This window comes from Rathayibacter sp. PhB152 (assembly GCF_003751395.1).
Lineage (GTDB): Bacteria > Actinomycetota > Actinomycetes > Actinomycetales > Microbacteriaceae > Rathayibacter > Rathayibacter festucae.
Genome location: NZ_RJUT01000004.1, coordinates 283,344 through 340,117, shown reverse-complemented (window position 1 = coordinate 340,117; position 56,774 = coordinate 283,344). Strand labels below are relative to the sequence as shown.

The following is a 56,774-nucleotide window of genomic DNA, read 5'->3' as shown; positions in this document are numbered from 1 at the left end:
GGACACATCGACGAACGAGACAACGCTGGGCATGCGATCCAGTCTAAAGGGAGCTGGCGGCGGGCTCAGACGAGCGAGTCGTAGATCGCACGGGTGTCCCGGGCGATCTGCGTCCAGCTGAAGTCGCTCTGCGCCCGGAGGCGGCCGGCCTCGCCCATCCGCTTCGCGGCGGCCGGGTCGGCGACGACCTCGGCCATCGCGGCCGCGAGGTCGGCGACGTAGCGCTCCGGATCCACCGGCGTGCCGGTGCCGTCCGTCACCTGCTCGATCGGCACCAGGCGCCCGGTGACGCCGTCGACGACGACCTCCGGGATGCCGCCGGTCGCGGTCCCGACGACCGCGGCACCGCACGCCATCGCCTCGAGGTTCACGATGCCCAGCGGCTCGTAGATCGACGGGCAGACGAACGTGGTCGCGGCGGTCAGCACCGCGGAGAGCTGGTGGCGCGGCAGGTGGCGGTCGATCCAGACGACGCCGGTGCGCTCCTGCTGGAGCCCCCGCACGAGCGCGGTGACCTCGGCCATGATCTCGGGGGTGTCCGGGGCGCCTGCGCAGAGCACCAGCTGCACCTCCGGCGGCAGCATCGCGGCCGCGCGCAGCAGGTAGGGCAGCCCCTTCTGCCGGGTGATCCGGCCGACGAAGACGACGGAGGGGCGCGACGGGTCGATGCCCAGCTCGGCGAGGACGGCCTCGTCCTCCACCGGGTGCCACGCGTCGAGGTCGATGCCGTTGTAGACGACGTGCACCTTCGCCGGGTCCAGAGCGGGGTACGAGCGGAGGATGTCGTTCCGCATCCCGCCGGAGACCGCGATCACCGCATCGGCGCTCTCGTACGCCTCGCGCTCGATCCAGCTCGAGACGCGGTAGCCGCCCCCGAGCTGCTCGGCCTTCCACGGGCGCAGCGGCTCGAGGCTGTGCGCCGAGACGACGTGCGGGATGCCGTGCAGCAGCTGCGCGAGGCGCCCGGCCGCGTTGGCGTACCAGGTGTGCGAGTGCACGAGATCGGCTCCGGCCGCGTCCTGGGCGATCTGGAGATCGACGCCCAGGGTCTGCAGCGCGCCGTTGGCCTGCGCCAGCTCGGCCGGCACCGGATACGCGAACGCCCCCTCCTCGTCCCTCGGCGCGCCGAAGCAGCGCACCACGACCTCGATGTCGTGGCGGAGGGCCTTGGTGAGCTCGGCCACGTGCACGCCGGCTCCCCCGTACACCTCGGGCGGATATTCCTTGGTCAGCAGATCGACTCGCACACCCCGAACCGTAGTACAGCGCGATCCCCCGGCGACAGCCGCATCCGCGCGGGTTCGCGGACCTCCGCCAACCCCTACTGTGGAGCCATGCAGTCAAAGAAGATTTTCGGCATCGTCCTCGCGGGTGGCGAAGGCAAGCGGCTCATGCCCCTGACGGCGGACCGGGCCAAGCCCGCGGTGCCGTTCGGCGGGCAGTACCGTCTGATCGACTTCGCGCTGTCCAACCTGATCAACTCGGGCCTGACCCAGATCGTGGTGCTGACCCAGTACAAGTCGCACTCGCTCGACCGCCACGTCTCGCAGACCTGGACGCTGTCGGGGCTGCTCAACTCCTACGTCGCGTCCGTCCCGGCGCAGCAGCGGCTCGGCAAGCGCTGGTTCAGCGGCTCGGCCGACGCGATCCTGCAGAGCCTCAACCTGATCCGCGACGAGAAGCCCGACATCGTCGTCGTGGTCGGCGCGGACCACGTCTACCGCATGGACTTCTCGCAGATGATCGAGGCGCACATCAAGTCGGGCGCCAAGGCGACCGTCGCGGCGATCCGCCAGCCGATCGAGCTCGCCGACCAGTTCGGCGTCATCCAGCTCGCGGGCGACGAGGCCGGCGACGGCATCGTCCCGACCAAGATCGCCGAGTTCCTCGAGAAGCCCAAGGACGCGGTCGGCCTCGCCGACTCGCCGCACGAGGTCCTCGCCTCGATGGGCAACTACGTCTTCGACGCCGACGCGCTGATCGACGCGGTCATCCGCGACGGCGAGCTCTCCACCTCCGACCACGACATGGGCGGCGACATCATCCCCGACTTCGTCGCGCGCGGCGAGGCCGGCGTCTACGACCTCAAGCTCAACGAGGTCCCCGGCTCCACCGATCGCGACCGCTACTACTGGCGCGACGTGGGGACGATCGACTCGTTCTTCGAGGCGCACCAGGACCTCATCTCGGCGCTGCCCGTCTTCAACCTCTACAACCAGCAGTGGCCGATCTTCTCGTCGCAGCTCAACTCGCCGCCCGCGAAGATCGTGCGCGACGGCAAGGGCAACCTCGGCACCACCGTCGACTCGGTCGTCTCCCTGGGCACCGTCATCTCCGGTGCGCACATCGAGCGCAGCGTCGTCGGCCCCTGGGCGGTCATCGAGTCGAACGCCACGGTCTCCGACTCGGTCGTCTTCGACAAGGTCCGGATCGGCCCGGACGCCGTGGTCGCCCGCGCTATCCTCGACAAGGACGTCGTCGTCGAGCCCGGCGCCCGTGTCGGCGTGGACCACGACCACGACCGCGAGCGCGGGTTCACCGTCACCGAGTCGGGCATCACCGTCGTCGGAAAGGGCGTCGTCGTCCGCCCGTAGCACCCCCGCGGGTCGAGAGCACTGCGCTTCCGCGCCGCCTGCCCTGCCGGCGCGCGGACCCGACCGATTGGCCCGTCCTTGAGTGAGCCTCTGCGCACACCCGCCCGATTCCTGGTCGTCGTCGACGCCGACTCCACGCTGCTGCAGGACGAGGTGATCGAGCTGCTCGCCGCGCACGCGGGCTCCGAGGAGCGCGTCGCCGCGATCACCGAGCGCGCGATGCACGGCGAGATCGACTTCGGCGAGAGCCTGCGCGAGCGCGTCGCCACCCTCGCCGGCGTGCTCGACGACGTCTGCGCCGGAGTGAGCGGCCGCGTCCGGGTCACCCCGGGAGTGGAGGAGCTGATCGCCGGCATCCGCGCCGCCGGTGGCCGGATCGGCGTCGTCTCGGGCGGCTTCCACGAGGTGCTCGATCCGGTCGCCGGGGCGCTCGGCCTCGACTTCGTCCGCGCGAACCGGCTCGGCAGCCGCGACGGCCGCCTGACCGGCGCGGTCGAGGGCCCGGTCATCGACGCCGCTGCGAAGGCCGCGGCCCTGTGCGAGTGGGCGGCGGAGTCCGGCGTCCCGCTCCGGCGCGCGATCGCGGTCGGCGACGGCGCGAACGATCTCGAGATGATGCGGGTGGCCGGCCTCTCGGTCGCCTTCAATGCGAAGCCCGTGGTCCGCGAGCGCGCCGACCTCGTCATCGACGGCCTCGATCTCAGCCAGCTGCTGCCGGTCCTCGGCCTGCGCGGCTGACGCTGGGGCGGCGCCTCAGCTGCCCGCCGTCGCGACCAGGGCCGCCGCGCCCAGGGCCAGCGCCCAGCTGACCAGCGAGCCGACCAGGAAGTACTCCGCCTTCGAGCCGCCCTCGCCGTCGCGGGAGATCTCCGGGAAGCGCACGATGCCCTTCGCCGCGAAGACGGCGCCGGCCAGCCCGATCGCTCCGGCGAGGGTGAGCCCGGCCACGAGGAGCCGCTCCAGCGGCCCGATCGCGCGACCGCCGCGCAGATCCGGGACGCGCACCTCCTGGGGCGCCGGCCGGGCGAATCGAGCGCGGAGCGAGAAGCGGCTGCGGGCGGCGACCGGCTGCGGCAGCTCGCGGTAGAGGGCGGCGCGCACGACGACGTTGGCGCTCTCGAGGAGGAAGAGCGCGGCGCCCCCGGCGAGCAGCGCCTGAGCGATCGGCGGGATCGGCCCGGAGCGCCCGAGCCCCGCGTAGGCGTCGACCAGGGGGCCGGCGGCGGGCCCGGCCGCGCGATCCAGCACCGAGAGCACGAGGACCGCGACGACCAGGCCGACGGCGGGTCGGAGCCCACCGGGCGGCCGGGTGCCCGCCGCGGTCGTCGTGAGCAGCAGCCAGGCTCCGGAGAGGACCGCGACGATCGCGACCCCGAGCGGCGGAGCCCCGAGGCCGAGCACCGCGGAGAGCACTGCTCCCACCCAGAGCACGACGATCGTGCCGGCAGCGACCGGCCTGCCGAGGTGCGTCCGCGCGAGGTCGGCCAGCCCGACGAGCGCGAGCAGCAGCGCGGTCAGCACGCGTCCGCCAGCAGTCGCGCGCCGGTGAGCAGGGCGCCGGCGCCTGCGCGCCGCAGCGCCTGCGACACCGCCGACTGCGTGATCGACTCCTGCTCGGCCAGGACCTTCTGCGGCAGCCCGCGCGCGGTGCCGAGCACGAGCCGCCGGTCGCGGTCGCTCATCTCGCCGACGAGGGCGTCGCGGGCGAGGAGGTAGGCGTTCACCGCGGCCTCCTGCGCGTCCGGGGCGTCCGAGGCGATGAACCAGCCCCGGGCGGTCGGCACGGCTCCGTCCTCGAGGGCGTGCGCCCGCTCGATGGCCGCTCGCGCGCGCCACCAGCCGGGCCCGTCCTGCAGGTCACCGGCGACGCCCGAGCCGACCACCCTGATCTCGCCGCGACCGAGGCCGACCCGGCAGTCCACCCCGGGCGGCAGTGCGAGCCGCGCCTGCAGGGTCGCCCCGAGGGCCGCGGAGACGGAGGGGTAGACCGCCTGGAACTCGTCCCCGACCGTCGGGTGCAGCGGTTCGAGTGCCGGGACCGCCCCGTCGATCGCCGCGAAGCCGCGCTCGATCTCGCGTTGCACGGAGGACCGGGCAGTGATCTCCCGGGAGTCGACCAGGTCGAGCAGCACCGCGACAACGAGGGGTTCGGTCATCGCATAAGCCTACAGCTGATATCCGTCAGATATAAGCTCTCAGCTGATACGGTCAGTGACCCATCCCGAGGCCGCCGTCGACGGGGATGACGGCGCCGGAGATGTAGTCCGCCTCGTCGCCCGCCAGCCAGCGGGTCACCTTCGCGACCTCGGCAGCCGTGCCGTAGCGGGCCAGCGGGATGCTCTTGCGGTACTCCGCCTGCTGCTCCGCCGGGAGCTCCGCCGTCATGTCGGTCTCGATGAAGCCGGGTGCGACGACGTTCGCCGTGATGTTGCGGGCGCCGAGCTCGCGGGTGAGCGATCGGGCGAAGCCGACCAGCGCGGCCTTGGACGAGGAGTAGTTGATCTGACCCGGTCCGCCGTAGAGGCCGACGACGCTCGAGATCAGGACGATGCGGCCGAACCTCTGCTTCAGCATCGCCTTCGACGCCCGCTTGACGACCCGGAAGGCGCCGGTGAGGTTGGTGTCGATCACGGAGGTGAAGTCCTCCTCCGACATGCGCAGCAGCAGCATGTCGCGGGTGATGCCGGCGTTCGCGACGACGACCTCGACGGGGCCGAGCTCGGCCTCGATCTGGGAGAAGGCGGCGTCGATGGACGCGGAGTCGGTGACGTCGGCGACGACGGTGAAGGAGCCCTCGGGGCCGGAGCCGGAGCGGGCGGTGACCGCGACCCGGTGACCGGCCGCCACGAACTCCTCGGCGATGGCGTAGCCGATCCCCCGGTTGCCCCCCGTGACGAGAACGGTGCGCGGCGTGGTCATGGTGTCCCTCTCCGCCGGTGCGCGGGCGGCTCCGGACGACCCGTACATCTTAGAGGCGCTCGGCGCAACACATCCGCGGATAGGGCCGTCTCAGCCTTCGCTTGGCGCGCACGACGTAGTCTTGTGGGGCTGTGAAATCACGCGAATCGCTCACCTCCCTCCCGCCGTCGCCCAGTGCCGCGCGTCGCTCCCGCGCGATCAAGTACTCCATCGCCATGGGCATCAGGATGGTCTGCGTGATCTGCCTGATCTTCGCCCAGGGCTGGTGGCTGCTCTTCTTCGCCCTCGGCGCGATCGTGCTCCCGTACTTCGCGGTCGTGCTCGCCAACGTCGGCAGCGCCGGCGAGAGCGGCACGGTCGAGCGTCCCGGCGCGATCGTGCTGTCCCGGCCGGTGCCGCCGTACGTGCCGCCCGCGGCGGACGACGCCGCACCCTCCGCCGACGCGCCCGAGGGCGGCGACCCGAGCGAGGGACGACGGTGATCCCGCTCGGCGGCGTCCCGGATCAGCACGCCTGCTCGCGCGCCGGCTGCCCGCAGACCGCGACCTGGGCGATCGAGTGGCGGAACCCGCGCATCCACACCGCGGACCGCCGGAAGACCTGGCTCGCCTGCGGTGAGCACCTCGACTACCTGCGCGAGTTCCTCGCGGCCCGGGAGTTCCCGCTCGAGGTGAAGCCGCTGCTGACGGTGGACCGCGGAGCCGCTCTGTGAGCGCCACGGCGACGCGGCCGTCCTGGCGCTTCGCCTTCTCGCGCCGCTGGTTCGGCTACCTGGCCCTCACGATCGTCTTCGCCGTCGCCTGCGTGCTGCTCTCGCGCTGGCAGGTCGCGCGGCTCGACGAGGCGGCGAGCACCAACCGACTCGTCACCGCCAACTGGAACGCGGACCCCGTCGCACTCGACGGACTGCTCCCCGAGGGAGCGAGCTGGGACGACGCGCTCGAGTACCGGCCCGTCGAGGTCAGCGGCGTCTACGAGACCAACGGCGAGACGCTCGTCCGCAACCGGCCGTACAACGGCAATCCCGGCTTCGAGATCCTCACGCCGCTGCGCCTCGCGGACGGCAGCGTCTTCGTCGTCGATCGCGGCTGGGTCCCGGTCGGCTCCACCCAGGACTCCCCCGACGTCGTCCCGGCCCCGCCCGAGGGCGAGGTCACGGTGACGGCGCGACTCAAGCCGGGCGAGGGTCGCATCGAGGGCCGCGGTGCCCCCGCCGGCCAGATCGCCACGATCCAGCTCGACGACCTCTCCGCGCAGCTCGACGAGCCGCTGCGCACCGCGGGCTACGGGCTGCTGATCCAGGAGGACCCGGCTCCGATCGAGGAGCGGCCCCTCGCCGCGATCAAGCCGGTCGCCGACGAGGGCCTGCACATCAGCTACGCGATCCAGTGGGTGCTCTTCGCGATCATGGGCTTCGGCGGTCTCGCCTGGGCGATCCGGCACGAGTACCGGATCCGCAACGCCGACGACCCCGAGGTCATCGCCGCCGAGGAGCGCCGCGAGCAGCGCCGCCTCCGCCGGGGCCGCACCGACGCCGAGATCGAGGACGAGCTGCTCGACGCCCGCTGACGGAGCGGGATCCACCGAGATGACGCCCGCCCGCATGCATGCTGGTCGAGCAGCCGCGGCACGCGGCGTATCGGGACCCACGGCGCCGGGACTCGGGGATCCCTGGACGCCGCGGGTCAGGCCAGCATGATCAGGTCGAGGTAGTCCGCGGTCCAGTGGTCCTCGGTGCCCTCGGGCATGATCAGCACGCGCTCGGGGTTGAGCGCCTCCACGGCCCCCTCGTCGTGGCTGACCAGGACGACCGCGCCCTCGTAGTGCGCGAGCGCGTCGAGGATCTCCTCGCGGCTGGCCGGATCGAGGTTGTTGGTGGGCTCGTCGAGCAGCAGCACGTTGGCGCCCGAGACGACGATCATCGCCAGGGCGAGGCGGGTCTTCTCGCCGCCGGAGAGGACGCCGGCCGGCTTGTGCGAGTCGTCGCCGGTGAAGAGGAACGAGCCCAGCACGCGGCGGGCCTCGGTCTCGGTGAGGTTCGGGCTCGAGGAGACCATGTTCTCCAGCACCGAGCGCTTGACGTCGATCGTCTCGTGCTCCTGGGCGTAGTAGCCGATGCGCAGGCCGTGGCCGGCCTCGATCACGCCGGTGTCGGGCGCGTCCACGCCGCCGAGGATGCGCAGCAGAGTCGTCTTGCCCGCACCGTTCAGGCCGAGGATGACGACCTTCGAGCCGCGGTCGATGGCGAGGTCGACGGAGGTGAAGATCTCGAGCGATCCGTAGCTCTTCGAGAGGTTCTGCGCCTGCAGCGGGGTGCGGCCGCAGGCGGACGGGGTCGGGAAGCGGAGCTTGGCGACGCGGTCCACGGCACGGACCTCCTCGAGGCCGCTGAGCATCCGCTCGGCGCGCGCGACCATCTGGTGCGCGGCCGCGGCCTTCGACGCCTTCGCGCCGAAGCGGGCGGCCTGGAGCTGCAGGGCACCGGCCTTCTTCTCGACGTTGACGCGCTCCTTCTTGCGGCGCTCCTCGTCGGCCGCGCGCTGGCGGAGGTAGTTCTTCCAGTTCATGTTGTAGACGTCGATGACCTGGCGGTTGGCGTCGAGGTAGAAGACGCGGTTCACGGTCTCGCCGACCAGCTCGATGTCGTGGCTGATCACGATGAAGCCGCCGCGGTAGTTCTTCAGGAACTCGCGGAGCCAGACCACGGAGTCGGCGTCGAGGTGGTTGGTCGGCTCGTCGAGGATGAGCGTCTGGGCATCGGAGAAGAGGATGCGGGCGAGCTCGATGCGGCGGCGCTGACCACCCGAGAGCGTCTTCAGCGGCTGGTCGAGGATCCGGTCCGGCAGGTTCAGGTTGCTCGCGATCGACGCCGCCTCGGCCTCCGCCGCGTATCCGCCGAGCGAGAGGAAGCGGTCGGTCAGGTTGCCGTACTTCTTCATCCCGGCCTCGCTGACGGCCGTGTCGCTGCTCGACATCGCGACGGTGGCCTCCTGCATGCCCAGCACCAGCTGGCCGAGGCCGCGGGCGTCGAGGATGCGCGTGCGCGCCAGCTCCTCGGGGTCACCGGAGCGCGGGTCCTGCGGCAGGTAGCCGATCTCGCCGCCGCGGTCGACCGATCCCTTCGCGGCGATGAGGTCGCCGGCGAGGACCTTGGTCAGCGTCGTCTTGCCCGCGCCGTTGCGGCCGACGAGGCCGACCTTGTCGCCGTCGCCGACTCTGAAGGACACGTTCTCCATCAGGAGTCGGGCGCCGACTCGGAGTTCGAGGTCGTGCACGCTGAGCACTGTGCTGTCCGTTCCCGCCAAGAAATGGCGTTCGGTTCGGGAGGTGTGGGGCAAGAGGCCGCGGAGCGGCAGCCCCCTAGTATATTTCCTGAGCCGCGGGGCGGATCCACGTCCGCTCACCGCGGACGCGCTCGCTCCTCGCTCTCGGGCGACACGGTCTTTGGAGAACAGACATGTCCAGCTACTCTCTCGCCCCGTCGCGACCGGTCCTGGCGGACCGGCTGCTCACCCGCTCGCTGGTCACCGATCTGGTGCTCGTCCTCGCCGCCGCCGCGTTCACCGCCGGCATGGCGCAGCTCTACATCCCGATGTGGCCGGTCCCGATCACGGGCCAGACCTTCGCGGTCCTGCTCGTCGGCACCACCCTCGGCGCCCTGCGCGGCGCGCTCTCGATGGGCGTCTACGCGCTCGTCGGCGCCCTCGGCGCCCCGATCTTCACCGAGGGCTCGAGCGGCTGGGCCGTCCTGTCCGGCCCGACCGGCGGCTACATCGTCGGCTTCGTCCTCGCCTCGATCGTCACCGGCTGGCTCGCCCAGCGCCAGTGGGACCGCCGTGTCGTCGGCACCGCCGTGACCTTCCTCGCCGGCACCGCCACGATCTACCTGGTCGGACTCCCCTGGCTCGCCACCGCGCTCGGCTCGATGGGCTACCCGGCCGACCTCGGCTCGGTGCTGACGGCCGGCCTCGTGCCCTTCCTCGTCGGCGACACCCTCAAGATCCTGCTCGCCGCGGCGCTGCTGCCCACCACCTGGGCGCTGCTCGGCCGCCGCAAGGGCTGACCCGCCCCGCACGCACGACGAAGGGCCCGGAGGATCATCCTCCGGGCCCTTCGCCGCACCTGCCGCCGATCGAACGGCGCGGCTCTCGATCGAGAAGGCTCTAGATCGAGAAGCCGAGGGCGCGCATCATGTCGCGGCCGTCCTCGGTGATCCGGTCCGGGCCCCACGGCGGCATCCAGACCCAGTTGATCCGGAACGCCTCCACGACGCCGTCGAGCGACTCCGCGGTCTGCTCCTCGAGCACGTCCGTCAGCGGGCAGCCCGCCGAGGTCAGTGTCATGTGGATGACCAGGGCGTCGTTCTCGTCGTCCCAGCCCAGGTCGTAGATCAGGCCGAGGTCGACGACGTTGACACCGAGCTCGGGGTCCATGACGTCCTTGAGCGCCTCCTCGACCTGGTCGAAGAGCTTCGGGTCGAGCGTGGTGACCGCCATGATCAGGCCGTCGCCGGGGCGAGGAAGCGGTCGTAGCCCTCGTCCTCGAGTCGGGTGGCGAGCTCCTTGCCGCCCTGCTCGGCGATCCGGCCGGCGACGAAGACGTGCACGAAGTCGGGCTGGATGTAGCGCAGGATCCGCGTGTAGTGCGTGATCAGCAGGACGCCGAGACCGGTCGACGCGTGAGCGCGGTTGACGCCCTCCGAGACGATCTTGAGCGCGTCGACGTCGAGGCCGGAGTCGGTCTCGTCGAGGACGGCGAACTGCGGGGCGAGCAGCTCGAGCTGGAGGATCTCGTTGCGCTTCTTCTCGCCGCCCGAGAAGCCCTCGTTGACGTTGCGCGCCGCGAAGGACGGGTCCATCCGCAGGTCGGCCATGGCCTTCTTGACGTCCTTGGTCCAGGTGCGGATCGCCGGCGCCTCACCCGCGATCGCGGTCTTGGCGGTGCGGAGGAAGTTGGTGTTGGTGACACCGGGGATCTCGACCGGGTACTGCATGGCGAGGAAGAGGCCGGCGCGAGCGCGCTCGTCGACGGTCATGTCGAGGACCTCGACACCGTCGAGGGTGATCGAGCCGCCGTCGACGTGGTACTTCGGGTGCCCCGCGATCGTGTACGCGAGGGTGGACTTGCCGGACCCGTTCGGGCCCATCACGGCGTGGATCTCACCCTGGTTGATGGTGAGGTCGACACCGCGGAGGATCTGCTTGGTCCCCTGCTCGGTCTCGACACTGACGTGGAGATCGCTGATCTGGAGAACGGACATTCAGACTTCCTTCGTGACGGTCGGGTCGATGTAGACGTCGCCGTCGATGACCTCGACGACGAAGACGGGAACCGGCTCGAAGGCCGGCAGGTTCAGGGGGGCGCCGGTGCGCAGCGAGAACGCCGAGCCGTGGGCCCAGCACTCGAGGGTGTCGTCCTCGACGAAGCCCTCGGCGAGGGAGACCTCGCCGTGCGTGCAGGTGTCCCCGATGGCGTGGATCTCGCCGGCCGTGTCCTGCACGATCGCGATGGCGATGCCGTCGACGACGTAGCGGACGGCCTGGTTGGGGATCAGCTCCGAGGCGGCGCAGATCCTCGCGGCGTCGCTCATGCGGACACCTCCGGGCTGTACGCGCCGGTCTGCCCGGCGCTGCCGGCCAGCTCGGCCTCGATCGCGAGCTGGAGGCGGTCCTCGAGCTCGGTCACGCCGATCTGCTGCACGATCTCGCTGAGGAAGCCGCGGACGACCAGGCGGCGCGCCTCGTCCTCGCGGATGCCGCGCGACTGCAGGTAGAAGAGCTGCTCGTCGTCGAAGCGGCCGGTCGCCGAGGCGTGGCCCGCTCCGGCGATGTCGCCGGTCTCGATCTCGAGGTTCGGGATCGAGTCGGCGCGCGTGCCGTCCGAGAGGACCAGGTTGCGGTTCTGCTCGTAGCTGTCGGTCCCGTTCGCGCTCTGGCGGATCAGCACGTCGCCGATCCAGACCGTCCGCGCGCCCTGGCCCTGCAGCGCGCCCTTGTAGGTGACGCGGCTGCGGGTGTCGGGAGCGTCGTGGTCGACGTAGACCTGCTGCTCGAGGTGCTGGCCGCCGTCGGCGAAGTACAGGCCGAGGAGCTCGCCGTCCGCGCCGCGCTCGACGAGGTGCGCCGAGGGGTTCACCCGGACGATCGAGCCGCCGAGCGTGACGACGATGTGCTTGACCTTCGCGTCGCGGCCGACGCGGAGGAAGTGGTTCGCGAGGTGGCGGGCGTCGTCGGCCCACTCCTGCAGCGTGACGATCGTCAGCTGCGCGCCCTCGCCCACGAGGACCTCGACGTTCTCGGCGAGCGTCGCCTCGCCCTCGTTCTGCAGCACGACGACGCCGCGCGCGTACGGCGCGGCCTCGATGATCGTGTGCGCGGCACGGGGGGCGGAGCCGAGACCGGTGCGCACGAGCGTCGCGACCTTCTCGTCCTCGCCGGTCACCCGGATCGAGAGCGCCTTCTCGAACTGCGACCAGGCGTTCGCGGCGGCGCGGTCCTCGGGGAGGCCCGCGGTGCCGATCCGCGCGTCGTCGCGGCCGACCCAGGAGACGTCGACGCCCTCGACCGCGGCCGACTCCAGCGGAGTCGGCGAGCCGTCGAGGGGGCCGTCGATCAGGTCGCCGAGGCGGGCGACCGGGGTCAGCTTCCAGGCGATCTCGCGACCGGTGACCGTCTCGAAGGCGTCGACGTCGGTGGACGCGAAGCGCTCGGAGCGGGTCTGCACGGGCGTGAACGCCCCGTCGGAGTGCGCGGCGATGCCCAGGCGCGCGGCGGCGTCCGCGCCGTCGATCGCAGGGGACGTCGGGGCGCTCGTGGGGACCGTCATCAGGCGGTGGTTCCTTTCGAAGGGTGCTGGCCGCCCGACTCGGGCGGCCTCGGGGCCGGTGGGGCGAGCGTCAGCCGACGCTGCCCTCCATCCCCATCTCGATGAGCTTGTTGAGCTCGAGGGCGTACTCCATCGGCAGCTCGCGCGCGATCGGCTCGATGAAGCCGCGGACGATCATGGCCATGGCCTCGTCCTCCGGCATGCCGCGGGACATCAGGTAGAAGAGCTGCTCCTCGCTGACCTTCGAGACCGTGGCCTCGTGGCCGAGCTGGACGTCGTCCACGCGGATGTCGATCGCCGGGTAGGTGTCCGAGCGCGAGATCGTGTCGACCAGGAGCGCGTCGCAGCGCACCGTGTTCGCGGAGTGGTGCGCGTTGGCGTCCACCCGGACCTCGCCGCGGTAGCCGGCCCGGCCGCCGCCGCGGGCGATCGACTTGGAGACGATCGACGACTGCGTGTACGGAGCCATGTGGATCATCTTCGCGCCGGCGTCCTGGTGCTGGCCGGGGCCCGCGAACGCGACGGACAGGGTCTCGCCCTTGGCGTGCTCGCCGACCAGGAAGATCGACGGGTACTTCATGGTGACCTTGGAGCCGATGTTGCCGTCGATCCACTCCATCGTCGCACCCTCGTGCGCGATCGCGCGCTTGGTGACGAGGTTGTAGACGTTGTTCGACCAGTTCTGGATCGTCGTGTAGCGCACGCGGGCGTTCTTCTTCACGATGATCTCGACGACGGCCGAGTGCAGCGAGTCCGACTTGTAGATCGGCGCCGTGCAGCCCTCGATGTAGTGGACGTAGCTGCCCTCGTCCGCGATGATCAGCGTCCGCTCGAACTGGCCCATGTTCTCGGTGTTGATCCGGAAGTAGGCCTGCAGCGGGATGTCGACGCGCACGCCCTTGGGGACGTACACGAACGAGCCGCCGGACCAGACCGCCGTGTTCAGCGCGGCGAACTTGTTGTCGCCGGCCGGGATGACGGTGCCGAAGTACTCCTCGAAGATCTCGGGGTGCTCGCGGAGGGCGGTGTCGGTGTCCATGAAGATGACGCCCTGCTCCTCCAGGTCCTCGCGGATCTGGTGGTAGACGACCTCGGACTCGTACTGCGCGGCCACGCCGCCGACGAGGCGCTGGCGCTCCGCCTCGGGGATGCCGAGCTTCTCGTACGTGTTCTTGATGTCGTCCGGGAGGTCCTCCCAGGTCTGCGCCTGCTTCTCGGTGGAGCGGACGAAGTACTTGATGTTGTCGAAGTCGATGTCCGACAGGTCGGCACCCCAGGTGGGCATCGGCTTGCGCTCGAAGAGGGCGAGCGCCTTCATGCGCCGCTCGCGCATCCAGGCCGGCTCGTTCTTGAGCGCGGAGATGTCGGAGACGACCTCGGGCGAGATGCCGCGGCGCGCGGAGGCGCCGGCGGAGTCCGAGTCGGACCAGCCGAACTCGTAGACGCCCAGGCTCGCGAGCTCGGGGCGGTCGATCAGGATGTCTGACATAAGTACCTCGTTTCCTACCCACTGGTAACCGGTCGGGTTCCGGAGTCATTCCCCGAGGGGGATCCGAGGAGCACATCCGGGCCGACCACGCCATCGAGTCGATGGGCGGAGCGGAGCGGTGCGTCCCGGGAAGTCCTGAGGCTTGCGGTGGCGCTCCATCGGGCCGAGGTCCGGGTCTCGCCGTCACGGCGACCGACGCGTCCCGCGTCGAACCTGAACCAACTACTCATCCTACGGAAGCCGTGCTCCCAGTGGAACCTCTGCACCTGGGTGTCGCCCGGGCACTGGAGCCCGCGCCGCCAGACCCGCATGACCACACCCGTGTCGGTGGTCCGTGCTGGAGTGTCCGCATGACGAACGACGACAGCATCCCGACCCTCCCCCGCCTCCTCCTCGCGCTGGCGCGCATCGGCCTCGAGCCGGGCTCCGCGCGCGACTTCGGCGCACTGGCCGAGCCGCTCGCGCGGAGCCTCCCGCTGCAGCGGCTCGCGCTCGCGCTGGCCCGGCTGCGCCGCCACCTGCGGACGGGTGGGACCAGCCGACGAGCCGATCACCGTCCGGGTCAGAGCGCGGGCGCGAGCTCCTCGACCTGCTGCCGACGCTGAGCGCGCACCGTGAAGAGGCGCGGATTCACGTCGAGCAGGACCCGAAGCGCGCCGACCCAGACGAACGCGGAGCCGAGGAGGTGGACGGCGACGAGCGCCTCCGGCAGGGCGAGGAGCGACTGGGCGACGCCCACCAGCGCCTGCACCCCCACCACGACGAGGAAGGTGATCACGCGGCGCCGTGCCAGCTCGGAGCCCGGCACGCGCGCCAGCAGCACCAGCAGCGCGAGTCCGAGCACGAGCGTCGCCGTCCCGAGGACCCCGTGCACGACGGTGACGCTCTCCCAGTGGAACCGCATCCGCGGGACCTCGGCCGAGTCGCCCGCGTGCGGGCCGGTGCCGGTCACCAGGGTGCCGACGGCGATCACGGCCAGCGTCACCGCGACGAGCGCGATGCTCACCCCTCGGGTGAGTGCATCCGGCTCGAACGCGACGGACTGCGAGCGGTGCGCTCGGTGCCAGGTCAGCGCCGTGGTCGTCAGCAGGGCGATCGCGAGCATGAAGTGGCCCGCGACGATGTACGGGTTGAGTCCCGAGTGCACGGTCGCGCCGCCGGCGAGCGCGTTCGCGACCACGAGCCAGAACTGCGACCAGGCCAGCCGGGTCATCGTGCGGTCGCGCGGCTTCTGCAGCCGGGCCGCGGTGATGGCCCAGCCGACCGCGACGATCAGCACGCCGGTGAAGGCGCGGTTGGTGAACTCGATGAAGCCGTGGATCCCGAGCTCCGGCGTCGAGGTCAGCGAGCCCGCATCGCAGGCGGGCCAGGTCGGGCAGCCGAGGCCCGAGCCGGTCAGGCGCACGACGCCGCCGAAGAAGATGATGAGGATGCTCGCGACGAGCGCGGCCGTCGTCCCCCAGCGCAGGGCGCGGGGGCTCAGGACGACCCGCTCGGCGAGGAACGAGAACGGCGTCACCATCAGAACGGCAGCAGCGGGTCGATGCCGACGGCGAGGAACAGCAGCGTGAGGTATCCGATCGAGCCGTGGAAGACGCGCATCGGCGAGACGTGCTCGTGACGGATCGCGAGGCTGTAGAGGCGGTGCGTCTCGGCGATGAACCAGACACCGCTCGCGAGGGCGACGACCGTGTAGACGACGCCCATGCCGGCGACGGGGATGAGCAGCAACGAGCACGCGACGGTGGCCCACGCGTAGAGGATGACCTGGAGACCGACGATGCTGCGCCCGCGCACGACGGCGAGCATCGGCACGCCGGCGGCGCGGTAGTCCTCGCGGTACTTCATCGAGAGCGGCCAGTAGTGCGGCGGTGTCCAGAGGAAGATCACCGAGAACAGGATGATCGGCGCCCAGTCGAGCGAGTTCGTGACCGCGGCCCAGCCGATCAGCACGGGCATGCAGCCCGCGATGCCGCCCCAGACGATGTTCTGCGGCGTGCGGCGCTTGAGGAACAGCGTGTAGAAGAGCACGTAGATGAGGATCGCGGCGAGCGAGAGCGACGCGGCCAGCCAGTTGGCGGTCAGGCCGAGCCAGACGATCGACAGCACGCCGATGGTGGTCGCGAAGACCAGGGCCTCCCGGTCGGAGACCTCGCCGGTGACGAGCGGGCGGTTGCGGGTCCGCTTCATCACGCGGTCGATGTCGCGGTCGATGTAGCAGTTGAACGCGCCGGCCGACCCGGCGCTGAGCGCCCCGCCGATGAGGACGTTGAGGACCAGCAGCAGGTTCGGGATCCCGCCCTGCGCCAGGATCATCGTGGGCGCGGTGACCACGAGCAGCAGCTCGATCACCCGCGGCTTCGTCAGCGCGACGTACGCCCTCACCTTGCGCGACAGGGGCGACCGGACGGGTCCTCCCCGCTCGATCGCGGTGGTCTCTGCGACTACGTCCATTGCTCCTCTAACGATCGATGATCCCGAACGAGTGTAATGCGCGCCGGATGGGGGCGGGCCCGGAGTGCACGCTTGTCCAATCGGACGCCGACATATGCGAGGCGCAACCCCCGATCCCCGGCGCACCCCCCTCCGTATACTCGGAACTGCTCGCCAGAGCGCCCGGCCCGCACCCGAGTTCCGCCCGACTGATCAGTCGCGCGAGGCCGAACGGGGCGTCGTCGGAAGCATCGTGTCGAAGTCGTCATGCGCGCTCCACCATGCGAGAGGGCGGACGGTCCCCGTCTGCCCCACGTCTCGAGAAGGGTCAGTACCTAGTGTCAGAACTGCAATGGGATTCCATTGACGAGAAGGCAGTCGACACGGCGAGGGTTCTCGCCGCGGACGCGGTCGAGAAGGTCGGCAACGGCCACCCCGGCACCGCCATGAGCCTCGCGCCGGCCGCGTACCTCCTGTTCCAGAAGGTCATGCGCCGCGATCCGTCCGACGCGACCTGGATCGGGCGCGACCGCTTCATCCTCTCCGTCGGCCACTCCTCGCTGACGCAGTACGTCCAGTTCTACCTGGGCGGCTACGGCCTCGAGCTCGACGACCTCAAGGCGCTGCGCACCTGGGGCTCGAAGACCCCCGGCCACCCCGAGTACGGCCACACCGACGGCGTCGAGATCACCACCGGCCCGCTCGGCCAGGGCCTCGCCTCGGCCGTCGGCTTCGCCTACGCGGCGCGCTTCGAGCGCGACCTGTTCGACCCCGAGGCCGCCGCGGGCACCTCGCCGTTCGACCACTTCGTCTACGTCATCGCCGGCGACGGCGACCTGCAGGAGGGCATCACCAGCGAGGCCTCCTCGCTCGCCGGCCACCAGCAGCTCGGCAACCTCGTCGTCATCTACGACTCCAACCAGATCTCGATCGAGGACGACACCAACATCGCCTTCACCGAGGACGTCAAGGCGCGCTACGAGGCCTACGACTGGCAGGTCCAGGTCGTCGACTGGAAGAAGACCGGCGAGTACCACGAGGACGTCGCCGAGCTGCACGCCGCGATCGAGGCCGCCAAGGGCGAGACCGACAAGCCGTCGCTCATCATCCTGCGCACGATCATCGGCTGGCCCTCGCCGAAGAAGCAGAACACCGGCAAGATCCACGGCTCCGCCCTCGGCGCCGACGAGCTCCGCGGCCTCAAGGAGGTGCTCGGCTTCGACCCCGAGAAGACCTTCGACGTCGCCGACGAGGTCCTCGAGCACACCCGCAAGGCCGTCGAGCGCGGCCAGGCGCAGCACGCCGAGTGGAACGAGACGCTCGAGGCGTGGGCGACCGCGAACCCCGAGAAGAAGGTCCTCCTCGACCGCGTCCTGAGCGGCGACCTCCCCGAGGGCGTCCAGGAGGCCCTCCCGGTCTTCGAGCCCGGCAAGGAGGTGTCGACCCGCGCCGCGTCCGGCAAGGTCATCAACGCCCTCGCCGGCGTCGTGCCCGAGCTCTGGGGCGGCTCCGCCGACCTCGCCGAGTCGAACAACACGACCATCGAGGGCGCCGGCTCCTTCGTGCCGAGCGAGTTCTCGACCCACGAGTGGACCGGCAAGAAGGGCGGCCGCGTGCTGCACTTCGGCATCCGCGAGCACGCCATGGGCGCGATCCTCAACGGCATCGTCCTGCACGGCAACACCCGCCCCTTCGGCGGCACCTTCCTGATCTTCTCCGACTACATGCGCCCGGCGGTCCGTCTCGCCGCGCTCATGAAGGCGCCGGCCATCTACGTCTGGACCCACGACTCCGTGGCCCTCGGCGAGGACGGCCCGACGCACCAGCCGGTCGAGCAGCTGGCGGCCCTCCGCGCGATCCCGGGACTGGACATCGTCCGCCCCGGCGACGCCAACGAGGTCGCCTACGCCTGGAAGACGATCCTGGAGCGCCGCGAGGGCCCGGCCGGCCTCGCGCTGACCCGCCAGAACATCCCCGTCTTCGAGCGCGGAGAGGGCGACGCCACCGGCGAGACCTTCGCCCACGCGTCGAACGTCGCCCGCGGTGCGTACATCCTCGCCGAGGCGCCGAACGGCACCCCCGACGTGATCCTCATCGCCACCGGCTCCGAGGTGCAGATCGCCGTCGAGGCGCGCGAGCTGCTCAAGGGCGAGGGCGTCAACGCCCGCGTCGTCTCGGCCCCGTCGCTCGAGTGGTTCGAGGAGCAGGACGCCGAGTACCGCGAGAAGGTGCTGCCGTCCGCCGTGAAGGCGCGCGTCTCGATCGAGGCCGGCCTGAGCCTCGGCTGGCAGAAGTACGTCGGCGACGCCGGCCGCTCGGTCTCCATCGAGCACTTCGGCGCCTCCGCCGACTACAAGACCCTGTTCCGCGAGTTCGGGATCACCACCGAGGCGGCCATCACCGCCGCCAAGGAGTCGCTCGCGGCGTCCTGACCACGAAGGCCGCGTCCACCCGGGCGCGGCCTTCGCCGTCGGGCCCACGACTCCCCACCGACCCGCACCATCGAACGAGAAGAAGAGACATGACCGAGAACACCCCCACCGCAGACCTCTCCGCCGCCGGCGTCAGCATCTGGCTCGACGACCTGTCGCGCTCGCGCATCTCGAGCGGCGGGCTGCAGAAGCTCATCGACGAGAAGAACGTCGTCGGAGTCACCACCAACCCCACGATCTTCGCCGCGGCCCTCGCCAAGGGCGAGTCCTACGACGAGCAGGTCGAGGAGCTCGCCGCCGCCGACACCTCGGTGACCGACGCGGTCTTCGCGATCACCACCGACGACGTCGCCGCCGCCTCCGACGTCTTCCGCCCGATCTACGACGCGACGAACGGCTACGACGGCCGCGTCTCGATCGAGGTCGAGCCGGGCCTGGCGCACGACGCGCAGGGCACCATCGAGCAGGCCAAGGCCCTCTGGGCCAAGGTCGACCGCCCGAACGCGATGATCAAGATCCCCGCGACCGTCGAGGGCCTCGAGGCCATCACCGAGGCCATCGGCTCCGGCATCTCGGTCAACGTCACGCTGATCTTCTCGCTCGCCCGCTACCGCGCCGTCATCAACGCGTACCTGGCCGGCCTCGAGAAGGCCAAGGACGCCGGCATCGACCTGTCGACCATCCACTCCGTCGCCTCGTTCTTCGTGTCGCGCGTCGACACCGAGATCGACAAGCGTCTCGAGGCCGTCGGCACCGACGAGGCCCTCGCGCTGAAGAGCAAGGCCGGCGTCGCCAACGCGCAGCTCGCCTACGAGGTCTTCGTCGAGGCGTTCGCCACCGAGCGCGCGCTGCTCCTGCAGGAGTCCGGCGCCAACCGCCAGCGTCCGCTGTGGGCTTCGACCGGCGTCAAGTCGACCGACCTCCCCGACACCCTCTACGTGACCGAGCTGGTCGCGGCGGGCGTCGTCAACACGATGCCCGAGAAGACCCTCGAGGCGACCTTCGACCACGGCGTCATCGCCGGCGACACGGTGACCGGCTCCTACGCCGACGCCAACGCCGTCCTCGACGCCGTCGCCGCGCAGGGCGTCTCCTACGCCGAGGTCACCGAGCTGCTCGAGAAGGAGGGCGTCGAGAAGTTCGTCGTCTCCTGGAACGAGCTGCTCGACACCGTCACCGCCGCGCTCGAGGGCGCGAAGGCGAAGGCCTGAGCATGACGATCCAGATCCACCTCAGCGGCGACGCCGAGAAGGCCGCCGACCGCGTCGTGCCAGAGCTCGTCGCCGACGAGGTCGCCTCGGGCATCACCGCCCAGGTCCCGACCCTCTGGGGTGCGGCGGCCGAGGAGGAGTCGGCGAAGCGCCTCGGCTGGACCGAGTCGACCACCGTCTCCCGCCCGCTGATCCCCGAGATCCTGGCGCTCCGCGAGGAGTTCCAGGCCAAGGGCATCGACCACATCGTGCTCGGCGGCATGGGCGGCTCCTCGCTCGCGCCCGAGGTCATCACCCGGACCGCCGGAGTCGAGCTCACCGTGCTCGACTCCACCGCGCCCGGGCAGGTCCTCGCGGCCCTGAACGACCGCCTCGCGTCGACCGCGGTCGTCATCTCGTCCAAGTCCGGCTCGACGGTCGAGACCGCCAGCCAGAAGAAGGCCTACGAGAAGGCGTTCACCGAGGCCGGCATCGACCCGCTCGACCGCATCGTCATCGTGACCGACCCCGGCTCGCCGCTCGACTCGTCCTCGCGCGAGGCCGGCTATCGGGTCTTCAACGCCGACCCGAACATCGGCGGCCGCTTCTCGGCGCTCTCCGCGTTCGGCCTCGTGCCGTCCGGACTCGCCGGCGCCGACATCGAGGCCCTCCTCGACGAGGCGGCGGAGGCGTCCCTCGGCCTGGCCGTGGACACCCCGGAGAACCCGGGTCTGCTCCTCGGCGCCGCGATCGCCGCCACCAGCCCCCGCCGCGACAAGCTCGCGATCGTGGCCGACGGCACGCACATCGTCGGCTTCGCCGACTGGGCCGAGCAGCTCATCGCCGAGTCCACCGGCAAGGACGGCACGGGCATCCTCCCCGTCGTCCTCGGCACCCTCGCCCCCGAGCTGTCGGAGGACCTCGCCGACGTGCAGGTCGTCCGCCTGGTCGAGGACGCGAGCGCGCTGCACCTGTTCCCGCGCGACCGGCACGAGGGCGAGATCCTCCTGTCCGGCTCGCTCGGCGCGCAGATGCTGACCTGGGAGTACGCGGTCGCGGTCGCCGGGCGCCTGCTCGGGATCAACCCGTTCGACCAGCCCGACGTCGAGTCGGCGAAGGTCGCGACCCGGGCCCTGCTCGAGAAGCGCCCGGAGCCGGCGACCCCGGCCTTCACGGACGCGGGCATCGAGGTGACCGGCACGTCGAACGTCACCGAGGGCGTCTCGACCATCGCCGCCGCTGTCGACCGCCTCCTCGCCCAGCTGGGCGAGGGCGGCTACGTGTCGATCCAGGCCTACGTCGACCGCCTCGCGCTGCCGCAGCTGGAGGGCGTCCGCGACCTCCTCGCCGCGCAGTCGAAGCGTCCGGTGACCTTCGGCTGGGGCCCGCGCTTCCTGCACTCGACCGGTCAGTACCACAAGGGCGGAGCGCCGACCGGCGTCTTCCTCCAGATCGCCGAGCGCGCGAGCACGGATCTCGAGATCCCCGAGAGCCCGTTCACCTTCGGCCAGCTGATCCAGGCCCAGGCCGCGGGCGACGCGAGCGTGCTCGCCGAGCACGGCCGCCCGGTCCTGACGCTGACCCTGACGGACCCCGAGGCCGACCTCGAGGCCCTCTTCGAGGCGCTCAACACCTGATCCGCCGGGCGCGGCGTCCCGTCCTCCTCCGGGAGGCGGGGCGCCGCGCCCGCGGTCGTCCGCGCGATCCGCCCCGACCGCGCTCGCAAGCCCTCAGCGGAGCGGGCAGGCGTCACCACTCCCCCTCCGTCACCGATAGCAGTGCGCCGAGGCGCCGGCTCCGCCGGACCGCGGCACACAGAAGGACACTGCACATGTCTGTGGACATCACTCCCGAGTTCAACCCGCTGCGGTTGAGCTTCGACCGCCGGCTGAACCGGATCGCGGGGCCGAGCGGCCTCGTCATCTTCGGCGTCACCGGCGATCTCTCCCGCAAGAAGCTCATGCCGGCGGTCTACGACCTCGCCAACCGCGGCCTGCTGCCGCCCGGATTCGCGCTCGTCGGCTTCGCCCGGCGCGACTGGGACGACCAGGACTTCGAGAAGGTCGTGCACGACTCCGTCAAGAAGCACGCGCGCACCGAGTTCCACGAGGAGGTCTGGACCCAGCTCGCGCAGGGCATCCGCTTCGTGCAGGGCGAGTTCGACGACCCCGAGGCGTTCAGCCGCCTGAAGACGACGGTCGACGAGCTCGACCGCGAGCGCGGCACGAACGGCAACTTCGCCTTCTACCTCTCGATCCCGCCGAAGTCCTTCCCCCAGGTCACCGAGCAGCTGCGCAACTCGGGCCTCGCGGAGCAGAAGGACGGCCAGTGGCGCCGCGTCGTCATCGAGAAGCCCTTCGGCAGCGACCTGAAGACCGCACGCGAGCTCAACGCCGTCGTCGAGTCGGTCTTCCCGCCGGACTCCGTCTTCCGCATCGACCACTACCTCGGCAAGGAGACGGTGCAGAACATCCTGGCGCTGCGCTTCGCCAACATGATGTACGAGCCGCTCTGGAACTCGAACTACGTCGACCACGTGCAGATCACCATGGCCGAGGACATCGGAGTGGGCGGCCGCGCCGGCTACTACGACGGCATCGGCGCCGCGCGCGACGTCATCCAGAACCACCTGCTCCAGCTGCTCGCCCTCACGGCGATGGAGGAGCCGATCTCGTTCGACGCCGCGGACCTCCGCGCCGAGAAGGAGAAGGTCCTCGCGGCCGTCCGGCTGCCGAAGGACCTCTCGACCGTCACCGCCCGCGGGCAGTACTCCGGCGGCTGGCAGGGCGGCGAGAAGGTGCTCGGCTTCCTCGAGGAGGACGGCATGAGCCCGACCTCGACGACCGAGACCTTCGCCGCGATGCGCCTGGACATCGGCACCCGCCGCTGGGCCGGCGTGCCGTTCTACCTGCGCGCGGGCAAGCGCCTGGGCCGCCGCGTCACGGAGATCGCCGTGGTCTTCAAGCGCGCGCCGCAGCAGCTCTTCGCCGAGAGCCAGACCACCTCGCTCGGGCAGAACGCCCTGGTCATCCGCGTGCAGCCCGACGAGGGCGTCACCATGCGCTTCGGCTCGAAGGTGCCCGGCGCGGGCATGCAGGTCCGCGACGTCACGATGGACTTCGGCTACGGACACGCCTTCACCGAGGCGAGCCCCGAGGCCTACGAGCGTCTGATCCTCGACGTCCTCCTCGGCGAGCCGCCGCTCTTCCCGCGGCACGAGGAGGTCGAGCTCTCCTGGAAGATCCTCGACCCGATCGAGGAGTACTGGGCCACGCAGGGCCAGCCCGAGCAGTACCGCCCCGGAACCTGGGGCCCCGAATCCGCCGACGAGCTCCTCGCTCGCGACGGCCGCACCTGGAGGCGCCCGTGATCGTCGATCTGCCCGACACCACGACGAGCGAGGTCTCGAAGACCCTCGTCAAGATCCGCGAGGAGGGCGGCGCCGTCGCCCTCGGCCGCGTGCTCACCCTCATCATCGCGACCTCCCGGGGTCACGAGGAGGAGGCGATCGACGCCGCCAACGACGCGTCCCGCGAGCACCCGATGCGCGTCATCGTCGTCTCGAAGGACGACGGCCTGACCACGGTCCCCGTCGACGCCACCCCGCGCGTCGACGCGCAGATCCGCGTGGGTGGCGACGCCGGTGCGAGCGAGGTCGTCGTGCTCCGCCCGTTCGGCGACGCCGCGACGGACGAGGAGAGCCTGGTCACCGGGCTCCTGCTCCCCGACGCGCCCGTGGTCGCCTGGTGGCCGAACAGCGCGCCCGACAGCGCCTCGAAGTCGCCGATCGGCCGCATCGCGACGCGCCGGATCACCGACGCCTCCGCGCAGTCCAACCCGGCCGAGGCTCTGCACCACCTGGCCTCGACCTACGCCCCCGGCGACACCGACTTCGCCTGGACGCGCCTCACCCTGTGGCGCGCCCAGCTCGCCGCGGTGCTCGACCAGCCGCCGTACGAGCCGATCACGGCCGTCGAGGTCTCCGGTGCGCCCGACTCCCCCTCGACGATCCTGCTCGCCGCCTGGCTGCAGCTCGAGCTCGACATCCCCGTCGACCACGAGCTCACCATCAGTGCGACCGGGTCCAGCGGGATCCACGGGGTGCGCCTCTTCCGCGAATCCGGCGTGATCGAGCTCGAACGCTCGATCCCGAACGTCGCGACGCTGACGCAGCCGGACCAGCCCGTTCACGACATCTCCCTGCCACGCCGGAGCCTCCGCGACTGCCTGGCGGAGGAGCTGCGCAGGCTCGACCCGGATGACCTGTACGGTGAAGTGATCTCGCGCGGTGTGGACATGCTCACCGAGAAGAACGACGCTCGCAGCGCGTCCTGACACCGCCGCACTCCCCGGCCGCCGCACCCTGCACGCCAGGCGCGGCGGCCGGGGAGACGGCCATCCGCCGATGGCGACCGACCCGAAGGAGACCCCGATGACCACTGACCGCCGTGTGCTCGTCCACCGAGACAAGCAGACCCTCGCAGGCTCGGTCGCCGCGCGCTTCCTGACGAAGACGATCGACATCCTCGACGACCTGGGCACGGCGAACGTGGTCCTCACCGGCGGGACGATGGGGGCGGCGACTCTCAAGGAGATCGGCGGCTCCTCCGCCGCGGGCAACGTCGACTGGACCCGCGTGCACTTCTGGTGGGGCGACGAGCGCTGGGTGCCCCGCGGCCACGAGGACCGCAACGACGTGCAGGCGGGCGACCTCTTCGAGCGTCTCGAGGTGCCGACCGAGAACGTGCACTCCTACCCCGCGTCCGACGAGGGCCTCGACCTCGACGGCGCGGCCGCCGCCTATGACGCCGAGCTCCGCGCGCACGCGACCGAGGGCCGCGACTACCCGCGCTTCGACATCACCTTCCTCGGGGTCGGCCCCGACGGCCACATCGCCTCGCTCTTCCCGGAGCGCTCGGCCATCCGCCACCCGCAGCCGGGAGTGCTGGCGGTCCGCAACTCCCCCAAGCCGCCGCCCGAGCGCCTCACGCTCACCCTGCCGCTGATCAACCAGTCCGACCGGATCTGGATGGTCCTCGCCGGCGCCGACAAGGCGTCCGCACTCGGGCTCGCCCTCGCGGGCGCGAGCACGAACGAGGTGCCGGCAGCCGGCGCGTTCGGCCGCAAGCGCACGGTGTTCTTCGTCGACCAGGAGGCCGCGGCTGAGGTGCCCGAGTCGCTGATCGCGCCGAGCTACTGAGCTCTCCCCGGCTCGTCCGGGAACGACGAAGGGCCCGCCTCCTCTGGAGGACGGGCCCTTCGTCGTTGCACCGGCCCTGCGGCCGGCGGTGCTCAGGAGGGGGTCGCGGTGCCCCGGCGGGCGCGCAGCTGCTGCAGCGCCTCCTCGAGGAGCTGAGCGGCCTCGGCCTCGGTGCGGCGCTCCTTCACGTACGCGAGGTGCGTCTTGTAGGGCTCCGACTTCGCGACCTGGGGCGGGTTCGCCCGGTCGCGCCCGGCGGGGAGACCGGACTGCGGGGAGTCGATCACCTCGGGGATCTCGTCCTCGGGGAGGGCCGCCGAGAAGTGGCGCACCGTCTCGTTGCCGAGGGCGTCCCAGTAGGAGACCGCGACGCGCTCGGCGTGGTAGCCCCGGTCCTGCTCGCCCATGGGTCCCGCGCCGACGCGCGAACCGCGGATTGCACTGCCGCCTGATGCCATTCCGTTTACCCCTATGCTCCGGTGTCGAACTTGGTGATGAGACCGAGCACCACGATGCAGGCCAGCCAGACGAGGCCGAGGATCACGGTGATGCGGTTCAGGTTGCGCTCTGCGACGCCCGAGGCACCGAGGTTCGAGGTGACTCCACCGCCGAACATGTCGGACAGTCCGCCGCCGCGCCCCTTGTGGAGCAGGATCAGCATGGTGAGCAGGAGGCTCGTGATGCCCAGGACGACCTGGAGCACGACCTGGAGGATGTCCACGCGGTACCTTTCGAAGTTCTGGCGCGTTGCACGCCTCGACGAGTATAACGGCGCCTGCGAACCCCCGGGGAATCGCGTCGCCCTGTGTTCTGTCCGCTGTATATGCGAGGGGTGCGACTTCTGGTGAGGGGCGGAGGGGACGGCCTCGTCGCGGCGCCTTCCCGCGCTCCTGCGGAGCGCCCGCCAGACCCGAGCCTGTCGCCGCGACGAGGCCATCCCCTCCGCCCGCGCACGCGCGAGGCCCCCCCAACCAGCACTTGGGTGAGAAGTCCCGCGGAGACGGAAGACCGAGTGAACGACCAGCCGTGCGGCGGCGAGGGCAACCGGCGATTCGCGTGCCAGCGAATCGTCGTGGCCGGACGCAGGACGCTCTGAGGGACGCGACCACCTCAAGGAGCCGACTGCGCCAGGCCGCGCAGGGAGCGGCCTGGAAGAGAGCACGGTTCCGGAACCCCGCGCCCAGAGACTGGACACCGAAACGACAGAAGGGGTGGGCCCGTGGGCCCACCCCTTCTGCATCAGAGCGTCAGACGCCCACGTGGTTGCGGAACCGCGCGATCGCAGCGAATTCCTCGACCTGGAGGCTGGCGCCTCCGACGAGGGCGCCGTCGACGTCGGGCTCGCGCATGAAGCCGGCGATGTTGCCGGACTTGACGGAGCCGCCGTAGAGGATGCGCGTCTTCGCCGCGGTGTCGGCGCCGAGGATGTCGGCGACGACGTCGCGGAGGGCCTTGCAGACCTGCTGGGCCTGCTCGGGCGTGGCGGCCTGTCCGGAGCCGATGGCCCAGACGGGCTCGTACGCGACGACGAGGTCGGCGTCCGCTGGCAGGCCGGTGAGGGCCTCCTTCAGCTGCGCGACCGGCACCGCGGACGGACCGTGCTTCTCGAGGTCCTCGGCGGTCTCGCCGACGCAGACGATCGGCGGCACGCCGTGCTTGACGGCCGCGGCCGTCTTCGCAGCGATGTCCGCGTCGGTCTCGCCGTGGAGCGTGCGACGCTCCGAGTGGCCGACGATGACGTAGTCGCAGTCGAGCTGCTTGAGGAACTGGCCGGAGATCTCACCGGTGTAGGCCCCGCTGTCGAACTTCGACAGGTCCTGCGCGCCGTACTTGAGCGGCAGCTTGTCGGAGTCGACGAGGATCTGCACGGGGCGCAGATCGGTGAACGGCGGGAACACCGCGACCTCGACGCCGTCGAAGTCGTGGTCGGCGTCCTTGAGGCTCCACGCGAGCTTCTGGACGAAGGCGATGGCCTGGAGGTGGTCCAGGTTCATCTTCCAGTTGCCGGCGATGAGCGGGATGCGGGATGTCACTGCCATCCGAGGACCTCCAGTCCGGGGAGGCGCTTCCCCTCGAGGAATTCGAGGCTGGCTCCGCCTCCCGTCGAGATGTGGCCGAACTGCCCGTCCTCGAAGCCGAGGGCGCGCACCGCGGCGGCCGAGTCTCCGCCGCCGACGACGCTGAGTCCGTCGACCTCGGCGAGGGCCTGGGCGACGGCCTTCGTGCCGGCCGCGAACGGCTCGAGCTCGAAGACGCCCATCGGTCCGTTCCAGAACACGGTCTTCGAGGCCGCGACGACCTCGGCGAACCGCTTCGCGGTGTCGGGCCCGATGTCGAGACCGAGGCCGTCCGCGCCGAAGGCGGTGTCCACGATCGCGTCGGCGGGAGCCGTCACGTACTCGGCGTCCGCTCCGAACTTCGAGGCGACGACGACGTCCGTGGGGACGACGATCTCCACCCCGAGCTCCTTCGCCTTCGCGAGGTAGCCGAGGACGGTGTCGATCTGGTCGGCCTCGAGCAGGCTCTTGCCGACCTCGTGGCCCTGGGCCTTGAGGAAGGTGAAGAGCATGCCGCCGCCGATGAGGATCGAGTCGACCCGCGGGAGCAGGTGGTCGATGACGCCGAGCTTGTCCGAGACCTTCGAGCCGCCGAGGACGACCGTGTAGGGGCGCTCCGGCTTCTCGGTCAGGCGGTCCAGGACCTCGAGCTCGGCGGCGATCAGGGTTCCGGCGGCGCTGGGCAGCAGCTGGGCGAGCTCGTAGACGCTCGCCTGCTTGCGGTGCACGACGCCGAAGCCGTCGGAGACGAACGCGTCGCCGAAGGCGGCGAGCTTCTCGGCGAAGGCGCGGCGCTCGTCCGCGTCCTTGCTGGTCTCCCCCGGGTTGAAGCGGAGGTTCTCGAGCACGACGACCTGGCCGTCCTCGAGGGCGTCCACCGCGGCGGAGGCGGAGTCGCCGACCGTGTCGTCGGCGAACGAGACGGGGGCGTCCAAGAGCTCGCCGAGGCGCTTCGCGACGGGCGCGAGGCTGTACTTCGAGTCGGGGGCGCCGTCCGGGCGGCCGAGGTGGCTCACGACCACGACTCGCGCGCCCTCGGCGACGAGCCGCTGGAGCGTGGGCACCGACGCGCGCACGCGGCCGTCGTCCGTGATCGTTCCGTCCTTCAGGGGGACGTTCAGATCGCAGCGGACGACGACGCGCGTGCCGGCGAGGGAGCCCAGTGAGTCCAGAGTGCGGAGCGTCACGGTGTCACTCGTCACGGAGTCGTGACTCAGAGCTTGCCGGCGACGAGCTCGGCGACGTCGACGAGGCGGTTGGAGTAGCCCCACTCGTTGTCGTACCAGGAGGCGACCTTGACCTGGTTGCCGATGACCTTGGTCAGGCCGGCGTCGAAGATCGAGGAGTGCGGGTCGGTGACGATGTCGCTGGAGACGATCGGGTCCTCGGTGTACTTGAGGATGCCCTTGAGGTCGCCCTCGGCGGCGGCCTTGTAGGCCGCGTTGATCTCCTCGACCGTGGCCGACTTCGACAGCTCGACCGTGAGGTCGGTGATCGAGCCGGTCGGGACCGGGACGCGCAGCGCGTAGCCGTCGAGCTTGCCGACGAGCTCGGGGATGACGAGGCCGAGGGCCTTGGCGGCACCGGTCGACGTCGGGATGATGTTGACCGCGGCGGCGCGCGCGCGACGGAGGTCGCTGTGCGGGCCGTCCTGCAGGTTCTGGTCGGCGGTGTAGGCGTGGACCGTGGTCATCAGACCGCGCTCGATGCCGAAGTTGTCGAGCAGGACCTTGGCGAGCGGCGCGAGGCAGTTCGTGGTGCACGACGCGTTCGAGACGATGTCGTGGACCTGGGGGTCGTAGGTGCCCTCGTTGACGCCGAGGACGATGGTCGCGACGTCGTCGCCGGTGGCGGGAGCCGAGACGATGACCTTCTTGGCGCCGGCGGTGATGTGCTTGCGCGCATCCTCCGACTTGGTGAAGCGGCCGGTCGACTCGATGACGACGTCGACGCCCAGCTCGCCCCAGGGGAGGTTCGCGGGGTCGCGCTCCTCGAGCACGATGATCGGCTTGCCGTTGACGACGATCTTGTCGCCGTCCAGCTCCACGGTCGCGTCGAGGCGGCCGGTGATGGAGTCGTACTTCAGGAGGTGCGCGAGCGCCTTGTTGTCGGTGAGGTCGTTGACCGCGACGATCTCGAGGTCGCTGCCCTTGGCGAGGGCCGCACGGAGGAAGTTACGGCCGATACGGCCGAAGCCGTTGATGCCGATCTTGACGGACACAGATATCTCCTGGAATGGAAGGGCACCTCGACGGTGCAGTGGAGGGTGTGGATCGCTGCGAGAGCGGCGTCCCGGATCGGGACCCGGGACGCCGGAATCGCTACGACAGTAGCAGGAGGCCGGAAGTGTTCTGGCGGGCCTTCTCGAAGCGCGCGGAGACGTCCGCCCAGTTCACGATGTTCCAGAACGCCTTGACGTAGTCGGCCTTCACGTTGACGTAGTCGAGGTAGAAGGCGTGCTCCCACATGTCCAGCAGCAGGACCGGCACGGTCGCGGCGGCGTGGTTGCTCTGGTGGTCGTAGAGCTGCTCGATGAGCAGCTTCTGGCCGAGGGAGTCCCAGGCCAGGATCGACCAGCCGGAGCCCTGGATGCCGAGGGCCGAGGCGGTGAAGTGGGCCTTGAACTTGTCGAACGAGCCGAAGTTCTCGTCGATCGCCGCGGCGAGCTCGCCGGTCGGCTTGTCGCCTCCGTCGGGCGAGAGGTTGTTCCAGAACACGGTGTGGTTCACGTGACCGGCGAGGTTGAACGCCAGGTCCTTCTGGAGCTTGTTGACGTTCGCGAGGTTGTCGCTGTCGCGAGCCTCCTGCAGCGCGGCGAGGGCGGTGTTCGCCCCGGCCACGTACGTCGCGTGGTGCTTGTCGTGGTGGAGCTCCATGATCCGTCCACTGATGTGCGGCTCGAGAGCCGAGTAGTCGTAGGGCAGTTCGGCGAGCGTGTAGTCAGCCATGTGCGATCTCCTGTTCGTGGTCGTCGACCTCAGTGATCCGCCGGGTCTCACGGCCCCCCACCGCTGTGCGGGAGGGTGTGCCGGGGTGTCCTGAGCGACCTTTCCAGTCTAGTGAGAGCCGCCCTCCGCACTCGGAGCGTTTCCTCCGTTCAACCAGGAGACACTCAGCGTTCGTGCGTCCGACGGCCCGTCGGCTCGCGCGGGGCTCAGAGGTCCTGGAGCTCGGCGGGGAGGTTCGCGTCGGTGCCGGGGATGTCGAGATCGGTGGCGCGCTTGTCCGCCATCGCGAGCAGGCGGCGGATGCGGCCGGCGACCGCGTCCTTCGTCATCGGCGGGTCGGCGTGGTGGCCGAGCTCGTCCAGGCTCGCGTCGCGGTGCGCGAGGCGGAGCCGGCCGGCGTAGCGCAGGTGCTCGGGGATGTCCTCGCCGAGGATCTCCATCGCGCGCTCGACCCGCGAGCAGGCGGCGACGGCGGCCTGCGCCGAGCGGCGGAGGTTCGCGTCGTCGAAGTTGACCAGGCGGTTGGCGGTCGCCCGCACCTCGCGGCGCTGGCGCAGCTCCTCCCAGCTGGCGACCGTGGAGGTCGCGCCCATCAGGGTGAGCATCGCGCTGATGCTCTCGCCGTCGCGGACGACGACGCGGTGCACGCCCCGCACCTCGCGGGACTTGGCCTGGACGCCGAGGCGGCCGGCCGCGCCCACGATGGCCATCGCCGCCTCGTTGCCGGGGCAGATCACCTCGAGGGCGGCCGAGCGGCCGGGATCGGTGAGCGAGCCCTGCGCGAGGAAGGCCCCGCGCCAGACGGCGGCGAGCTCCTCGCGGGTGCCGGTGGTCAGCCGGTTCGGCAGTCCGCGGACGGGACGGCCGCGCTGATCGAGCAGACCGGTCTGGCGGGCGAGGGTGTCGCCGCCCTCGACGACCCGGACGAGCCAGCTGGTCGTGCGGCGCGAGCCGCCGGCCGACACGATGCTGCCCTCGCTGCGGACTCCGTAGAGCTCGGCGAGATCGCGGCGGACGCGGGTGGCCAGGGGTGCCGAGTCGAGCTCGACCTCGACCGCGAGGCGGTTCGAGATGATGTGCAGTCCTCCGGAGAAACGGAGGATGGTCGCCAGTTCAGCGGCACGGACGGTGTTCTTGCGCGAGACGATCGCGACCAGTTCGCCCTTGACATCTGCAGTGAGGGCCACGGAGTCTTCTTTCCTTACGTCGGGTGCGCGGCGGAGCGCGCAGGGATCATTCTCGGCCGAGGTCGCGGTGCGCCACGTTGACGGCGACACCCGGCAGCTCGGCCAGTCGGGCCGCGACGCGGCCGGCGACGGCGACCGAGCGGTGCTTGCCGCCGGTGCAGCCGATGGCGATGGTCGCGTGGCGCTTGTTCTCGCGCTGGTAGCCGTCGAGCACCGGCCGGAGGGCGCGCGAGTAGGAGTCGATGAACTCCTCCGCGCCCTGCTGGGCCAGCACGTAGTCTCTCACCTCTTCGTCGAGACCGGTGTGCGGGCGGAGCTCCGGGATCCAGTACGGATTGGGCAGGAAGCGCGCGTCCGCGACCATGTCGGCGTCGGTCGGCAGGCCGTACTTGAAGCCGAAGCTCATCACGGTGATCTGCAGCCCCGCGCGGCCGGCCTCGGCGAACCGCGCGGTGATCGTGGTCGCGAGCTGATGCGGATTGAGGTCGGAGGTGTCGATCACGATGTCGGCCGACTCGCGCAGCTGCGCCAGGCGGGTCCGCTCGGCGGAGATGCCGTCGAGGAGGGTGCCGCGCCCCTGCAGCGGGTGGGGGCGGCGGACCTGCTCGAAGCGGCGGACGAGAGCTGCGTCGGCGGCCTCGAGGAAGACGACGCGCAGATCGACGCCGACGCGCAGCTCGCGCACGATCTCGCCGAGGTCGGCGAAGAAGTCGCGCCCGCGGACGTCGACGACGGCCGCGACCTTGGGCACGGTGTCACCCGCGCGCTGGGCGAGGTCCACCAGCGGACGCAGCATCTGCGGCGGGAGGTTGTCGACCACGTACCAGCCGAGGTCCTCCAGCGCGTTGGCGGCGGTGGATCGTCCGGCTCCGGACATCCCGGTGACGATCAGCACGTTCTGCTGCTCGCTCTCGGTGCTCATGGGGTCTCCGTGCTCGTGTGGGGTGGTCGCGGACCCTCCTTCGGGGAGGGCGGGCCTCCAGCCTAGGGTGTGGCCCTGAGCGGAGCACCCGGCGGGGGGAGGATCTCGATGCGCCCGCTGCGCGGGCTGCTCGATCAGCAGGAAGCGGCCGTACGGTCGTGGAGCAGCCGCTTCATGCTGGTCGAGCAGGCCCGCAGGGCCGTATCGAGACCCACCCGCGCCACGCGGAGAGAGGTCAGGGGTGCAGGTGCCCGTGGATCGCGGCCGCGAGCGTCGGCCCGATGCCCTTCACCTCCGCGATCTCGGCGTCGCTGGCCTCCCTCAGGCGGGTCACCGAGCCGAAGTGCTTCAGCAGATCGCGCACCCGCGTCCCGCCGAGCCCCGGGATCTCGGCCAGCTGCGAGGAGATGTCGCGCTTGCGCCGCTGCCGCTGGTGCGTGATCGCGAAGCGGTGCGCCTCGTCCCGGATGCGCTGGAACAGGAAGAGCGCGTCGCTGTTGCGCGGCAGGATCACTGGGAAGTCGGAGTCGGGCAGCCAGATCTCCTCCAGCCGCTTGGCGATCCCGCAGAGCGTGATCCCGGTGACGCCGGACTCGTCCAGCGCGCGCTGGGCGGCCGCGACCTGCGGCTGCCCGCCGTCGACGATGAGGAGGTTCGGGGGGTAGGAGAACTTCCGCCGCTTCGCCTCTCCCGTCTCCGGATCGATCTCCGCGGGCTCCGCCGGCTCCTTGAGGTAGGCGAGGCGCCGGGTCAGCACCTGGTGCAGCGACTCGGTGTCGTCGGTCGACTCGGCGATGCTGAACCGGCGGTACTGGTCCTTGCGCACCAGGCCGTCCTCGAAGACGACCATCGACGCGACGATGTTCGTACCGCTGAGGTGCGAGACGTCGTAGCACTCCATCCGCAGCGGGGCCTCGGCCATGCCGAGCGCGTCGCGGATGTCCTCCAGGGCCTGCGTGCGCGCGGTGAAGTCCGCCGACCGCCGGGTCTTGTAGAGCATCAGCGAGTGCTTGGCGTTCTGCGTCGCGGTCTCGAGCAGGGCCGCCTTGTCGCCGCGCTGCGCCGCACGCAGCCGCACGTTGGCGCCGCGGAGGGAGCCCAGCCACTCCTCGAGCGCCTCGGAGTCGTCGGGCAGCTCCGGCACGACGACCTCGCGCGGCGGGATGTCGCCGCCCTCGTAGGCCGCCTGCAGCGCTGTGTCGACGAGCTCGGCGGTGCTCATGTCGAGCTCCTTGTCGACGACCCAGCCGCGCTCACCGCGGATCCGGCCGCCGCGCACGCGGAACTGCTGCACCGAGGCGGCCAGCTCGTCGTGGACGATCGCGTAGAGGTCGACGTCGACGTTGTCCTTCAGCACGACCGCGCTCTTGGCGAGCACGGCGTCGAGCGCCGCGGCCTGGTCGCGGAGCTTGCCGGCGCGCTCGTACTGCATCGCCTCGGCGGCCTCGCGCATCTCGCGCTCGAGCTCGCCGATCATCTTGCGGTCGTGGCTGCCCATGAACGCGACGAAGCGGTCGACGATCGCCCGGTGCTCCGCGAAGGTGACCCGGTGCGAGCACGGACCGCCGCAGCGGCCGATCTGCGAGGCGAAGCAGGGCTTCCCGCTCTGCATCGCCCGCTTGTAGTTGGAGTCGTTGCAGGTCCTGATCGGGAACGCCTTGATCATCAGGTCGATCGTCTCGTGGATCGCCCAGATCTTCGGGTACGGGCCGAAGTAGCGCGCCCCGCGGATCTTCGAGTTGCGGGTCACCATCACCCGCGGCGCCTCGTCGCCGAGAGTGACCGCCATGTACGGGTACGACTTGTCGTCGCGGAACTTGACGTTGAAGGGCGGATCGAACTCGTTGATCCAGGTGAACTCGAGCTGCAGCGCCTCGACGTCGGTGCCGACGACGGTCCACTCGACGCCGGACGCCGAGGTGACCATCCGCCGGGTGCGCTCGTGCAGGCTCGGCAGCGGAGCGAAGTAGTTGCTGAGCCGGGCCCGGAGGTTCTTGGCCTTGCCCACGTAGAGCACCCGGCCCCGGGCGTCCTTGAAGCGGTAGACGCCCGGCAGGGTCGGGATCTCGCCCGGCTTCGGCCGGAAGTCGACGGTCTGCGTCATGCCCGCGCCCCCGCTCCCCCGCCGGACCGGTGGCCGCGGCTCACGGGAGGATCTCGGCGAGGAAGGTGCCGGTGTGGCTCTCCTCGACCTTCGCGACGTGCTCGGGGGTGCCGATGGCGACGACCTGGCCGCCGCCCGCGCCGCCCTCGGGACCCATGTCGATCAGCCAGTCGGCCGACTTGATGACGTCGAGGTTGTGCTCGATGGTGATGACCGTGTTGCCCTTGTCGACGAGGCCGTTGAGCACCAGCAGGAGCTTGCGGACGTCCTCGAAGTGCAGACCGGTGGTCGGCTCGTCGAGCACGTAGACGCTGCGCCCGTTCGAGCGGCGCTGCAGCTCGGTGGCGAGCTTGACGCGCTGCGCCTCGCCGCCGGAGAGCGTGGTCGCGCTCTGCCCGAGCCGGACGTAGCCGAGGCCGACCTCGACCAGCGTCTTGAGGAACCGGTGGATCGAGGTGATCGGCTCGAAGAACTCGGCCGCCTCGGCGATCGGCATGTCGAGCACCTCGGCGATGCTCTTGCCCTTGTAGTGCACGGTCAGGGTGTCGCGGTTGTAGCGCGCTCCCCCGCAGACCTCGCACGCGACGTAGACGTCGGGCAGGAAGTTCATCTCGATCTTGATCGTGCCGTCGCCGGAGCAGGCCTCGCAGCGCCCGCCCTTGACGTTGAAGCTGAACCGGCCGGGCAGGTAGCCGCGGGCCTTCGCCTCGGTGGTCTCGGCGAAGAGGTTGCGGATGCGGTCGAACACGCCGGTGTAGGTCGCGGGGTTGGATCGCGGGGTGCGGCCGATCGGGTTCTGGTCGACGTGCACGACCTTGTCGAGGTTCTCGAGCCCGGTGACGCGGGTGTGCTTGCCCGGCACCTTGCGGGCGCCGTTGAGCTGGTTGGCGAGCACCCGGTAGAGGATGTCGTTCACCAGCGTCGACTTGCCGGAGCCGGAGACACCGGTGACCGCGACGAAGGTGCCGAGCGGGAACTCGACGTCGACCTTCTGCAGGTTGTTCGCGTTCGCGCCGACGACCTTGATCACGCGCTTGCGGTCGATCTTGCGGCGCTTCTTCGGCAGCTCGATCGAGCGGCGGCCGGCGATGTAGTCGCCGGTGAGCGAGTGCGTGTTCTCGAGCAGCGACTCGTAGGAGCCGGAGTGCACGACCCGGCCGCCGTTGACACCGGCGCCGGGGCCGATGTCGACGATCCAGTCCGCGGTGCGGATGGTGTCCTCGTCGTGCTCGACCACGATCAGGGTGTTGCCGAGGTCGCGGAGCTTGATCAGGGTGTCGATCAGGCGGCGGTTGTCGCGCTGGTGCAGGCCGATGCTCGGCTCGTCGAGGACGTAGAGCACGCCGGTGAGGCCGGAGCCGATCTGGGTCGCCAGGCGGATGCGCTGCGCCTCGCCGCCCGAGAGCGAGCCGGCCGCGCGGGAGAGGTTGAGGTAGTTGAGCCCGACCTCGATCAGGAAGTCGAGGCGGGCGCGGATCTCGCGGAGCACCTGCGCGGCGATGGTCGCCTCGCGCGGGGTCAGCTGGAGCTCGCTCATGAACGACTGGGCGTCGCCGAGGCTGAGGTCGGCGACGTCGGCGATGCTCGCACCGTGCACGAGCACGGCGAGCACCTCGGGCTTGAGGCGCGAGCCCTTGCAGACGGGGCAGGCGACCTCGCGGAGGAACTCCGCCCAGCGCGAGCGCTGCACGTCGGTCTCGGCCTGCACGTACTGCCGCTCGATGTAGGGCACGACGCCCTCGAAGCCGGAGGTGTAGCTCATCTCCCGGCCGTAGCGGTTCTTCCACTTGACCTTGACCTCGAAGTTGTCGCCGTGCAGCACGGCCTGCTGCACCTCCGAGCTGAGGCGCTTCCACGGGGTGGTCAGCTTGAAGCCGAGGTCGCGGGAGAGGCCGTCGAGCAGCTTCTCGTAGTACTGGAAGAGGCCCTTGCCCTGGGTGGTCCACGGGATGATGACGCCCTCGGCGATGCTGAGGTCGGGGTCGCCGAGCAGCAGCTCGTCGTCGACCGACATCCGCGTGCCGAGGCCGGAGCACTCGGGGCAGGCGCCAAAGGGGGCGTTGAAGGAGAAGGTGCGCGGCTCGATCTCGGTGAGCGAGATCGGGTGGTTGTTGGGGCAGGACAGCTTCTCGGAGTACGTCGTCCACGCGCCGTCGCCCTCGCCGTCGACGAAGTTGATCTGCACGATGCCGTCGGTGAGGCGCAGGGCCGTCTCGAGCGAGTCGGTCAGGCGGCCGAGGATGTCCGGGCCGGCGACGAGGCGGTCGACGACGACGGAGATGTCGTGCTTGTACTGCTTCTTGAGCACCGGCGGCTCGCTCAGCTGGATGAGCTTCCCGTCGACCATGGCGCGCGAGTAGCCGCCCGCGGTCAGCTCCTTGAAGAGGTCGACGAACTCGCCCTTCTTCTGCGAGACGACCGGGCTGAGGATCTGGTAGCGGGTGCCCTCCTCCAGTTCCATCAGCTGATCGGCGATCTGCTGCACGGTCTGCGCAGAGATCGGCTCGCTGCAGACGGGGCAGTGCGGGATCCCGATGCGCGCCCAGAGCAGGCGCATGTAGTCGAAGATCTCGGTGATCGTGCCCACGGTCGAGCGCGGGTTGCGGTTGGTCGACTTCTGGTCGATCGACACCGCGGGGCTGAGGCCCTCGATGAAGTCGACATCGGGCCGGTCGACCTGGCCGAGGAACTGCCGCGCGTAGGCGGAGAGCGACTCGACGTAGCGGCGCTGGCCCTCGGCGAAGATCGTGTCGAAGGCGAGCGAGGATTTGCCCGACCCGGACAGTCCGGTGAAGACGACCATCGAGTCGCGCGGGATCTCGAGGTCGACATCGCGCAGGTTGTGCACTCTGGCCCCGCTCACCACCAGCTTCGACACCGATTCGTCCAGCGAGGAGACGAAGCGGTGGAAGGAGGGTGAGGGGGTGGTGGAAGGGTCCGTAACGGCGTTCAGGATCGACACCTCGAAAGTGTATGCGGAGCCACCGACATCGCCCGGGGCGTTCGCTGGCCGCTGATCCCGGACCCCGCGACTTGCGCTCGTCGACCCCGCCCGCACCGGCGGGCCGGCCCGTGGGGGCCGACCCGGATCGGTCAGGACAGGTGCCCGGCCTTCTCCATCTGCCGCAGCTCGCGCTTGAGCTCGGAGACCTCGTCGCGCAGGCGCGCGGCGAGCTCGAACTTCAGCTCGCCCGCGGCCTGGAGCATCTGGCCGTTGAGGTCGGCGATGATCGCCTCGAGGTCGTTGCCGCCGTTCGCGGCGAGACCCTGGCGGCGCAGGTTGGGCGTCGGGCTCTTCTTCTTGGCGTCGCGGCCGGCCAGGAGCTTCGCGGTGTCGGCTCCCTCGCGGGCGAGCGCGTCGGTGATGTCGGCGATCTTCTTGCGCAGCGGGGTCGGGTCGATGCCGTGGTCGAGGTTGTAGGCGACCTGCTTCTCGCGGCGGCGATCGGTCTCGTCGATCGCGAGCCTCATCGAGTCGGTCATCTTGTCCGCGTACATGTGCACTTCGCCCGAGACGTTGCGGGCGGCGCGGCCGATGGTCTGGATGAGCGAGGTCGACGAGCGGAGGAAGCCCTCCTTGTCGGCGTCGAGGATCGCGACGAGCGACACCTCGGGCAGGTCGAGGCCCTCGCGGAGGAGGTTGATGCCGACGAGGACGTCGTAGACGCCGGCGCGCAGCTCGGAGAGCAGCTCGACCCGTCGCAGCGTGTCGACGTCGGAGTGCAGGTAGCGCACCCGGACTCCGGCCTCGGTGAGGAAGTCGGTGAGCTCCTCCGCCATCCGCTTGGTGAGGGTGGTGACGAGGACTCGCTCGTCGCGCTCGGTGCGGAGCTTGATCTCCTCGAGCAGGTCGTCGATCTGGCCCTTGGTCGGCTTGACGACGATCTCGGGGTCGATCAGGCCGGTCGGGCGGATGATCTGCTCGACGATGCCGTCGGCGATGCCCATCTCGTAGCGGCCGGGGGTGGCCGAGAGGTAGACGGTCTGGCCGACGCGGCCCTTGAACTCCTCCCACTTCAGCGGACGGTTGTCCATCGCCGAGGGCAGCCGGAAGCCGTGCTCGACCAGGGTGCGCTTGCGCGAGGCGTCGCCCTCGTACATCGCACCGATCTGCGGCACGGTGACGTGCGACTCGTCGATGACGACGAGGAAGTCGTCGGGGAAGTAGTCGAGCAGGCAGTGCGGCGCCTCGCCGGACTCGCGGCCGTCGATGTGACGCGAGTAGTTCTCGATGCCGGAGCAGAAGCCGATCTGCTGCATCATCTCGAGGTCGAACGTGGTGCGCATCCGGAGCCGCTGCGCCTCGAGGAGCTTGTTCTGCTTCTCGAGGTCGGCCAGGCGCACCTCGAGCTCCTGCTGGATGGTGTCGATGGCGCGGTGCATGACGTCCTGGCTGGCGACGTAGTGCGAGCCGGGGAAGACGGAGACGGACTCGAGCTTCTTCACGACGTTCCCGGTGAGCGGGTGCAGCGTGTAGAGCGCCTCGATCTCGTCGCCGAACATCTCGATGCGGATCGCGAGCTCCTCGTACATCGGGATGATCTCGATCGTGTCGCCGCGGACCCGGAAGGTGCCGCGGGCGAAGTCGACGTCGTTGCGGGCGTACTGCATCGAGACGAACTTGCGGATCAGGCGGTCGCGGTCGACCCGCTGGCCGACCTGGAGCGCGACCATCGCCTCGAGGTACTGCTCCGGCTGGCCCAGGCCGTAGATGCAGGAGACGGTCGAGACGACGATGACGTCGCGCCGGCTGAGCAGGGAGTTGGTCGTCGAGTGCCTCAGGCGCTCGACCTCGGCGTTGACCGAGCTGTCCTTCTCGATGAAGGTGTCCGTCTGCGGGACGTAGGCCTCGGGCTGGTAGTAGTCGTAGTAGGAGACGAAGTACTCGACCGCGTTGTTCGGGAAGAGCTCGCGGAACTCGTTCGCGAGCTGCGCGGCGAGCGTCTTGTTGTGCGCGAGGACGAGGGTCGGCCGCTGGACGGCCTCGACGAGCCAGGCGGTGGTCGCGGACTTGCCGGTACCGGTGGCGCCGAGCAGGACGACGTCGGTCTCGCCGGCGTTGATCCGGGCGCTCAGATCGGCGATGGCTCCGGGCTGGTCCCCGCTCGGCTGGTATTCGCTGATGACCTCGAAGGGGTGCACGGCACGGGTTGGCTCCATGCTCGAAGCGTAACCGCGACCACCGACATCGGGGCGGCCCTGCGCCGACGGCGAACGGGGCTCGCGCCGGCCCCGTCGGCAGACCGCCCGGCTTCGAGCGCCGGGTCTCGATACGCCCCTGCGGGGCTACTCGACCACCATGGGCGTCCAGCACGTGGCGAACGCATGCCCTGCCACTTGCATGCTGATCGAGTAGCGCCCGCAGCGCGCGTATCGAGATCCACCAGGCCCGGAAGCCGGGTCTGCAGACCGACCAGCAGGAGGGCGCCCGATCAGAGGCGGGAGACGCGCAGGTCGCGCAGGTGGAGGCGGTCGCCCGCGGCCATGCCGTCGGTGCGCACGCGGAGCACCGCGCAGACCGCCCACTCCGGCGCGGGGAGGGAGTAGGCGTCGTCGAGCCGGACGCCGGCGAAGGAGTCGCGGGCCGAGACGTCGGTCGCCGAGTACCAGTCCCGACCCAGGCCGTCGGCCCGTCGCGCCGTCGAGAAGCCGAGATCGATCGAGACGGATCCGGAGCCCTCGTAGAGCGCGTCCAGCGACGCGAGCACCCGCGCTCCGGTGGCGATCGGCACGAAGAGGTGGACCGCGCCGGAGCCGGACCCGTCCTCGAGTGCGAGCGCGCGGAGCCCCGCGACCGGGGAGTCCCCCGGCGCGACGGACGCCCCGCCCTCGGCCGTCCAGTCGTCGGCGAGCACGGAGCGCGAGCCGTGCGGATCGAGCACACCGCGGATCCGCTCGGCCGCGTGGAACCGCAGCGCGGTCGAGGGCAGCGCCGAGGTGTCCGAGATCGTCAGGACGCCGTCGCCGCGCGCCAGGAAGGGCAGCCGCGAGTTGCCGCCCTGGAACTGCCCGCCCCGGACGACGGCCCGCTGGCCCCCTGCCCCGGAGAACTGGATCAGTCCGCGCTCGGCGTCGCCGTCGACCTCCTTCCGCGCCCGGACGAGGAAGCGGCAGTCGGTGAGCGAGAGCAGGGCGCCCCAGCCGTCCAGCTCGAACCAGCCGTGGTTGTCGGGGATCTGCATCTCGAAGTGGCAGTGCGAGAAGTGGGCCTGGCCGCGCGAGATCGTGACCGCGCGGCCCTGGTTCGTCGAGAAGGTGTCGAACGAGCACTGGTCGACGAAGAACTCCTGGTCGCCGTGGATCTGGAGCGCGCTCTCGGTGTTGCTGGTCAGGTCGCAGCCCTGGAAGGCGATGCGCTCGCCCGAGTCGACGGCGTCCTCCACCGCCACGACTCCCACGCGGTTCCCCTGGAACGAGCACGAGCGGAACTCGAGCAGATAGGCGTGCGACCCGAGCTCGACCGCGGTGTCGAAGCTCCGCGCGACGACGTTCGCGAACGAGAGGTAGGCGGGCTTCGGCCCGGGCTCGCGCAGGTGGGACGGTGCGCTCACGGCGATGCCGGTGTTCGAGCCGTCGCCGATCAGGTGCAGATCGCTCAGCACGGTCTGGTGCTGGCGGGTGTAGCCGGCGGCGGAGGACTGCAGCACGGGGCCGACGGTCTGCAGCGCGGGGCCCGTGCCGACGTAGCGGATCTCGCAGCGACCCTCGATGCTCACCCTGGCGTCCCAGGAGAGCGTCTCGTCGACGACGAAGCTCCCACCGGTCGCGGTGACGACGGCGTGGTGCTCGGCCGGGTCGACCCCGTCCTCCGGCACGGCGGCAGCCGCCAGCGCCGCCTGCCAGGCGGCGGTGTCGCGCGCGGCTCCCGCGGGGAGCGACTCGTCGAGGTGGTCGTGCACGTCGACGATGCGGGACGTGCCGGCGGGACGGCTGATCACCTGGACCGGCGCCGGTCCGGTCCGGCCGGTGAGCGCACCCGCGGCGGCTCCCGCGCCCGCACCGAGCAGGACGCCCGCCCCGGAGGCGAGCAGGAGGCGCCGGGAGTCGGAGGCGGGCGGGCGGGCTCCGGAAGCGCTCATGCGTCGTACCCCTCGACTCGGCGATCGTGCTGGGGCCGTCCCCCGTGCTGCGGCCCTCCCACTGTAGGAGCAGGGCCTGACGGTCTCCCGCCGCCGGGTGCGCTCAGACTGAGGGGCGGCGCAGACGCTCCCAGAGCGCGTCGACCTGGCTCAGGGTCTCCTCCAGAGTTCCGGAGGCGTCGATCACGGCGTCCGCGAGGGCCAGGCGGTCCTCGTCGCTCGCCTGCGCGCCGACACGAGCGCGGGCGCCGGCCTCGGTCATGCCGCGCAGGTGGAGGAGGCGCTCGACGCGCGTCTCCTGCGGGGCGTGGACGACGATCACCTCGTCGAACTCCCCCGCCCCGCGCGACTCGGCCAGAAGCGGGACGTCGTAGACGACGATCGCGGCGGGGTCGGCGGCGGCCGCCGCGGCGAACAGCTCCTGCGAGCGGAGCGACACCGCCGGGTGGGTGATCGCGTTGAGATCCTCGCGGGCGGCGGAGTCGGAGAAGACGATCGCGCCGAGCGCCGCCCGGTCGAGCGAGCCGTCGGCGCGCAGGGTCTCCGGGCCGAACCGCTCGACGATCGCGGCCAGCGCGGGCTCCCCCGGCTCGACCACCTCGCGGGCGAGCCGGTCGGCGTCGACGACGACGGCTCCGAGCTCCGCGAGACGGCGGGCGACGGTGGACTTGCCCGAGGCGATGCCTCCGGTGAGGGCTGCGAGATGCACCCGGCAAGCCTAACGAGCGGCGCAGCGCAGCGGGCGGGGCTGGATCTCGATACGCCCGCTGCGCGGGCTACTCGATCAGCATGAACACGGTCCGCTGCACGGCCTGCTTGGCTGCTGCAACGCCGAACGGCCGGCCCCCCGAGGGGACCGGCCGTTCGTCGTGGTGGTGATACCGCGGATCAGTTGTTCGAGGACAGCTTCTCGCGCAGTGCGGCGAGCGACTCGTCGTCGGCGAGGGTTCCGCCGCCGGCAGCCGACTCGGTGTTGGTGAAGCCGCCGCCGACCGAGACGCCCTCGGAGACCGTGGCGGCCTCCTCCTGCGACTTGGCGACCTGGGCCTTGTGGGCCTCCCAGCGAGCCTGAGCAGCGGCGTACTCCTGCTCCCAGGCCTCGCGCTGGGATTCGAAGCCCTCGCGCCACTCGTTGGTCTCCGGGTCGAAGCCGTCGGGGTACTTGTAGTTCCCCTGGTCGTCGTACTCGGTGGCCATGCCGTAGAGCGCCGGGTCGAACTCGGTGCCCTCGGGGTCGACGTTCTCGTTCGCCTGCTTGAGCGAGAGCGAGATGCGACGGCGGTCGAGGTCGATGTCGATGACCTTGACGAAGACCTCTTCACCGACCGACACGACCTGCTCGGCGAGCTCGACGTGCTTGCCCGAGAGCTCGGAGATGTGGACGAGACCCTCGATGCCGTCCGCGACGCGGACGAAGGCACCGAACGGGACCAGCTTCGTGACCTTGCCCGGGGCGACCTGACCGATCGCGTGGGTGCGGGCGAAGACCTGCCACGGGTCCTCCTGCGTCGCCTTGAGCGAGAGCGACACGCGCTCGCGGTCGAGGTCGACCTCGAGGATCTCGACGGTGACCTCCTGGCCCACCTCGACGACCTCGGAGGCGTGCTCGATGTGCTTCCAGGAGAGCTCGGAGACGTGGACGAGACCGTCGACGCCGCCGAGGTCGACGAACGCACCGAAGTTGACGATCGAGGACACGACTCCCTTGCGGACCTGACCCTTGTGCAGGTTGTTCAGGAACGTGGTGCGGCTCTCGGACTGGGTCTGCTCGAGGAGCGCGCGACGCGACAGGACCACGTTGTTGCGGTTCTTGTCGAGCTCGAGGATCTTCGCCTCGATCTCCTGGCCGAGGTACGGCGTGAGGTCGCGGACGCGGCGCAGCTCGATGAGCGAGGCCGGGAGGAAGCCGCGGAGGCCGATGTCGACGATGAGCCCGCCCTTGACGACCTCGATGACCGAACCGGTGACGACACCGTCGGACTCCTTGATCTTCTCGACGTCGCCCCACGCACGCTCGTACTGCGCGCGCTTCTTGGAGAGGATCAGGCGACCCTCCTTGTCCTCCTTCTGCAGGACGAGGGCTTCGACGCTGTCGCCCACGTTGACGACCTCGGAGGGGTCGACGTCGTGCTTGATGGAGAGCTCACGCGAGGGGATGACGCCCTCGGTCTTGTAACCGACGTCGAGGAGGACCTCGTCGCGGTCGATCTTCACGACGGTGCCTTCGATGAGGTCTCCGTCGTTGAAGAACTTCAGAGTCTTTTCGACCGCGGCAAGAAAGTCTTCAGCAGACCCGATGTCGTTGATCGCGACCTGCTTGGTTGCCTTTTCGGTCGTTGCGGTTGTCATTAAGGGATGCTCCAGGATGGATGGGTATCGGGCGGCGGGCACCGACACGCCCGAGGGCGTGACGCGGTGGTGACCACTGCGGAGGTGATGGGGGTGCCGCGACCCGGGAGAGCTCGACACCCGGGACCGTGATCCTGGACCTCGAGCGCACCGTGGGCACGGCGGCGCCACGAAAGTGACGTTCCAGACTATCGAACCCACCGGGGTGAGAGCAATCTCGAGGGGCCCCGTTCCGCGTGTCCTGGCGGGTTCCGTCGGTCCCTGCCTGCCCGGCGGCGGTCAGGCCACGGCGCCGAGGCTCGCGCGCAGGGTGTCGAGCCCGACACCGCCCAGATCGAGGGCGCGACGGTGGAACGACGCGAGCGAGAAGTCCGCCCCGTCGCGCGCGCTCGCCTCGTCCCGCAGCTCCTCCCAGATGCGCTGGCCGATCTTGTAGGAGGGCGCCTGGCCGGGCCAGCCGAGGTAGCGGTTGACCTCGAAGCGGACGAAGGCGTCGTCCATGTTGACGTTCGCGCGCAGGAAGGCGAGGGCGGACTCGGCCGTCCAGACGTCCGAGGAGCCGGGCATCCGCTTCTGCAGGTGCACGCCGATGTCGATGACGACGCGGGCGGCGCGCATCCGCTGCCCGTCGAGCATCCCGAGGCGGTCGGCCGGGTCGTCCAGGTAGCCGAACCGCTCCATCAGCCGCTCGGCGTAGAGGGCCCAGCCCTCGGCGTGCCCCGAGCTGCCGGCGAGCTGGCGGCGCCAGGTGTTGAGGCTCGCGCGGTTGTACACGGCCTGGCCCACCTGCAGGTGGTGGCCGGGGACGCCCTCGTGGTAGACGGTCGTCAGCTCGCGCCAGGTGGCGAACTCGGTGACGCCCGGCGGGACGGACCACCACATCCGGCCGGGGCGGGAGAAGTCGTCGCTCGGGCCGGTGTAGTAGATGCCGCCCTCCTGGGTCGGCGCGATGCGGCACTCGAGGCGGCGGAGCTCGTCCGGGATGTCGAAGGCGGTGCCCGCGAGCTCGCTCACGGCCCGGTCGCTGGTCTCCTGCATCCAGCGCTGCAGCGCGTCGACGCCGTGCAGGGTGCGGGCGGGGTCGGTGTCGAGGTGCGCGATCGCCTCGGCGACGCTCGCGCCGGGCAGGATCTCGCGGGCGATCGCCTCCTGCTCGGCGGTCATCCGCGCGAGCTCCTCGATCCCCCACTCGTAGGTCTCGTCGAGGTCGACCACCGCGCCGAGGAAGCGGCGCGACTGCAGCGCGTAGTGCTCGCGGCCCACCGCGTCCTGCTCCGTCGCGGCCGGGGCGAGCTCGGTGCGGAGGAACCGGGCGAGGCCGCCGTAGGCCGCGGAGGCCCGACGCGCGCCCTCCTCGAGCCGCAGCGAGAGCGACGCGGGCAGCGATCCGGTGGCCGGAGCGGCGTCTGCGGCCAGCGCGGCGAAGAACCCCCGCGGGCCGGCGATCGTCTCGGCCTGCTCAGCGACGAGGCCGACCTGGCGGCGCGCCGGCGTCACTCCGGCGCCGATGCCCGCGCGAAGGGTCTCCGCGTAGCCGGCGAGGGCGGCCGGGACGGCGAGGAGCCGCTCCGCCACGTCCTCCCAGTCGCTCACGGAGTCGGTCGGCATCAGGTCGAAGACGTCGCGCAGCTCCTGCGCGGGCGAGGCGATCACGTTCAGATCGCGCAGCGGCAGCTGCGCCGCGTGCGCCTCGAGCGACAGCCGCAGGTCGGCGCCGAGATCGGCGACCGTGACGGCGTCGACGGCGTCGACCGGCACGGCGGACTCGAGCTCGGCCAGCGCGGCGGCCGTCGCCGCCCGCGCCCGCTCCACGCCCTCCGGCGACAGGTCGCCGAGGCGGCGGTTCGCCTCGGCGCGGCCGATCGAGGTGCCGAGGGTGGGCTCGAGCTCGACGAGGGTGTCGACCCACCGCTCGGCGACGAGGTCGACGGCGGTGGGCTCGCGGGAGATGTCGGAGGTCATGCCTTCGAGCCTAGCCAGCGGTCCGGAACGGCCCGGGCCGGCGGGCGCCGCGGGACGTCAGTGCGCCGCGACGTCCCAGTCGGAGCCGTGGCCGACCTGCACCTCGAGCGGGACGGAGAGATCGACCGCGCCGGCCATCCGCGCGCGGACGACCTCCTCGAGCACGTCCTCCTCGCCGGGAGCCACGTCGAAGATGAGCTCGTCGTGCACCTGGAGCAGCATCCGCGACTCCAGGCCCTTCTCGCCGATGTCGGCCTGGACCCCGATCATCGCGATCTTCATGATGTCGGCGGCCGAGCCCTGGATCGGCGAGTTCAGCGCGGCGCGCTCCGCGTTGTCGCGGAGGACGCGGTTGCCGCTCTGGAGGTCGGGGAAGGGGCGGCGGCGGCCGAAGATCGTCTCGGTGTAGCCGGTCTCGCGCGCCTGCTCGACGACCGTGCGGAGGTAGTCGCGGACGGCACCGAAGCGGACGAAGTAGTCGGTCATCAGCTGCTTCGCCTCGTTGCTGGAGATGCGCAGCTGCTTGGAGAGGCCGAACGCGCTCAGTCCGTAGGCGAGCCCGTAGGACATCGCCTTGACCTTGTTGCGCATCGCCGAGGTGACGTCCGACGGCTCGACGCCGAAGATCCGCGCGCCGACGAAGCGGTGCAGGTCCTCGCCGCTGTGGAAGGCCTCGATCAGGCCGGCGTCGCCGGAGAGGTGCGCCATGATCCGCATCTCGATCTGCGAGTAGTCGGCGGTGATCAGGGTGCTCGCCTGCTCGCCGTGCACGAACGCGGTGCGGATGCGGCGGCCGACCTCGCTGCGCACCGGGATGTTCTGCAGGTTCGGGTCGTTCGAGGAGATCCGCCCGGTCGCGGTGCCGGTCTGGTCGTAGCTGGTGTGGATCCGGCCGTCGGCGGTGACCGACTTCTCCAGCGTCTCGATGATCTGCTTGAGCTTGGTCGCGTCGCGGTGCTCGAGCAGGAGACCGAGGAACGGGTGCGGGTGCGACTCCTGCAGGTCGGCCAGGGCGGACGCGTCGGTCGTGTAGCCGGTCTTCGTCGCGCGGGTGCGCGGCATCGCCAGCTCCTCGAAGAGGACCTGCTGCAGCTGCTTGGGCGAGCCGAGGTTCATCTCGTGCCCGATCTCGGCGAACGCGCGGTTCGCGAGGTCGACGGAGGTCGCGGTGAGCTCGCCGCGGAGGCGCGCGAGCACCTCGGCGTCGATCGCGACGCCGGTGAGCTCCATCGTCGCGAGGACCTGCGCGATCGGCAGCTCGATGTCGACGAGCACCGAGAGCATGCCCTCGCCGAGCAGCTCGGTCTGCACACCGACCAGGCGGTGCGCGTACCAGGCCTCGGTCGCGGGGCCGATCGGCGGGGCGGTCGGGACGAGCTGGTTCGGGTCCCCCTGGATCATCGCCTCGTCGAGGTACTGCTGGACCTGGGCCGGCAGGGTCGCCGCGTGACCGGTGGGCTGCAGGAGCCACGCCGCGATGCGGGTGTCGAAGGCGAGTCCGGCCACCGGGAGCCCGGCCCGGCGCAGCGCCTTGACCTGCGGCTTGGCGTCGGCGAAGTACTTCGGGGCGTCGCTCGCGAGCCACTCCTCGAGCGCGGTGTAGTCCGGCCGGCCCGCGGCCCAGGGCACGAAGGCCGACTCCGCCTCGACCGACAGGCCGATGCCCTCGAGGCCGCCCTCGCCGAGCTGCACCTGCACGGCGACGGGCACGGTGCCGTTCGCGGAGACGCGGGCGAGCCAGTGCGCGAGCTCCTCGTCGACCAGGTTCCGCACGGCCGGGGCCGCGGTGACGACGGTGTCGCCCGCCAGTGCCTCCGCCGCACCCTCGACGCCCTCGTCGGCGGCGATCGTGAGCACGCGCTCCTGGAGCGTCCTGAACTCGAGCCGGCTGAAGATCTCGCGGACCGCGTCCGGGTCGATCGGACGGCGGTCGAGGTCGGCCGGACCGAGCGGCAGCTCGACGTCGGTGATCAGGCGGTTGAGCCGGCGGTTGCGGAGCGCGTTCTCCTTCTGCTCGCGCAGCTTCTCGCCGACGACGCCCTTGATCTCGTCGGCGTGGGCGATGATGTCGGCGACGGTGCCGTACTGGTTGACCCACTTGGCGGCTGTCTTCGGGCCGACCTTGTCGACGCCGGGCAGGTTGTCGCTCGTCTCACCGACGAGCGCCGCGATCTCGGGGTACTGGTGCGGTTCGACGCCGTACTTCTCGAAGACCTTGTCGCGGTCGTAGCGGGTGAGCTGCGAGACGCCCTGGGTCGACGGGTAGAGCAGAGTGACGTCGGGCGTCACCAGCTGGATGGTGTCGCGGTCTCCCGAGACGACCAGCACTCGGAAGCCCGCCTCTGCGCCCTGGCGGGCGAGCGTGGCGAGGATGTCGTCGGCCTCGAAGTCCTCCTTCGAGACGGTGCGGATGTTCATCGCGTGCAGCGCCTCCTCGAGGAGGGGGACCTGGCCCTTGAACTCGGGCGGGGTCTCGCCGCGGGTGCCCTTGTACTCCGGGTACTCGCGGGTGCGGAACGAGTAGCGGGAGATGTCGAAGGCGACGCCGAGGTGCGTCGGCTTCTCGTTCTTCAGCAGCAGGATCAGCATCGACAGGAAGCCGTGGATGGCGTTCGTGTGCTGCCCGTCGCGGGTCTGGAAGCTGTCGACCGGGAGGGCGTAGAACGCCCGGAACGCGAGGGAATGACCGTCGATGAGCAGGAGGGTAGGCTGTTCCGGATCTGACACAGGGCAAGACTACACAGCGCCTCCGACACCGGTTCGGGCCCGGTCCCGCCCGTCGGCGGAGGGCCTCCGGGAGGCCCAGCACGAGGAGCACCGTGACCGAATCCGCCCCCGCCGCCGCGACCGCCGCCCCCTGGGTCCGCCCGCCCGCCCTCGACCTCGAGGCGCACATCGGGCGCGGCATGGGCGAGCTCGCCGAGCGGATGGGCATCGTCTGGCACGAGCTCACCCCCGAGCACTCGGTCGCGTCGATGCCCGTCGAGGGCAACCGCCAGCCGGTCGGCATCCTGCACGGCGGCGCGCACGTCGTCCTCGCCGAGTCGATGGGCTCGATCGCCGCGAACGTGCACGCCGGCGCGGGCCGCCTCGCGATGGGCATCGAGCTGAACGCGAGCCACAGCCGCTCGATCACCCACGGCCACGTGATCGCCACCTGCGACGCCATCCACCTCGGTTCCACCCTCACCACGCACGAGATCGTCGTCCGCGACGAGCAGGGCCGCCGCCTCAGCACGGTCCGCATCACGAACATCCTCCGCGACGCGCGCTGACCGCTCCGCTCAGCCCGCGCTGGGAACGACGGCGACGACGACGCAGCCGAGCACGAGGACCGTGCCCGCCGCCGCGACGAGGGGCTTGGGCGAGTCCACGGCGACCGCCAGGAGCGCCCCCGCGAGACCGACCGCCACCTCCGCGGAGCACGCGACGATCATCGGCCGCGCCGCCGTGCGCTCCAGCAGCCACGAGTCCTCGACGACCGGGAAGGCGCGAGGCAGGAGCGCGAGGAGGGAGGCGACGAGTGGGAGGAGCACCAGCGGCGGTGTCCGCCACAGCTCCGGCAGGAAGGCGCCGAGCATGAGCTCGAGCACGACGGTGGCCGTGACGAGCAGCACCCCGAGCCGGGACCGGGACGCGCGCCGGATCGGCTGCCGTGGTCGGTTCGCAGGGCGCAACGAAAGACTCCCCCGTCTGAGGACGGGTCCTGCACCCGTGCCTCGTCCGTTCTAGCGGCGGCCCGCATCGGCCGTACCGCCTTGTCGCCGGACGTGAGCTGAATGGCGCGGGCCGCCCGCCGGCCAATAGCCGACGGGCTCCAGCGAGGCGTGCCCGCGCCGCCGACCCCGTCCGCGCGAGCGCGAGGGGCGACCCGGGCCCGTGGCCCGCGGACGAGGTTCAGCTCAGCGCTCGCGAGGCCGTGAGCGCGAAGGCCGCTCCGAGCACGAGCACGAGCCCGGCTGCGACGAAGGACGGCACGGGCGACCCGGCGACGACCGACATCGTCCAGCCGATCAACGCAGTGCCGAGCTCTGCGGCGAACACTGCGCGCGTCGGTCGCTGGGCGGAGCGCTCGAGGAGGCGCGACCCCTCGACGAGCGGAATCATCCGCGGAACGAGAGCCAGGAGAACGAGCAGGAGAGGGAAGGGCACCTCCACCGCACCTCCCCAGGATCCGGACGGCGGATCGACGACGAGGAGGACAGCGAGCGCCACTGCGAGAACGAGGATCCCCGCTCTCGATCGGGGCGGGCCCCACGGCGACGAGAAGCGAGTCGAAGTCGGAGCCATCTGCTCATTCCTTGCAGGGCTCGACGACGGGGAAGAACGCCACTGCCACGTAGTGGAAGTGCCGGATCCCGAAGCACTTCCCTTCATTGTTCGCCCGGTTGGCCGTGTCGAGCGCAGCTGCCAATCCGAGCCCGCACGCCCACCCGACGGTTCCGCACGCGGCGGTCGCCACCCCGACGGGGAAACTCGATTCGGAAGCGATGCGCTGTGTCTCCGCCCGGCTGTAGAGAAGCGTGCAGAAGGCCGCATCGCATTCCAGACTCGGATCCGCGACGACGGGATAGGTGGCTCCCGCGTGCTGCACGTGCTGGACGACGACGGCGCCGTCGATCTCGTACCAGGTGTCGACAGGAGCACCGTCGGCGTCGACCGCCCACGGTTCCGCGATCGTGTTGACGACGTTCCCGAGCGAGTCGGAGACGGTGATGCCGCCACTGCTCGTGAGCTCGAGGTGCGCGTCAGCGCCTGCAGCGGTGACCGCGAAGCGGTACTCCTCCGGCGCCTCCGCTCCCTTGACGACCACGTAGCCGGCGGCGGCCGCGGTCTTCTCGGAACTGGTGAGCACGTAGTCGGCGTGCTCGCCCTCGTAGAGGAGGACACCGGGCTGCACCTCCTCGCCGGTCGACTCCGTCACCGGTGCCAGCGAGAGGGACCCCTGCGGTGTGGACACCGTCAGTCCGTCGACATCGTCGAGTTCCTCGGAGGCGAGGTCACGCCCTCCTTCCGAGTGGATCCCCTCGTCTGAGGGCACGGACTCGTCCGCGACGAAGCCCGCCTCGGGTCCCGTCACTCCGGAAGCCAGGAGGTCGCGCTCGTTCAGGGCGTTCAGCGCATCCCTGCTGTCCTCGGCGGTACTCGCCGCCGACGACTCCGACAGCGACCGTGGACTCGCCTCCGCAGGGGCGCTCCCGAGCGCGGCGGCCGCGAAGACGACAGCGGTGAGAAGAACGGAGGAAGGCCTTGTCAGTGTTCTCATCGTGCGCTCCATTGCGTCGACATCGCCCGAGAAAGCTTGCACCTGCGGTCGCTGGGCCTCGTCGAACTCGAACGATGATCTCTCCACCCGGATGCCTCGGTGTCTTCATCGGAGAAGGCGGAACATCTCCGCGAGACCCGGCGACCATCCTGGTATGGCATTGATAGCAACGAGATCAGACCGGGTGCAACCGCTGTCGCCCTGTGCCGGTCGTCACGCGACAGAGCCGGCGCAGGTCGATGGTCGGCCGCTCCGGACGAGGAGGCCGGGACTAGTCCGCAAGCCCCCGCGATCGTGGGGCGGGCGACCTAGGCTCGGGGCGTGACCTTCCGCGATCTGCTGCGCTCCCTGCCGTCCATGCCCTCCGGGCTGCCCGACTTCGATGCGGAGGCGGCTCCGGCCGACCCGATCGAGCTGTTCGGGCAGTGGCTGGAGGCGGCGAAGGACGCCGGCCAGCTCCTCCCCCACGGCGCGACGCTGTCGACCGCGGACGCCGACGGGACCGTCTCGGCCCGCGTGCTCGTGCTGCGCGACATCGACGACGCCGGCTGGGCCTTCTCGACGCACGCCTCCAGCCCCAAGGGGCGCGCGATGGCGGCCAATCCGCACGCCGCGCTGACCTTCTTCTGGCCGGTGCAGGGCCGGCAGGTCCGGGTGGAGGGCCGCGTCGAGCGGGCGTCGGCCGAGGAGTCGAAGAAGGACTTCCAACGCCGCTCAGAGGCCGCGCGCACGGCGCTGCTGGTCGGCCGGCAGAGCGAGCCGATGAAGCGCGCCGAGGACTTCGACCTGGTGACGCTGCAGACCGGCGTCGCCGTCTCCTGCTCCCCCGCCACGCTCGACCGCGACTGGGCCGTCTACCGCGTGGTGCCCGAGCGGATCGAGTTCTGGCAGGGCTCGACCAGGGCGGAGCAGGACCACACCCGCCTGCTGTACAGCGCGACGGACGCTGCGGGAACGACGGAGGCTGGAACGACGGATGCGGGAACGACGGAGGCGGGCGGCTCCCCGTGGGAGCGCACCCGCCTCTGGCCGTGACGGCGCGGCCTTCGGGCCGCGGCCGCCCTACTTCTTGGGGCTGAGCTGCTCGATGATCGCCTGCGCGACGTCGTGCATGGTGAGGCGGCGGTCCATCGACGCCTTCTGGATCCAGCGGAACGCCTCGGGCTCGGAGAGGCCCATCTTCTCGTTGAGCAGGCCCTTGGCCCGGTCGACGAGCTTGCGGGTCTCGAAGCGCTCGACCATGTCGGCGACCTCGGCCTCGAGGGTGAGGATCTGGGCGTAGCGGGAGAGGGCGATCTCGATCGCCGGCAGCAGGTCGTTCGGCGTGAACGGCTTGACCACGTAGGCCAGCGCCCCGGCCTCGCTCGCGCGCTCGACCAGCTCCTTCTGGCTGAAGGCGGTCAGCAGGACGACGGGGGCGATGTGCGCCTTCGAGAGGCGCTCGGCGGCGGAGATGCCGTCGAGCTGGGGCATCTTCACGTCCATGATCACCAGATCGGGGCGCAGCTCGGTGGCGAGGGCCACGGCCGTCTCGCCGTCGCCCGCCTCACCGACGACCTCGAAGCCGTTGTCGCGGAGGATCTCCACGATGTCCATGCGGATGAGCGATTCGTCCTCTGCGACGACGACCCGACGGGGTGCGGTCTGCGGAGTTTCCTGGTCTGTCACGCCGAAGAGCCTACGGTATTCTCGACAGGCTCGTGATGAGCCGGTGTGGCGGAATGGCAGACGCGGGGCACTCAAAATGCTCTGTCCGAGAGGGCTTGTGGGTTCGAGTCCCACCACCGGTACCGCAGGCGCCCCGCGCGCGTCGCCACTTCGCTAGCGTCGTCGGATGGACGATTCCTCGGCGGCCTGGCCGCTCTTCTCCCTCGTGCTGCGCACGCCGCGCCTCGAGCTGCACCCGGTCCGCGACGCCGATCTGCCGGCCCTCGCCGCGGCCGCCGTCGCCGGGATCCACGAGCCCGGCCGATCGCCGTTCCCCGCGGCCTGGGCCGAGGCGCCCGCCGAGCAGCTGCCCGCCGATCTCGCCCGCTACCAGTGGTCGCTCCGTGCGGCGACGCGGCCGGACTCCTGGCGCGTGGCCTTCGCGATCGTCGAGGACGGCGCGGTGATCGGCTGCCAGGACCTGCTCGCCGACGAGTTCGCGGCGCGGCGCACCGTCTCCTCCGGCTCGTGGCTCACGCGCGCGGCGCAGGGGCGCGGTCTCGGCCGGGAGATGCGGGCGGCGGCCCTGCTGCTCGCCTTCGACCACCTCGGTGCGGAGGTGGCGGAGAGCAGTGCGCTGGCGTGGAACACGGCGTCGATCCGGGTGTCGACCGGGCTCGGCTACGAGCCCAACGGGATGCAGCGCACGGTCGGCGCCGACGGAGTGGCGGTCGAGGAGATCCGGTTCCGCGTCACGCCCGAGACGTTCCGCCGCCCGGAGTGGGCGCTCGAGGTCTCCGGCCTCGAGGCGGCCCGTGCGCTCCTGATAGCCGAGCCGGCGGCGGACTCCTAGCGAGAACCGACCGGGCCGAGCCGCTCAGAACTCCGCGAGGCTCCCGCGCAGACCGCCCCCGGGGTACTCCCGCCGCAGGATCCCGCGGCGGCGCAGGATCGGCACCAGCTCGTCGAGCATCCGGTGCAACGTCACCGGGTGGAAGTCGCCGGAGAACGCGAAGCCGTCGTTGTCCGCGTCGTCGCCGAGCTCCTGGACGAAGTCGGCGACCTCCTCCGCGGTGCCCACCACTCCGCCGCGGTCGGCGATCAGGCCGAGCCGCGCCTTCGCGGTGAGCAGGGCGCGCAGCGGGGCGTCCTCGTCGGCACCGCCGTAGAGGCCGGCGATGCTGCCGCGCGAGACGTGCTCGCCGAAGACCGACGGGTCGATCGGACGGTCGAGGTCGAGCGCGGTCAGGTCGGTCTCGAGGTCGCTCGACCAGGCGGCCGCCGCGGTGAGCAGCGCCGCGTCGTCGGGGTGGGCGGAGGCGTCGACGAGGCGCTGCGCCTCCTCCCGGCTCGACACGATGATCGGCTTGAAGACGAAGAGGATCGTGAGGTCGTCGGGGTTCCGGCCGTGCGCGGCGGCCGCGGCGCGAGCCCGCTCTCGGTAGGCGCGGACCGTCGCGGTGTCGAGCGAGGCGAGGGCCAGCTGGATCTCGGACTGCGCGCCGGCGAAGTCGATGCCGCGCGGCGAGCCGCCGGGCGAGACGATGACCGGCTCGCCCGGGCCGGCGGCGGCCGAGGAGGATCCGGTGCCGAACGGCAGCGCATTCAGCGGGCCGTCGAAGGAGTAGTGCGTCCCGCGGTGCTGCAGGGCGTGCAGCCGGTCGCCGTCGGCGAAGCGGCCGGTCGCCTCGTCCTGGATGAGCGCGCCGTCGTCCCAGCTGCGCCAGAGCTCGCGCAGCGAGTCGAGCCACTCGTGCGCGCGGTCGTAGGCGCGGTCGTGGGGCAGCGGCTCGAGGCCGAAGTGCCGGCTGCTGCCGACATCGGTGACGACGTTGAGCCCGAGCCGGCCGCCGCTGAGGTGCTGCAGCGTGGCGAACTGGCGCGCCGCCTGATACGGGCTGTAGGCCATCGGATTCACGGTCGGCGCGACGCCGAGATGCTGCGTCGCCTCGAAGAGCGACGGCGCGAGCAGCAGCGGGTCGTGCTTGGGCCCGCCGTAGGCGCGGCGGATGCGGAGGTCGAGGGTGCTCGCGTTCCCGAGCGAGAGCGCGTCCTCGATGATGACGAGGTCGAAGCCGGCCTGCTCGAGCTCGCGGGCGCTGCGCCGGTAGACCTCGGCCGTCGTCCAGGAGTGGTCCCACTCCCAGCCGGGCTGACCCCAGGCCTGCGGACCGAAACCGCGGGAGAGGAACCAGGCGAAGTGCTGCGGCCGGCTCACGACGCCTCCGCCAGCACGAGCGGCCGGACGGCCGAGGCGCGCAGCCCGAGCTCGAGGTCGGCGAGGAGGTCCTCGACGTCCTCGATGCCGATGGAGAGCCGCAGCAGACCGGGGCCGATCCCCGCGGCCTCGAGCTGCTCGGCCGTGCGGCCGACGTGCGTGGTCGAGGCCGGGTGCAGCACGAGCGAGCGGACGTCGCCGAGGTGGGTCATCCGGGTGAAGAGGCCGAGCGCGTCCGAGAAGCGGCGCGCCGCCTCCTCCCCGCCGTGCAGAGTGAAGGAGAAGACCGAGCCCTGCCCGAGCGGCAGCAGGCGGCGGGCGAGCGCGTGTGAGGGGCTGGAGGCGAGTCCGCTGTAGTCGACGCTCGCGACCTCGGGCCGCTCCTCCAGCCAGCGCGCGACGGCCAGGGCGCTGCGCGACTGGTGGCGGACCCGCAGCGACAGCGTCTCGAGCCCCTGCTCGAGCAGGAAGGCGGTGAGCGGTGAGACGGTCGGCCCCATCCGGCCGGCGACCACGTGACGGGCGTAGTCGGCGAAGGCCCGCTCGGGGTCGCCGCCGCGCTCGATCGCCGCGGCGAGGTGCGGGTACTGCGGCGTGCGCCAGTCGAAGCTGCCGCCGTCCACGATCACCCCGGCGATGACGGCGCCGTGCCCGGCCAGGAACTTGCTGGCCGAGTGCACGACGATGTCGGCGCCGTGCTCCAGCGGGCGGAGGAGGTACGGGGTCGCGAAGGTGTTGTCGACGACGACGGGGACGCCGGCGCGGTGCGCGACCTCGGCGACGAGCCGGACGTCCACCACGTCGTTGCGCGGGTTGGGGATCGACTCGATCAGGACGGCGCGGGTGCGCGGAGTGATCGCGGCGGCCCAGGCGAGCGGGTCGTCGGCGTCCTCGACGAACGTGGCGCCGACGCCGAGGCGGGCGAGGTTCTCCAGCAGGAGGTTGCGGGTGCCCTCGTAGAGGCTCGCGGCGGCGACCACGTGGTCTCCGGCGGAGGCGAGGGACAGCAGGGCGACCGAGACGGCCGCCTGACCGCTGCCGACCAGGAGCGCCTCGACGCCGCCCTCGAGGGCGGCGAGGCGGCGCTCGACGGCGTCGGTGGTCGGGTTGCCGACCCGGGTGTAGGTGTAGCCGTCCGCGCCTGCGAAGCGATCGCGCGCTTCGTCGAAGGAGTCGAAGCTGAAGCCGGCCGTGAGGTAGATCGGAGTGCGCCGCGCGTGCAGCGCGTCCTCGACCGCTCCGGCGTGCAGCTGCCGGGTCGAGAAGCCCCAGCCATCCTCGCTCGCGTGCCCGTGCCGTGCCATGATCCGCCTCCCTCGTGCCCGCCCTCCGGCAGTGGGCACCACCGTGGCAGAGGAGGCGGGCGGCGCGTCGGGGGGTTACCCGGCGTTACGCCGGAGCCGCCGGAGCGTCACCAGAACATCGTCCCGGGCGCGCCCTTGAACGGACCGACCACGCGGGAGGTGATCCAGCCGCCGTAGAAGTCGCCCGGCTGCGGCTGCACGGTCTCCCCGTCGACGGTGCAGGAGTCCATCCGCCCCGGGTAGAGCGCGACCGTGTCGACGAGCTGCTCGAAGCCCGGCATCGGCTCGGGGTAGATCCAGCCGGCCGCCTCGGCGACCGCCGCGCCGCCGCGGACCGTCAGGTAGGAGGCCGCGCCCTTGAACTCGCAGATGCTGCGACCGGGGGCGGGCTCGAGCGCGCCGTCGGCGAACGCGCTGCGCGGCAGGTAGTAGACGGGCGGGTGGCTGGTCTCGAGGACGCGGAACGCCTCGCGGGTGTCGGCGACGACGACGCCGCCGAGCCGGACCACGACGTGCTCGGAGGTCGGCTCGACCCTGGGCGGTCGCGGGTAGTCCCAGACGGATTCCTGTCCCTCGGCGGGGGGTGTGCGCTTCATCCGGCCCACGCTACGCGGGCCGACAGCGGCGCCTCTCCCGCTCCCAGGCGATG

Annotated in this window: 52 protein-coding genes and 1 tRNA gene (1 of these 53 only partly in view); 17 read left to right on the top strand and 36 right to left on the bottom strand. The window is 71.0% G+C overall.

The window, feature by feature from the left end; translation table 11 throughout:
- Both EDF36_RS11530 and glgA read right to left on the bottom strand, forming a co-directional pair.
- A protein-coding gene (locus tag EDF36_RS11530) for an ABC transporter ATP-binding protein (protein ID WP_123733100.1) crosses the window boundary here: on the bottom strand, nt 1-33 show its start. The gene continues 750 nt to the left of window position 1, outside the view; only the first 33 of its 783 coding nucleotides appear in the window; it begins with the start codon at nt 31-33; the stop codon falls past the left edge of the window.
- 32 nt (nt 34-65) lie between these two features.
- Nucleotides 66-1,247: a glycogen synthase gene (gene glgA, locus EDF36_RS11525; RefSeq protein ID WP_123733099.1), complete on the bottom strand. Its 1,182-nt coding sequence runs from the start codon at nt 1,245-1,247 to the stop codon at nt 66-68.
- A gap of 87 nt (nt 1,248-1,334) precedes the next feature.
- Here glgA and EDF36_RS11520 point away from each other — a divergent pair, with 87 nt between their 5' ends.
- Together EDF36_RS11520 and serB are read left to right on the top strand one after the other, a co-directional pair.
- Nucleotides 1,335-2,594 (top strand): glucose-1-phosphate adenylyltransferase, encoded by a 1,260-nt coding sequence (locus EDF36_RS11520; protein WP_123446293.1) that lies wholly within the window; start codon nt 1,335-1,337, stop codon nt 2,592-2,594.
- A 78-nt stretch (nt 2,595-2,672) separates the two neighbouring features.
- Complete coding sequence (gene serB / locus EDF36_RS11515) at nt 2,673-3,332, top strand: phosphoserine phosphatase SerB (protein ID WP_123733098.1); 660 nt, start codon at nt 2,673-2,675, stop codon at nt 3,330-3,332.
- A gap of 15 nt (nt 3,333-3,347) precedes the next feature.
- Here the strand turns inward: serB and EDF36_RS11510 are convergent, their stop codons facing one another.
- From EDF36_RS11510 to fabG, 3 genes are read right to left on the bottom strand one after another with little or no spacing between them, the layout of a single operon-like run.
- A complete protein-coding gene (locus tag EDF36_RS11510; RefSeq protein ID WP_123733097.1) occupies nt 3,348-4,115 on the bottom strand; it encodes a hypothetical protein in 768 nt (255 codons plus the stop codon).
- A complete protein-coding gene (locus EDF36_RS11505; protein WP_123733096.1) occupies nt 4,109-4,750 on the bottom strand; it encodes a SatD family protein in 642 nt (213 codons plus the stop codon). The genes EDF36_RS11510 and EDF36_RS11505 overlap by 7 nt, the downstream gene beginning before the upstream one ends.
- Nucleotides 4,751-4,802: 52 nt before the next feature.
- The gene (fabG, locus tag EDF36_RS11500; protein WP_123733095.1) at nt 4,803-5,513 is read right to left on the bottom strand and encodes a 3-oxoacyl-ACP reductase FabG; all 711 of its coding nucleotides are present in this window, start codon (nt 5,511-5,513) and stop codon (nt 4,803-4,805) included.
- A gap of 131 nt (nt 5,514-5,644) precedes the next feature.
- On the opposite strand from fabG, the gene EDF36_RS11495 reads away from it, so the two are divergent.
- From EDF36_RS11495 to EDF36_RS11485, 3 genes are read left to right on the top strand one after another with little or no spacing between them, the layout of a single operon-like run.
- Nucleotides 5,645-5,995 (top strand): DUF3099 domain-containing protein, encoded by a 351-nt coding sequence (locus EDF36_RS11495; RefSeq protein WP_123704289.1) that lies wholly within the window; start codon nt 5,645-5,647, stop codon nt 5,993-5,995.
- Entirely contained in the window at nt 5,992-6,225 is a 234-nt protein-coding gene (locus EDF36_RS11490; protein ID WP_243839950.1) for a hypothetical protein, read from the top strand. The genes EDF36_RS11495 and EDF36_RS11490 overlap by 4 nt, the downstream gene beginning before the upstream one ends.
- Nucleotides 6,222-7,082, top strand: coding sequence for an SURF1 family protein (locus EDF36_RS11485; protein ID WP_123733094.1), 861 nt, complete (start codon nt 6,222-6,224; stop codon nt 7,080-7,082). Before EDF36_RS11490 ends, EDF36_RS11485 begins: the two co-directional genes overlap by 4 nt.
- A 116-nt stretch (nt 7,083-7,198) precedes the next feature.
- On the opposite strand, the gene EDF36_RS11480 is transcribed toward EDF36_RS11485, so the two are convergent.
- A complete protein-coding gene (locus EDF36_RS11480; RefSeq protein ID WP_123733093.1) occupies nt 7,199-8,797 on the bottom strand; it encodes an ABC-F family ATP-binding cassette domain-containing protein in 1,599 nt (532 codons plus the stop codon).
- A gap of 173 nt (nt 8,798-8,970) precedes the next feature.
- Between EDF36_RS11480 and EDF36_RS11475 the strand changes: the two genes are divergently transcribed.
- Nucleotides 8,971-9,576 carry a biotin transporter BioY gene (locus tag EDF36_RS11475; protein ID WP_123733092.1) on the top strand — a complete coding sequence of 202 codons (606 nt, stop codon included), beginning with the start codon at nt 8,971-8,973 and terminating at the stop codon, nt 9,574-9,576.
- 100 nt (nt 9,577-9,676) lie between these two features.
- Here EDF36_RS11475 and EDF36_RS11470 read toward each other — a convergent pair whose 3' ends face one another.
- The 5 genes from EDF36_RS11470 to sufB all read right to left on the bottom strand — a co-directional run bounded on the left by EDF36_RS11470 (nt 9,677) and on the right by sufB (nt 13,827).
- Nucleotides 9,677-10,009, bottom strand: coding sequence for a metal-sulfur cluster assembly factor (locus tag EDF36_RS11470; protein WP_123446284.1), 333 nt, complete (start codon nt 10,007-10,009; stop codon nt 9,677-9,679).
- A 2-nt stretch (nt 10,010-10,011) separates the two neighbouring features.
- Nucleotides 10,012-10,773, bottom strand: a complete 762-nt coding sequence (gene sufC, locus EDF36_RS11465) for a Fe-S cluster assembly ATPase SufC (protein WP_123446283.1) — start codon at nt 10,771-10,773, stop codon at nt 10,012-10,014.
- Entirely contained in the window at nt 10,774-11,103 is a 330-nt protein-coding gene (locus tag EDF36_RS11460; RefSeq protein WP_123446282.1) for a non-heme iron oxygenase ferredoxin subunit, read from the bottom strand.
- On the bottom strand, nt 11,100-12,338 hold the full coding sequence (gene sufD / locus EDF36_RS11455; RefSeq protein WP_123733091.1) for a Fe-S cluster assembly protein SufD: 1,239 nt from the start codon (nt 12,336-12,338) through the stop codon (nt 11,100-11,102). Before sufD ends, EDF36_RS11460 begins: the two co-directional genes overlap by 4 nt.
- Nucleotides 12,339-12,408: 70 nt before the next feature.
- Entirely contained in the window at nt 12,409-13,827 is a 1,419-nt protein-coding gene (gene sufB, locus EDF36_RS11450; protein WP_123446280.1) for a Fe-S cluster assembly protein SufB, read from the bottom strand.
- 350 nt (nt 13,828-14,177) lie between these two features.
- On the opposite strand from sufB, the gene EDF36_RS11445 reads away from it, so the two are divergent.
- The gene (locus tag EDF36_RS11445; protein WP_123733090.1) at nt 14,178-14,432 is read left to right on the top strand and encodes a hypothetical protein; all 255 of its coding nucleotides are present in this window, start codon (nt 14,178-14,180) and stop codon (nt 14,430-14,432) included.
- Here the strand turns inward: EDF36_RS11445 and EDF36_RS11440 are convergent.
- Nucleotides 14,390-15,349: a heme A synthase gene (locus tag EDF36_RS11440; protein ID WP_123733089.1), complete on the bottom strand. Its 960-nt coding sequence runs from the start codon at nt 15,347-15,349 to the stop codon at nt 14,390-14,392. The two genes, EDF36_RS11445 and EDF36_RS11440, sit on opposite strands and share 43 nt — an antisense overlap.
- Nucleotides 15,349-16,281 (bottom strand): heme o synthase, encoded by a 933-nt coding sequence (locus EDF36_RS11435; protein WP_123704301.1) that lies wholly within the window; start codon nt 16,279-16,281, stop codon nt 15,349-15,351. Before EDF36_RS11435 ends, EDF36_RS11440 begins: the two co-directional genes overlap by 1 nt.
- 317 nt (nt 16,282-16,598) lie before the next feature.
- Between EDF36_RS11435 and tkt the strand changes: the two genes are divergently transcribed.
- The 6 genes from tkt (at nt 16,599) to pgl (ending at nt 25,082) form a co-directional block, all read left to right on the top strand.
- Nucleotides 16,599-18,692, top strand: a complete 2,094-nt coding sequence (gene tkt, locus EDF36_RS11430) for a transketolase (RefSeq protein WP_123704303.1) — start codon at nt 16,599-16,601, stop codon at nt 18,690-18,692.
- 89 nt (nt 18,693-18,781) lie between these two features.
- Nucleotides 18,782-19,903, top strand: a complete 1,122-nt coding sequence (gene tal / locus EDF36_RS11425) for a transaldolase (RefSeq protein WP_123446275.1) — start codon at nt 18,782-18,784, stop codon at nt 19,901-19,903.
- A gap of 2 nt (nt 19,904-19,905) precedes the next feature.
- Nucleotides 19,906-21,519, top strand: a complete 1,614-nt coding sequence (locus tag EDF36_RS11420; protein WP_123704305.1) for a glucose-6-phosphate isomerase — start codon at nt 19,906-19,908, stop codon at nt 21,517-21,519.
- Nucleotides 21,520-21,713: 194 nt separating this feature from the next.
- Nucleotides 21,714-23,252: a glucose-6-phosphate dehydrogenase gene (gene zwf, locus EDF36_RS11415; RefSeq protein ID WP_123733088.1), complete on the top strand. Its 1,539-nt coding sequence runs from the start codon at nt 21,714-21,716 to the stop codon at nt 23,250-23,252.
- Nucleotides 23,249-24,217, top strand: coding sequence for a glucose-6-phosphate dehydrogenase assembly protein OpcA (locus EDF36_RS11410; protein ID WP_123446272.1), 969 nt, complete (start codon nt 23,249-23,251; stop codon nt 24,215-24,217). Before zwf ends, EDF36_RS11410 begins: the two co-directional genes overlap by 4 nt.
- 97 nt (nt 24,218-24,314) lie before the next feature.
- Nucleotides 24,315-25,082, top strand: coding sequence for a 6-phosphogluconolactonase (pgl, locus tag EDF36_RS11405; RefSeq protein WP_123704869.1), 768 nt, complete (start codon nt 24,315-24,317; stop codon nt 25,080-25,082).
- Nucleotides 25,083-25,174: 92 nt separating this feature from the next.
- Here the strand turns inward: pgl and EDF36_RS11400 are convergent, their stop codons facing one another.
- From EDF36_RS11400 to polA, 16 genes are all read right to left on the bottom strand, one after another.
- Complete coding sequence (locus EDF36_RS11400; RefSeq protein WP_123446271.1) at nt 25,175-25,540, bottom strand: RNA polymerase-binding protein RbpA; 366 nt, start codon at nt 25,538-25,540, stop codon at nt 25,175-25,177.
- Between the two features lie 11 nt (nt 25,541-25,551).
- Nucleotides 25,552-25,803, bottom strand: a complete 252-nt coding sequence (gene secG, locus EDF36_RS11395; RefSeq protein ID WP_123733087.1) for a preprotein translocase subunit SecG — start codon at nt 25,801-25,803, stop codon at nt 25,552-25,554.
- Between the two features lie 526 nt (nt 25,804-26,329).
- On the bottom strand, nt 26,330-27,121 hold the full coding sequence (gene tpiA, locus EDF36_RS11390; protein WP_123733086.1) for a triose-phosphate isomerase: 792 nt from the start codon (nt 27,119-27,121) through the stop codon (nt 26,330-26,332).
- The gene (locus tag EDF36_RS11385; RefSeq protein WP_123733085.1) at nt 27,112-28,326 is read right to left on the bottom strand and encodes a phosphoglycerate kinase; all 1,215 of its coding nucleotides are present in this window, start codon (nt 28,324-28,326) and stop codon (nt 27,112-27,114) included. The genes tpiA and EDF36_RS11385 overlap by 10 nt, the downstream gene beginning before the upstream one ends.
- Before the next feature lie 26 nt (nt 28,327-28,352).
- Nucleotides 28,353-29,360, bottom strand: coding sequence for a type I glyceraldehyde-3-phosphate dehydrogenase (gene gap, locus EDF36_RS11380; protein WP_123446267.1), 1,008 nt, complete (start codon nt 29,358-29,360; stop codon nt 28,353-28,355).
- A gap of 100 nt (nt 29,361-29,460) precedes the next feature.
- The gene (locus EDF36_RS11375; protein ID WP_123733084.1) at nt 29,461-30,087 is read right to left on the bottom strand and encodes a superoxide dismutase; all 627 of its coding nucleotides are present in this window, start codon (nt 30,085-30,087) and stop codon (nt 29,461-29,463) included.
- 206 nt (nt 30,088-30,293) lie between these two features.
- A complete protein-coding gene (gene whiA / locus EDF36_RS11370) occupies nt 30,294-31,274 on the bottom strand; it encodes a DNA-binding protein WhiA (protein ID WP_123446265.1) in 981 nt (326 codons plus the stop codon).
- Nucleotides 31,275-31,320: 46 nt separating this feature from the next.
- Nucleotides 31,321-32,196 (bottom strand): RNase adapter RapZ, encoded by an 876-nt coding sequence (rapZ, locus tag EDF36_RS11365; RefSeq protein ID WP_123704315.1) that lies wholly within the window; start codon nt 32,194-32,196, stop codon nt 31,321-31,323.
- A gap of 235 nt (nt 32,197-32,431) precedes the next feature.
- Nucleotides 32,432-34,300 carry an excinuclease ABC subunit UvrC gene (gene uvrC, locus EDF36_RS11360; protein ID WP_123733083.1) on the bottom strand — a complete coding sequence of 623 codons (1,869 nt, stop codon included), beginning with the start codon at nt 34,298-34,300 and terminating at the stop codon, nt 32,432-32,434.
- Nucleotides 34,301-34,340: 40 nt separating this feature from the next.
- Nucleotides 34,341-37,190, bottom strand: a complete 2,850-nt coding sequence (gene uvrA / locus EDF36_RS11355; RefSeq protein WP_123733335.1) for an excinuclease ABC subunit UvrA — start codon at nt 37,188-37,190, stop codon at nt 34,341-34,343.
- A 203-nt stretch (nt 37,191-37,393) separates the two neighbouring features.
- A complete protein-coding gene (gene uvrB, locus EDF36_RS11350) occupies nt 37,394-39,460 on the bottom strand; it encodes an excinuclease ABC subunit UvrB (protein ID WP_123704319.1) in 2,067 nt (688 codons plus the stop codon).
- Between the two features lie 272 nt (nt 39,461-39,732).
- Nucleotides 39,733-41,379 carry a hypothetical protein gene (locus tag EDF36_RS11345; protein WP_123733082.1) on the bottom strand — a complete coding sequence of 549 codons (1,647 nt, stop codon included), beginning with the start codon at nt 41,377-41,379 and terminating at the stop codon, nt 39,733-39,735.
- A gap of 103 nt (nt 41,380-41,482) precedes the next feature.
- Nucleotides 41,483-42,088, bottom strand: coding sequence for a dephospho-CoA kinase (gene coaE, locus EDF36_RS11340; protein ID WP_123733081.1), 606 nt, complete (start codon nt 42,086-42,088; stop codon nt 41,483-41,485).
- A gap of 179 nt (nt 42,089-42,267) precedes the next feature.
- A complete protein-coding gene (gene rpsA / locus EDF36_RS11335; RefSeq protein WP_123446259.1) occupies nt 42,268-43,728 on the bottom strand; it encodes a 30S ribosomal protein S1 in 1,461 nt (486 codons plus the stop codon).
- 279 nt (nt 43,729-44,007) lie between these two features.
- Nucleotides 44,008-45,690 (bottom strand): DUF885 domain-containing protein, encoded by a 1,683-nt coding sequence (locus EDF36_RS11330; protein ID WP_123733080.1) that lies wholly within the window; start codon nt 45,688-45,690, stop codon nt 44,008-44,010.
- Between the two features lie 57 nt (nt 45,691-45,747).
- Nucleotides 45,748-48,417: a DNA polymerase I gene (polA, locus tag EDF36_RS11325; RefSeq protein ID WP_123733079.1), complete on the bottom strand. Its 2,670-nt coding sequence runs from the start codon at nt 48,415-48,417 to the stop codon at nt 45,748-45,750.
- A 92-nt stretch (nt 48,418-48,509) separates the two neighbouring features.
- Here polA and EDF36_RS11320 point away from each other — a divergent pair, with 92 nt between their 5' ends.
- Nucleotides 48,510-48,965 (top strand): PaaI family thioesterase, encoded by a 456-nt coding sequence (locus EDF36_RS11320; RefSeq protein ID WP_374204658.1) that lies wholly within the window; start codon nt 48,510-48,512, stop codon nt 48,963-48,965.
- Nucleotides 48,966-48,974: 9 nt separating this feature from the next.
- On the opposite strand, the gene EDF36_RS11315 is transcribed toward EDF36_RS11320, so the two are convergent.
- The 3 genes from EDF36_RS11315 to EDF36_RS11305 form a co-directional block, all read right to left on the bottom strand.
- Nucleotides 48,975-49,307: a hypothetical protein gene (locus EDF36_RS11315; protein ID WP_123733078.1), complete on the bottom strand. Its 333-nt coding sequence runs from the start codon at nt 49,305-49,307 to the stop codon at nt 48,975-48,977.
- A gap of 280 nt (nt 49,308-49,587) precedes the next feature.
- Nucleotides 49,588-49,797, bottom strand: a complete 210-nt coding sequence (locus tag EDF36_RS11310) for a hypothetical protein (RefSeq protein WP_133962535.1) — start codon at nt 49,795-49,797, stop codon at nt 49,588-49,590.
- Between the two features lie 187 nt (nt 49,798-49,984).
- A complete protein-coding gene (locus EDF36_RS11305) occupies nt 49,985-50,956 on the bottom strand; it encodes a hypothetical protein (protein WP_148060024.1) in 972 nt (323 codons plus the stop codon).
- A 321-nt stretch (nt 50,957-51,277) separates the two neighbouring features.
- On the opposite strand from EDF36_RS11305, the gene EDF36_RS11300 reads away from it, so the two are divergent.
- Complete coding sequence (locus EDF36_RS11300) at nt 51,278-51,991, top strand: pyridoxal 5'-phosphate synthase (RefSeq protein WP_123733076.1); 714 nt, start codon at nt 51,278-51,280, stop codon at nt 51,989-51,991.
- A 27-nt stretch (nt 51,992-52,018) separates the two neighbouring features.
- Here the strand turns inward: EDF36_RS11300 and EDF36_RS11295 are convergent, their stop codons facing one another.
- Nucleotides 52,019-52,624, bottom strand: a complete 606-nt coding sequence (locus tag EDF36_RS11295; RefSeq protein ID WP_123446252.1) for an ANTAR domain-containing response regulator — start codon at nt 52,622-52,624, stop codon at nt 52,019-52,021.
- Nucleotides 52,625-52,663: 39 nt separating this feature from the next.
- Here EDF36_RS11295 and EDF36_RS11290 point away from each other — a divergent pair.
- Nucleotides 52,664-52,746 (top strand) — tRNA-Leu (locus tag EDF36_RS11290).
- A gap of 44 nt (nt 52,747-52,790) precedes the next feature.
- Nucleotides 52,791-53,456 carry a GNAT family N-acetyltransferase gene (locus EDF36_RS11285; RefSeq protein ID WP_123733075.1) on the top strand — a complete coding sequence of 222 codons (666 nt, stop codon included), beginning with the start codon at nt 52,791-52,793 and terminating at the stop codon, nt 53,454-53,456.
- Between the two features lie 24 nt (nt 53,457-53,480).
- On the opposite strand, the gene EDF36_RS11280 is transcribed toward EDF36_RS11285, so the two are convergent.
- From EDF36_RS11280 to EDF36_RS11270, 3 genes are all read right to left on the bottom strand, one after another.
- A complete protein-coding gene (locus EDF36_RS11280; protein WP_123733074.1) occupies nt 53,481-54,821 on the bottom strand; it encodes an NtaA/DmoA family FMN-dependent monooxygenase in 1,341 nt (446 codons plus the stop codon).
- A complete protein-coding gene (locus EDF36_RS11275; RefSeq protein WP_123733073.1) occupies nt 54,818-56,125 on the bottom strand; it encodes an O-acetylhomoserine aminocarboxypropyltransferase/cysteine synthase family protein in 1,308 nt (435 codons plus the stop codon). Before EDF36_RS11275 ends, EDF36_RS11280 begins: the two co-directional genes overlap by 4 nt.
- Nucleotides 56,126-56,232: 107 nt before the next feature.
- Complete coding sequence (locus tag EDF36_RS11270) at nt 56,233-56,721, bottom strand: DUF427 domain-containing protein (RefSeq protein ID WP_123733334.1); 489 nt, start codon at nt 56,719-56,721, stop codon at nt 56,233-56,235.
- Between the last annotated feature and the right edge of the window lie 53 nt (nt 56,722-56,774).

What these genes read in the sequence shown, in the direction of transcription:
- EDF36_RS11520 (WP_123446293.1), top strand. Translation starts at nt 1,335, where the DNA reads ATGCAGTCAAAGAAGATTTTCGGCATCGTCCTCGCGGGTGGCGAAGGC.
- EDF36_RS11505 (WP_123733096.1), bottom strand. Translation starts at nt 4,750, where the DNA reads ATGACCGAACCCCTCGTTGTCGCGGTGCTGCTCGACCTGGTCGACTCC.
- fabG (WP_123733095.1), bottom strand. Translation starts at nt 5,513, where the DNA reads ATGACCACGCCGCGCACCGTTCTCGTCACGGGGGGCAACCGGGGGATC.
- EDF36_RS11475 (WP_123733092.1), top strand. Translation starts at nt 8,971, where the DNA reads ATGTCCAGCTACTCTCTCGCCCCGTCGCGACCGGTCCTGGCGGACCGG.
- EDF36_RS11470 (WP_123446284.1), bottom strand. Translation starts at nt 10,009, where the DNA reads ATGGCGGTCACCACGCTCGACCCGAAGCTCTTCGACCAGGTCGAGGAG.
- sufC (WP_123446283.1), bottom strand. Translation starts at nt 10,773, where the DNA reads ATGTCCGTTCTCCAGATCAGCGATCTCCACGTCAGTGTCGAGACCGAG.
- EDF36_RS11460 (WP_123446282.1), bottom strand. Translation starts at nt 11,103, where the DNA reads ATGAGCGACGCCGCGAGGATCTGCGCCGCCTCGGAGCTGATCCCCAAC.
- sufD (WP_123733091.1), bottom strand. Translation starts at nt 12,338, where the DNA reads ATGACGGTCCCCACGAGCGCCCCGACGTCCCCTGCGATCGACGGCGCG.
- sufB (WP_123446280.1), bottom strand. Translation starts at nt 13,827, where the DNA reads ATGTCAGACATCCTGATCGACCGCCCCGAGCTCGCGAGCCTGGGCGTC.
- EDF36_RS11445 (WP_123733090.1), top strand. Translation starts at nt 14,178, where the DNA reads ATGACGAACGACGACAGCATCCCGACCCTCCCCCGCCTCCTCCTCGCG.
- EDF36_RS11440 (WP_123733089.1), bottom strand. Translation starts at nt 15,349, where the DNA reads ATGGTGACGCCGTTCTCGTTCCTCGCCGAGCGGGTCGTCCTGAGCCCC.
- EDF36_RS11435 (WP_123704301.1), bottom strand. Translation starts at nt 16,281, where the DNA reads ATGGACGTAGTCGCAGAGACCACCGCGATCGAGCGGGGAGGACCCGTC.
- tal (WP_123446275.1), top strand. Translation starts at nt 18,782, where the DNA reads ATGACCGAGAACACCCCCACCGCAGACCTCTCCGCCGCCGGCGTCAGC.
- EDF36_RS11420 (WP_123704305.1), top strand. Translation starts at nt 19,906, where the DNA reads ATGACGATCCAGATCCACCTCAGCGGCGACGCCGAGAAGGCCGCCGAC.
- zwf (WP_123733088.1), top strand. Translation starts at nt 21,714, where the DNA reads ATGTCTGTGGACATCACTCCCGAGTTCAACCCGCTGCGGTTGAGCTTC.
- pgl (WP_123704869.1), top strand. Translation starts at nt 24,315, where the DNA reads ATGACCACTGACCGCCGTGTGCTCGTCCACCGAGACAAGCAGACCCTC.
- EDF36_RS11400 (WP_123446271.1), bottom strand. Translation starts at nt 25,540, where the DNA reads ATGGCATCAGGCGGCAGTGCAATCCGCGGTTCGCGCGTCGGCGCGGGA.
- tpiA (WP_123733086.1), bottom strand. Translation starts at nt 27,121, where the DNA reads ATGGCAGTGACATCCCGCATCCCGCTCATCGCCGGCAACTGGAAGATG.
- EDF36_RS11375 (WP_123733084.1), bottom strand. Translation starts at nt 30,087, where the DNA reads ATGGCTGACTACACGCTCGCCGAACTGCCCTACGACTACTCGGCTCTC.
- rapZ (WP_123704315.1), bottom strand. Translation starts at nt 32,196, where the DNA reads ATGAGCACCGAGAGCGAGCAGCAGAACGTGCTGATCGTCACCGGGATG.
- uvrC (WP_123733083.1), bottom strand. Translation starts at nt 34,300, where the DNA reads ATGACGCAGACCGTCGACTTCCGGCCGAAGCCGGGCGAGATCCCGACC.
- uvrB (WP_123704319.1), bottom strand. Translation starts at nt 39,460, where the DNA reads ATGGAGCCAACCCGTGCCGTGCACCCCTTCGAGGTCATCAGCGAATAC.
- EDF36_RS11345 (WP_123733082.1), bottom strand. Translation starts at nt 41,379, where the DNA reads ATGAGCGCTTCCGGAGCCCGCCCGCCCGCCTCCGACTCCCGGCGCCTC.
- rpsA (WP_123446259.1), bottom strand. Translation starts at nt 43,728, where the DNA reads ATGACAACCGCAACGACCGAAAAGGCAACCAAGCAGGTCGCGATCAAC.
- EDF36_RS11330 (WP_123733080.1), bottom strand. Translation starts at nt 45,690, where the DNA reads ATGACCTCCGACATCTCCCGCGAGCCCACCGCCGTCGACCTCGTCGCC.
- EDF36_RS11310 (WP_133962535.1), bottom strand. Translation starts at nt 49,797, where the DNA reads ATGATTCCGCTCGTCGAGGGGTCGCGCCTCCTCGAGCGCTCCGCCCAG.
- EDF36_RS11305 (WP_148060024.1), bottom strand. Translation starts at nt 50,956, where the DNA reads ATGAGAACACTGACAAGGCCTTCCTCCGTTCTTCTCACCGCTGTCGTC.
- EDF36_RS11285 (WP_123733075.1), top strand. Translation starts at nt 52,791, where the DNA reads ATGGACGATTCCTCGGCGGCCTGGCCGCTCTTCTCCCTCGTGCTGCGC.
- EDF36_RS11275 (WP_123733073.1), bottom strand. Translation starts at nt 56,125, where the DNA reads ATGGCACGGCACGGGCACGCGAGCGAGGATGGCTGGGGCTTCTCGACC.
- EDF36_RS11270 (WP_123733334.1), bottom strand. Translation starts at nt 56,721, where the DNA reads ATGAAGCGCACACCCCCCGCCGAGGGACAGGAATCCGTCTGGGACTAC.